This window comes from Porphyromonas circumdentaria (genome assembly GCF_900167105.1).
GTDB classification, from domain to species: domain Bacteria; phylum Bacteroidota; class Bacteroidia; order Bacteroidales; family Porphyromonadaceae; genus Porphyromonas; species Porphyromonas circumdentaria.
The window spans coordinates 113,741-171,411 of sequence record NZ_FUXE01000001.1 but is presented as its reverse complement, the minus strand read 5'-3'; the positions used below and the strand labels follow the sequence as shown (position 1 = coordinate 171,411).

Here is a 57,671-nt window from a genome sequence, read left to right as displayed (position 1 = left end):
GTTTATCCTGAAAAAACGTCTCTCCATCGGGGGTAATTATATAGGCTCTATTGTAGAACTTATCTCCATCGGCTACTAATATCGAAGAAACAATTGCGACATTCGTTTCTTTTGCTATTTCTTGAATACGGCCTATCGAAGGACTGGGCAAAGGTTCTGCAACCCTTTTAACATCCATCGAAAACCCTGTAGTCATCACCTCTGGAAAAACAATCAAATCTGCCTGCTGACGAGCAGCCTCCAGAGATTTTGCATGGATGACCTCCAAGTTTTTAAGGGGTTTTTCCCAAGCAATATCCACCTGTGCCAAAGCTATCTTCAGAGTTTCACTAATCATTGTTATTGGTATACTCTATAAAATTCTGTGGATATTTAGCTTGCTTACTTGAGTATAGGCTACGTATATAACAGACATCCGCTTCTTCATTACCTGTCGGATAAAAAGTAGCAAATATTCCAACTTCTTTTTGAGCAAAATCTATACGAGCTAATTGAATAGGAACGCCTGCTTGTAGGGCAATTCTATAAAATCCACTTTTCCATACTTCTACAGGTTTACGCGTTCCCTCTGGAGTTATTGCTACAGAAAAGACATCTCTCTTTTGAAAGAGGCTTACCATAGTATTAACCACTTCCCCTTTTCGGGAACGATCAATCGGAATCCCCCCCACAGCCTTCAAGAAAAAGCCTAAAGGGAAAAAGAATAACTCCTTCTTCATCATAAAGGATGCTTTGCGTCCAATAGAACTATAGTAAAGTTTTCCTACAAAGAAATCAGCGTTGCTCGTGTGAGGGGCTACGCATATAACACTTTTCTTAGGATTATCGGGGGGAAATATCAACTTCCACCCCATTATCCTAAGCAATCCTTTCGCGATAAAGTTCAATGTTTCTTAGTTTATATTTTTCTCCAATAATTTCTCTATAGACTCCTCAATCTCCTCAACTTCGTCATTGAATTTTTCCTGTAAATTCTTATAGTACTCTTTCACTGAAGTAGAGTTTTTGGTTCCAATAGCATGAGAAACCTTTGTTACTGTTTCTACACTGAGGGCTACAGTACGACATAAAAGAGACTCTATTTCTGAGAAACTATCTTCTCCCAGTATGTTATATAAAAGCAAAATATCGTCTACTAAATAAGTAGTTATCTCTTTTATTCCTTTTTTCAAATTTCTCTTCGAAGCCATAATCATTTTTATTTTATTGTTTTTGTACTCTACAAACTTAGGTATTATTCATTACCTATTCTCTACGTTCTTCTTCAAAATCTACGTATTCGCCTTGATCTTTATCGAAGCGACGAAGGTTAACTTCTTCCATATCGACCTTTTCTCTGGGAGCAGAAGAAGCACTCTTTTTCCTTTCTTTCTGCGATGAGTTTGCTTTGAAAGGAGGGACAAAAAGCCCTAACAGAGCCGAAAAAATCCTCCCCCCTATAAGTAGAAGCAGAAAAAGAATAAAGAGCAATAGAACTAGAATCAACATCATTTATCTATCTTGTTTATCTCTCATTACCATAGAACCAATGAAGTAGCAAAGTATAACGGCACTAACTCCACCCCATCCCCATAAGCGACCGAAAATAATTCCCAGCAAGACTAAAAACAATCCCAAAAAAGCCTTTCGTCTGTCTTCTCTACTTGCGATAGGGAAATGAATTTTAAAGCTCAATAAGGGTATTTCGGCAACCATAGCCCACCCAGTCAGGAGAAGAAGGAAGTAAATGGGTATAACTAAAGTAACTGTAGTTAGATAGTCAGAAAGAGAGGGTAATATAGATACTATACCTATCCAAAAAAGAGCACAAGCAGGAACTGGTAAGCCTATAAAACTCGTAGTTTGTCTGGTATCATTATTAAACTTGGCAAGGCGGTAAGCTGCAAAAAGAGCTATTACAAAAGAGGGAAGAGCCCAGAAAAAACAACTTTCTCCTCCTCTCATCATAATGTATTGGAAAAGTAGAAAAGAGGGAGCGACTCCAAAACTTACAACATCGGAAAGAGAATCCAAATCTGCTCCTATATTGCTCTGTGCTCCTAATAAACGAGCTATTAGCCCATCAAAAAGATCAAAAACACCTGCTATAACAATCATCCATGATGCGGTTTCCAAATCGCCCTTAGCAAGAGAAAAATAGATAGCCAAACACCCCGAGAATAAATTCATCAAGGTTATAAAATTGGGAATAAAAGCCTTTATTCTATTCATGACGAACAACCTACATTGAAGGTAACTTCCCTAATACAGTAGTATTTCCTTTGACCTTCACGCCTGGCTTCAAATAAATTTCTGTGCCCAAGGGAAGATATAAATCTATACGAGAACCAAATTTAATGAACCCGATAAAGTCATTAATGGTCACTTGGTCATTTTCTTCGGGATAGGTTACAATACGACGAGCCACCGCACCTGCAATCTGTCGTTCCAAAATCCTATGCCCCTGTGGGGTCTCTATTATTACAGCAGATCGCTCATTTTCCACACTACTTTTGGGCAAATAAGCTTTCAAGAAATTTCCCTCTGCATGCCCTACAAACTTTACCACCCCATTGCAACAAAACCAGTTAGCATGCACATCGAAAATAGACATAAAAATAGAAACTTTCAGACATCTTTCTCGAAAATATTCTTCTTCAAAAGTTTCCTCTACAACCACCAACTCTCCATCGGCGGGCGCTACTAACACACCCTCTTCATTCACGGCAGGGTTGTAACGGTGTGGGCTTCTAAAAAAATTCAATGCCAACCCCATTAAAACAATTGAAGCAAGCAAAACAACCCAAAATACTAGCCAGTGAGCATAAAAGAAAGCTGTTATACAAGCAACAACAAAAACGAGGAAGAAACTTATAAGGATACCTACCCCTTCATGGTGAACTTTTATCATCTCAAAATATGTCTTTCCACTTCAAACAACACAAAAATAACCTATTCTCGCCATACTATTCTCTTTTAGCTCTTGAAACAGTCGTTTATCTTCTTCCAAAAAGGTATTGCTACGCTCTCTGTACCACAAAATTCTTAACTGACTTTATAGACTCTCATTTTGGCACTACGAGCACGAGAATTTACCCTTATCTCCTCTTCGGAGGGGAGTATAGGCTTTCGCGTCAAGGCCTCTATAGGATTCTTTGAAAGCCCATACACGGAATGGAGTACATCTTCCGTATTGTCCTTTCCTTTACCCCAATCCTTAACAATACGATCCTCCAAAGAGTGATATGTAAGTATGACAATGCGCCCTTCGGGAGCTAATAATCGCTCAGAGGAAGAAAGCAAAGTACGCAAAGCTCCTAACTCATCATTAACTTCTATACGAAGTGCTTGAAAAAGCTGACTCAACTTTTTTCTTCGCTGCTGTGCATTAGCTGGAAGCGTAGGCTCTATACGATTTATAACCTCGCTTAAAGTCTTATAAGAACGTACATCTGTAGACTTACCAACAAGAAGAGAAGCTATTTTTCGGGCATCTCTTAGCTCTCCGTAATAGTAAAAAAGATCGGCTAAAGCCTCTTCGGAATATGTATTAAGTATATCTGCAGCAGTTACCCCAGATCTGTTGTTCATACGCATATCGGGTAAAGCCTCTTCATAACGGAAACTAAAGCCCCGATCTGCAGTGTCAAAATGATGAGAAGAAACACCTAAATCGGCTAAAATCCCATCTACATGAGCTACCCCATAGTAGGCCATCCACTGGCTTATATGTCTAAAATTAGAGGCAATAAAAACACATCTATCATCTTTGGGCACATTTGCAATTGCATCGGGATCTCTATCAAAACTATACAATACCCCCCGAGGGCCTAATGCTTGAAGAATAGTTTGTGTATGGCCTGCTCCCCCCATAGTAGCGTCTACATAAATCCCATTAGGGTCGGAAATCAAAGCCTCCACAGCCTCTATACGCAACACAGGCAAATGATAAGTCGTATTATTTTCTAAATCATACATATCTCTGTAAGACACAAACTATACTCTCTTAAAAATAGAACAAAATATAGCAAATCTATAAGCCGGGTTCTGTACCGTAAAAACGGTGCTTGTCATTAATCTAGACCATGCGTCACCGCATAGCTCAAGCGATCTACCCCCCGATAGAGGACGAGCCACCCTCACAAACATCGGTATACTTGATCTTACAACCCATAAGGTGTACGGCAAAGGGCATCACTACCCCTTCCGGTGAGCTCTTACCTCACCTTTTCACCCTTACTTCACCGAAATGAAGCGGTCATTCTCTGTTACACTACTCCCTTTGTCCCAACTATTTCATCCGAAATAAAAAAGGAGAAAGAGCTTCCCGTTAGGAAGTATGGTGCTCTATGTTGCCCGGACTTTCCTCTCTCCGCCATTCAAAAGAACATCAGACAGCGACAAGCCGATTTGCTATACTTCTTTCTATAATTATCTATCTATTCCCTCTCCAACAATTCTTACTTAAAGAAACGTCAAGTAGTAATCTCTACTTTTTGCGTGGGAGGTTCACTCTCATTGCGTAAAGCTACTTGCTCTATCACTCTATCTGCTAAACCCGCAAAGTAAGAAGCTAAAAGCGACTCCTCTCTGGCAGCGACAGGGACTCCAGTATCGCCCCCTTCACACACTCCTTGTACAAGAGGTATTTGTGCCAAGAGGGGCACATTAAGTTCCTCGGCAAGACGCTTTCCACCTCCATTACCAAAAATGTAATATTTATTTTCTGGCAACTCTGCTGGAGTAAACCAAGACATATTCTCGACAATACCTAATATAGGTACAGAGACTTTGTCCGCTGTAAACATATCAACTCCCTTGCGAGCATCTATCAAGGCTATCTCCTGAGGGGTGGTTACTACAATAGCCCCCGTTATACCCACTGTCTGTACCAGGGTCAAGTGAATGTCGCTAGTACCAGGAGGCATATCAATTAAGAGATAATCCAACTCTCTCCAAAGGGCATCTTTGATGAGCTGTCCTAAAGCATTTGAAGCCATCACTCCACGCCATACTAGAGCTTTATCGGCATCTACAAAGAACCCAATAGAAAGTAGCTTTATACCATGCATCACCTCTACAGGGACAATTTTATCTCCCTCTGGAGTCTGTTCGGCTATGGGGCGAGCCTCTTCACAGCCAAACATTTTGGGCATGGAGGGACCATAGATATCGGCATCCAGCAAGCCCACCTTATAGCCTTTTCTTGCTAAAGAGACAGCCAAATTGGCTGTAAGAGTGCTTTTTCCCACCCCTCCTTTTCCAGAGAAAACTGCTATAATATTACGAACATCTTCCAAAGGATTTTCCTTAACCTCTGGTTTGGGAGCTTCGAAAAGAGCTGTTATGTTCCCTTTTATCTCTGCCTCGGGAGAAGCATAAGTAAGGATAGCCTGTTCGGCAGCCTTAATAAGGGATTTAGAGAAAGGATCGTTCGCTTTCGGGAAACGAATCGAAAATGAAACTTTCATTCCCTCTATTCGTATATCATCCTGCACCATACCCGAGGAGACAATGTCTTCTCCCGTACCAGGGTAACGCACATGCTTGAGGGCATCCAATAGCAAAGAAGGATATAAATGTGTCATAACTTTTCAAACAACAATTCGGTTTTAATAAACAAACGGCAAAAGAGGTATTTTTATCCCCCTCTCAAGAGTTTGGTATCACTCCCCCTTTCGTGGGCTGATACCCCCTTGGAGCACTGTGATAGTCATCATGATCGGGCTCTTCCGCTGGTTCTATAAAAGGAGAAAGTCTATCTGTAGGCAGGTACCAAGATAAATATTTGATACTCTTACCCCGGCTGAGCCATTGACGCTCAAACTGCGTCTGTATGTCAGGTATCTGCTTTAGAACCTCCCCTCCGTCTCCATAGAGATCGGCAGTGTCAAGTATTACAGGGATCTCATTGACCTGCAACAAACTCTTTGCATAAGCATACAAAAAGGGGCTATCTGTTTTGAGGTGAATACGACCATTAGAGCGTAATATCTTCTTGTAAAGGGAAAAAGCCATAGAAGATACCAAACGAGCTCTCGTTTTGTTCATTTGCGGGTCGGGGAACGTAATCCAAAGTTCGTCGACTTCTCCTGGAGCAAAAAAGCGTTCCAGTAAGTTTATATCGGTTCTCAGAAAAGCCACATTCGTATACCCTTCTCTCTCTGCAATCGTAGCTCCACCCCAAATTCGCGCCCCCTTACGGTCAATACCAATATAGAGTCTTTCCTTATCCTCTCGAGCCAACTCTACTGTATACTCCCCTCTTCCACAACCAAGCTCCACGACAATAGGCTTTAGGGAATGAAAGAAGTTCTCCCTCCAAGAGCCTCGATAGGGAAACCCCTCCGCCTCTAAACGGGCGTAGGGATACTGCAATACGCATTTATAGGTGTCGATATCGGCAAATTTCTTGAGTTTATTCTGTCCCATAGAGGTCTATTATGAAGCAAACTGATATCTTTTTACTCCTCCTCTACCTCGTTGAAACCGCAAAACTCCATTTCGGCCTCTACCACCTCCAAGACTTCTTGTTCGGTATATTCTCCTATTTGGTCTCGAGCAGCATTTTTGATTATAAAATCTGCTATATCGTTTAAATCGATAGAAACAAAACTTTCATCAGACTCTTCCTCAAACTCTTCAAACACACCTCTGCTTTCGTAGTACTCTGTTATAAGATCCAAGAAATAGTAAATCTCATCATCTGAGAGTTTTTTAGCAAGAGGTTCGCTGATTTTCGTACGGATAAAAGAGACAGCCTCGGTATCATCGTACTCAAAAGGTTCATTATTTGGATTGTTATTCATAAACAAATATGCAACAAAGATTACTACTTATTCTTTTTTGTATTCAAGGTTCTTATTTGCACCCTTACCTTTCGTAGAGGAGCAGACGGATCGTTTACCAATAAAGATACATTAGTAGCAAACTCTCTCCCCCCACCCATCTTTTGGGTATCTATAGTATAGTTTATGCGGCCCTTTTTAGAGGCTTTTATTTTAGAGTCAAATGAGTTGATTTTAAGGGCATCGTCTCCCGAGATAACTCCATAGACCAATAAGTCTCCCTCTCCCACGTTATCCAGCTCCACAAAACCTTTAAAAGAAGCACCTGGCTCTATTACGCCCAAATCGTGATAGGTGTTCAACTCTAACTTTGGAGACTTTTCTGTAGGCAATGAAGAGCGTTGTAAAAAAGGCATTGTAACGCGTACGCTTCCCTTACTCTCCACATTATTCTGATCCAATACTTCTATAACGATATCACCCCGATAGATATTAGGGCGCTTCGTCTCGGGCATCTTGGGGGTTATCTCCAATTCTTCGGGCTCTTTTGAGGAGAGTACGAATTCTTTTTTATCAAAACTCAAAAAAGAAGGAGCCTTTACCACTTTTACTCTTAAATTTTCAGGAGCAGTATTCAACAGTTGCAAGCGGATAGGAGTTTGATTCCTCTCCGTTGTAACGGAGAAAAAGATCTCTTCACTGCTCAGCTTAAGCTCACCTATCGAGTGGGAATACTTCTTAGAGCTTCCTCGCCCCAGTTGGGTAACAATACCTTTTACAACCGCTTTTGCAACTCTATTGGCATTTGAATAAATACGTACGGTGCGCACAAAAGGTCCAGGCCTTCCAACAGGATTGTAAACGACTTGTACACTCCCCTGTTTCCCTGGGGCAACTGCCTCTTGTGTATAGGAAGAGGTGGTACAACCGCAATCGGTAGTTACTTGTGTAATAACCAAAGGGAGAGTGCCCTGATTGGTAAACGAGAACGTAGCAGTAACCATCCCCCTCTCTTCTGCAATATTACCAAAATTATACACAGAGTCTGTTAGCACCAATAGAGGGGCTTCCTTCTGTGCATACAAAGAGGTCACTTGCCCCCAAAGAAGAAACAAGCCAACAATGTATAGAACTCTACTTTTTACCATTACCAAGCTAAACTTTAGCTACCGTACAACTATAAAAAGAAATCCAACTCAATAAAAACAGAGAAGAACCTCCAATACCATTCCCCTAAAGAGACCTGTATTAAGAAGTTCTTCCCGTATGTATTAGATACACTTATTACTCTACTACACCTTTAATACGAAGAGTAAAAGCACCATCTTTTCCGTTACTATACACAGCAATTGTTTTAACAAACTGTCCTGGACGACCTGCGGGATTGTACGTAACCTTTACGGGTGTTTCCTTACCTGGAGCGACAGGTTCTGTAGAAAATTCAGGGGTTGTACAACCGCAAGATGCATTGATACGAGTGATTACAAGAGGAGCTTTGCCCACATTCTTTATCTTGAAGGTATAGGAAACAGGCCCGTTAGCCTCCTTTATAGATCCAAAATCATACTCAACAATCTCTGCACTGATTACGGCACCAGTTTCTTTCTTCTCATTCTGTGCCCACACTCCCAATGTAAAAAGGAAAGTAAAAAGGGCTAATAATGTTGCTTTTTTCATAACTGTACTTATTGTTACACGTAATAAAAACTTCTTTTCCAATAAGGCTATTTTCTTAATCAAACAGTAGTAACACTGACTAAGAGCCATCGCAAATATACAAACAAATCTGTTAGTAGTATTCTATCTTCCCATAAAAATAGCAATCAAAACATGCCTAAAAAGCGAAAAACCCCGCACGACTCGATGTAGAGCGCACGAGGTTTTTTTAGTTTCGGAGCTCTCAAGCCAAGCCGACGAGAGAGCTATTTTGAAATTCCTACTACTTCTTAGTCCAAATAAGCTGTAAGCATCCAGATTTCTTTCTCTTGCTCCGCCAAGAAATCCCCCATGAGCCCTACTGTTACTTCATCACCCGCTTCAGCTGCTGCGTTTAAGGTTTCTCTTTCGAGAGCCATTAAAACTTTGTAGTTTTCCAATATCTCGGGCAAAATTTGAGAAGCATCTGTCATTTGTGTCGTTTCCTTGATTTTGCTTTGACCGATGAGTACACTCATTCTATTCTCTGGAGTTGCCTCCAATTGTAACAGACGCTCTGCAATTTCATCAATTTTCTCTGCAGTTGCATCGTACCACTTTTCAAATTGCTCGTGCAACTGATAGAAAAGAGGACCACGCACATGCCAGTGATAGCCACGAAGGTTATTGTAATAAACCTGATAAGAAGCCAAAAGAGCTTCTAAACCTGCAACAACTTCCTTCAAATCTTTTGAGTTCAAACCTGTGATGGAAAAAATACTATTCTTCATAATCTTTTCTTTGTTTAATTGTTTTACGCTAGCAAAGGTAGGGCTAAAAAAAGAAGAAAAGAAACTATTATCACAATACATCAATAGATAAAAACTATACAGACAAACCCTCACATTCCGTTCGTTCCCACATTGCACCCCAACAATCCATTTTAGAGGCTTCTAATAAGCTTCACCGACAGAACTAAATTACAATAAACAAGAGAGAGGGATATATCTTTGTAGTAGTAAATACTTCCTACTGATGTACGACTTTAGTAAAATAGAGATTCCCGAAGGTGCTCAGCAAGTAGTACTACACACCTGCTGTGCCCCCTGCTCTTCGGCTATAATCAAAGCCCTACAAAGCAGAGGGGTAAGGGTTATCGTCTTCTTCTACAATCCCAACATACATCCCATAGAAGAGTACAATCGCAGAAAGGCAGAGATTGTACGTTACGCTCAAAGCAATGATATCCCCTTTTTCGACGGAGATTACGACGCAGAACAGTGGTTTGAGCATATTAAGGGATACGAAGAAGCTCCTGAGCGAGGAGAGCGTTGTGCCCGATGCTTTGAGCTCAGACTCATGAAGACAGCAGCCTTTGCACAGGCCATGGGCGTACGTTATTTTGCAACCACATTGGCCTCCTCACGTTGGAAATCTCTTACTCAGATAGAAGCAGCTGGTCGTAAAGCCGAGTCTACATTCGAGGGAACTTGCTTCTGGCACCGCAATTGGCGTAAAGATGGACTACAAGAATTACGTCAACAAATCATTTTACAGGAGGGTTTCTATAACCAGACCTATTGTGGTTGTGTTTTTAGCCAAGAGAGTGGAGAGCGAAAAAAGAGGCAGCAATAATACATCAAAGAACGTATATAGTCTCAATGCTTCTAAGAGAAAAATCAAAAGCACCCCGACAAAAACAGTTTTCGACCTGAGAAATTCTCTATTTGCAGATTGCATATATATATTTTCAGGTTGCATATACATATATTTAAGTTGAATATATATATTCGCAATCTGCAAATAAAGAATTCCTCATTAGCTAACAACTTTATAGATAGGAGTAAATCACTTTTAGCCAAAGTCTTATTGATTTTTCAGAAAACCCTAAAAAGTTCTTCTTATAATACTCCTACTATCTCTGATTTGTATTCTCTTCCTTTTCCTCTCTTTCTCTGCACTATTGGGTAAAGAGTTTTTTCGCCACCTCTACGAGTTTTGTCAGTCTGTACTGGAAGAACTTGCATCAAGGATCAAAGAAAAAAGAACTTTAGCCTGAGTAAAAAACTCTTCCTATTTTTGCCATAGATAAGTCCTCTGCACTATTTTCTTTTCTGCATCAGTTGAGAGGCTACAACAAGTTGGCACTTTCCTTTTTAATTTAAAGAATAGGGGAGAAGAGACTATAAATATCAATGAAGACAAAAAGAAATTACATTTAGCAATCTCTATCGAAAGAAATATGCAGAGAGATCGAGAGAAAAGTTTTCCTGTACACGGGACAAATCTTCGGGACTCTTAACACCCTCATCTATTTTAGGTTTAACAACATAAAAACAACTATAGTAATGAAAAGAATTGTAGTACTTACAGGGGCTGGTATTAGTGCAGAAAGTGGCATCTCCACCTTTAGAGATAGTGATGGATTGTGGGAAAAATATCCCGTTCAACAGGTAGCCTCTATCGAAGGGTTTAGAGAAAACCCTCAACTGGTATTAGATTTCTACACCATGCGCCGTAGAGAATTGCTAAAATGCTCTCCCAACGAAGCCCATAAAACCTTAGCTCGTTTAGAAAAGGATTGGCACGTTGACATCATCACTCAGAATGTAGACAATCTTCACGAGCAGGCTGGCAGTAGTCGGGTACTACACCTGCACGGAGAACTCATGAAGAATTGCTCCGTAGCTAATACCCAGAAGACTTATCCCGTTGACCCTGAAAAGTTGGCAATTAGCGTGGGCGACCTTGCCCCCGATGGGCATCAGTTGCGTCCTTTTATTGTTTGGTTCGGAGAGGCTGTCCCTATGATGGAACCCGCCATAGAACTGGCTGAAAAAGCAGATATCTTTATCGTCATAGGTACCTCTCTCAATGTATATCCTGCTGCCAGCCTGCTACGGTACACTCCCCGACAAATCCCCATATTCATTATTGATCCTAAACCTGTTCAGTGCCCACATGGGCTGAATATAGAGTTCATTCCTACAGTAGCAACAGAAGGAATTAAAATTTTAGAAGAAAAACTTCGCCTACTCCAATAAGAGTAAAGCGTAGCAGCGCAATGTTTCCTCGGCAAACATATTATAAGGGGAGCTTACTTTGCCGAAGAACACGCTATAATCCAACGGTAATCCAAAATAATAATTGAGGCTTTTAGCTCCATTTTGAGAACTAAAAGCCTTTTTCTACCCCAATAAAGTCATAATACTCCATACATTATTTGGATTTTTACAAATATCCCTATCTTTGTGTAGAGAGTTTTTGCAACACCAGGATTAATTCAAAAATTATTTTAGTTATGAGACCAGCAAAGTTATTATCCTTAAGCCTGCTAACAGTATTTACCCTCTGTTTACAAGCACAATCGTCTAAAGTAGAAGTCCTCCGTGTAGGCATACCCTGGTCGCCTCAAGGGATATCCCCCAATGGGAGATTCATTTCTGGAACAAGACAGTATGAAGAGGCCTATTTCTATGATACCGAGACTAAAAAACTACACACCCAAGCGTGTCAATCTGGAACGTCACAGCTCGTTTTCTTCGATGTAAGCGATGATGGCACTGTAGTAGGCAAAACAGATGATGGGCACCCTGCTACCTATAAAAATGGAAATTGGACCTTACTTCCCACCCCCTCGGCTCCTTTTGGCGATGCCTCTGCGGTTTACATAATAAACTCTGATGGTAGCAGAATATTAGGGCAAGTAGCCATTAAACCCGATGGAGGCAAACCCTATGAAGTAGTTCCCTCTCTTTGGGAACGTGTAGGGGAGAACGAATGGAAACACACCGCCCTTCCCGTACCCCCAAAAGATTTTTTGAATGAAGGAGCTCCTCAATTCGTCTCCCCTCGTCAAATGTCTGAAGATGGTAAAACCATAGTAGGTTTAATAATCAACCAAACGGGGAAATATATGATGCAGATCTTGTACGAACGTCAAGAGGATGGAAGCTGGGAATATAGTCTGCCATTTCTCTCTGTCTTCTGTGACATGAGCAAATACCAAGAGCTAAAAGCGTTGGAGCCCGATTTCAAAAAAATGGTTACAGCTAAGCCTGGTTCTCAAGAGTACTTCCAGCAAATCGAATCCTACAATAAGGCATTTGCTAAATGGGATTACATGATGAAAACGAACTGGCTAACAGGAAACGAAGTGCTAACTCTTCCTATACTCATGAGTGAAAACGGGAAATATATAGCCTCGGCTTGGATGAAGAATACATATAGTTACGAAGAAGGAAGTATGGAGGTTCAAAAAAAACAGGAATATCACCCAACTCTGTACAATATTAAAGATAAAACTTTCACCCACTTTCCCGCACTAAAGGGCTACGCTCCCTTAGGAGTTACCAATAAAGGCAATATGATATGTACAGACAATATTCACATCTATATTATAGATGTCTCTCAACCCGATAAAGTGTACAAAATGCCAGATTGGATCAAAGAGAAATACAATGTCGATATAATGGCATTTCTGCCTGAAAACACTAAATACATGAAGTCTCCTATCATCAATGGAGAAGGTAACTTGATTGCTTGTAAATATATCACGGCTCACCCCGATAATTCGCTCGATTTACAAGATATATTTTGTGTTCGCATTACGAACGATGTTGCCGTAGAAAAAGTGGAACAGAACAGTCTAAAAGTACACCCCAATCCCACCAAAGGAATTGTAAAAATAGAGGGAGCTACTCCATCAAAGGAACTTAGAGTTATGAGTATGCAAGGGGAGTTACTACTCTCTTCTCAAACAGACTTGTTGGGCAATGGTACTATCGACCTTACTCCTCTGGCATCTGGAGCATATTTAATTGGTGTAAAAGGAGAGAAAAGCACTGTTTTGATTAAAGAGTAATACTACTATTCTTGCTCAACATCGGGCATAACAAAAGTGAGTATCTCAAAAAACACGTATCGGGGCTACAGATAGTGTTTAGTTCTCTCGTAGCTCCGATACACATAGCATTTGAGTTTTCCAAGTTACCCTCTTTAAGAGGCTCCACCCCCAAATAAAGTAGGAGCTTTGAACGTTGGCAGATTAGGACGATTTACATAATTTCGTACAGGGAGCAAATGTAGTATATATTTTTTCAAGGTGAGGAATAGAATTAGGACCTTTCATATTACTGCTTTCATGGCAGGTGTACTTTGTCTATTACTGATTATTTCTTGTAGAAGACAAAACACATTCAAGATTTTTGGAGAAGTTTCGAGCCTATACGCAAAGGAAAGAAGTCGTGTATATCTTTCTTTCGACAACGATGCCCCAATAGACAGTACTACAATACAAAGAGGGCATTTTTTCTTTCAAGGAAAATACAAGGATTCTCTAAGCCTCCGCACAGCCTACATAGATTTTGAAGCAGGTGGCTCCGAACCCATAATTATAGAGGCAGGCGACATAACTCTTCGAGTGCCGAAGTATACCTCTGGGACACCTCTTAACAGAGCATTCACGGCTTTTAGAGAAAGTATCGACAGCGTACGAGGGGCGCACCATGGGAGACTATACGCTCTACGAAAAAAGAACGCGATACGTGCCTCTGGAGAGAAATTCTTAGACTCTCTCTATACAGAAATGCAACAAGAGATAGCAAAAGTGGGGCTCGAATTCATCGCACAGCATCCCGAAGATTTGGCAGGGGGACTTGCACTTGCAGAATTACTTCGCAATACCGCTGGTACCCTTTCGGTAAAAGATATTGAGCCCATAGTTCTGAAACTTGAGCCCATCATCGAACGCAACGAGGTTATAAGAACGCAGTTAGAACGTTTTAAGAACCGCTCCAAGACGGGACACGGCAGTCGATTCATCGATTTCGAGGGGGTTAATTTGTACAATCAGAGAACCTCTCTTTCCGATTACACAGGCAAAGGAAAGTATATTCTACTCGACTTTTGGGCATCTTGGTGCGTTCCTTGTCGTAAAGTATTTCCAGAGCTTCTGGAGTTGGAAGCCGCTTGTAACCCCAATAAGTTTCAAATCGTTGGAGTCTTTGTTTGGGACTCTCGCGAACATCTGAAGGAGGAGTACAACACATCTCCCGAAGCCTTTCCTCTCATTATAGACGAGAACGACATTTCCACATTTACCTATGGAATCGATTACCTCCCCGAGTTTATCCTTTTTGATCCAGAAGGGTATATTATTAGAAGAGGCTTATTGGATGAAAAAATGAAGCAGTTGATTCTCGAGTTGGCATCCAAATAATAACTATGGAAAGACTTTTCACCTACGACGACAATCATTGGATGCGTTTAGCCCTACAAGAAGCCCGCTTAGCCTTTGAACAGGGAGAGGTACCCATAGGCGCAGTAGTCGTAGCCAATAATAAACCAATAGCCCAGACGCACAACCAAGTAGAACTTCTAAAAGATCCTACGGCTCACGCCGAGCTACTTGCCATAACGGCAGCAACGGAAGCATTAGGGGGTAAGTATCTTACCGACTGCACTCTCTATGTAACCTTAGAACCATGTATTATGTGTATAGGAGCTCTACGTTGGGCACAAATAGGGCATATTGTCTACGGAGCTTCTGATCCAAAGGGAGGCTATAATCGGTGGGCTCCCTTAGCTCCTCACCCCAAAACAAAGATCACCGCAGGCATTTTGGAACGAGAGGCTCAGAAACTGCTCACAACATTTTTCCAACAACGAAGGTAAAAAGGGCGGGTAGAGGTGTTTACTAAAAATCATCTCACAATATTAGGTTTATGATTTTTGTCTTTGCTATTTGTGTATCTTTGTAAACAGTTTTTGAATTCTATACTTAGCCAATAAGGGCTACGGAGCTATACAATATGAACAATTGGTACGAATGCAAGGTCCGTTATGAACGCTTAGCCGATACAGGACTATCCAAAAAATCTTCCGAGAGCTACCTCGTAGATGCTTACTCTGTTACCGAGGCAGAAGCCCGCATCATAGAGGAAGTAACCCCTTTTGCTTCTACGGGAGAGGTTATGATTAGCAGCATTAAGCGAGAAAAGTTTGCAGAGCTTTTCCTTAGCACAGAAGACGAAGATGACAAATTCTATCGTTGCAAAGTATTATTTATCAGTTTGGATGAAAAAAACGGAGTAGAGAAAAAGACCCCTGTGACAATGATTGTCAAAGCCTCTTCTCTACTTAAAGCGGTCAATAGACTTGACAAAGAGATGAGTACTTCTATGACCGATTACTCTATAGCTTCTGTGGTAGAAACAAACATCATGGATGTTTTTTCTTTAGACCTCTCTAAGTAGCAATGATTCAAGAGCGTATCAACGAAGTAAAAGCACTGCTTCCCAACGATGTTACTCTCGTTGTGGTTACCAAAAACCATACTGTGGAAGAAATTTGGGAAGCATACAATGCAGGAGTTCGAGACTTTGGTGAAAATAGGGTGCAAGAACTCATGAGCAAAGTAGACAAGTTGCCCAAAGATATTCGCTGGCATCTAATAGGCTCTTTACAACGTAATAAAGTCAAATATATCGCCCCTTTTATCCATTGTGTACAGAGCGTAGACTCTTTAGCACTGTACGAAGAAATCCTCCGAAGAGCTAAACTGTCCAACAGGTCTATAGATTTCCTCCTCGAAATACACATTGCCCAAGAAAATACTAAGGCGGGGCTACCGATTGAGGAATTAGAGGCACTTATTAAAACGCTATTGGGGCGAGAGGAAGATGCTCCCTATATGAAACTCAGAGGGCTCATGACAATGGCAACGAACACCGACAATAGGGAGGAGATTGTAAGTGAATTTCGCAAAGCAAAAGAGATTTTCGACTCCCTGAGAGGAGGAATTATGGCCCATCACCCCGAGTTTGATACCCTATCTATGGGTATGAGTGACGATTGGCACTTGGCTGTCAATGAAGGGAGTAATATGATCCGCATCGGATCTTACATTATGGGAGCACGCTCCTACTAAGGATAATCATAAGAAAGAACTAAAGAGAGAAGAATATATGATAGATTTAACTTCCAACTATGCAGGTATAACCCTGCGTAACCCGATTGTAGTAGCGAGCTCGGGCTTAACAAACTCTGCCAAAAAGATCGAAGAACTTGCGGCGTCTGGTGCAGGTGCTATTGTACTTAAGTCTCTTTTTGAAGAGCAAATCGATTCTTTGTCTGCATCATTGTCTCAGGCAGGAGATTATCCAGAGGCTGTTGACTACATTTCAGAGTATGTTAAGGCTAACGAAATTGGGAAGTATCTTGACCTTATACGCGAAGCGAAAAATCGGGTACAGATACCTATCATCGCAAGTATTAACTGCTATAAATCTGGTGAATGGACCTCTTATGCTCGCCAAATAGCAGAGGCAGGAGCTGATGCTATCGAGGTAAATATTATGCGTTTGGAGGGAGACATAAAAGCAGACGCTTCTACCCTTATTGAGAGTTATGCCTCTATCGTAAGCGGTATAGCCCAAGCTGTTTCAATACCCATACAAGTGAAGTTGGCAAAATACTTCTCATGTTTGCCCGCTTTGATTGATCGCCTACGTCAAGTGGAAGCTTCGGGTGTTACTATTTTCAATAGAACCTACCAAATGGATATCAATATTGAGACAGAGTCCATCACGGGAGGAGAAGTGTTTACTACTCCAGAGTCTCTACACGACACCCTACGTTACACAGGTATTATTGCGGCTAAAGTGCCCCAACTCCCCATATCTGCCTCAACGGGAATACATGACTACGAGGCTGTTATTAAATGTATAATGGCAGGAGCTTCTTCTACACAAGTTTGCTCGGCTCTATACCAAAAAGGTGCTGGCTATATACAAGTGCTGTTGGACGGTCTAACCCAATGGATGGAAAGAAAGAAGTATACTTCACTCGGAGAGTTTAGGGGGAAACTCAAAGCTCAAGATGAAGGCGACGGCACGCACTACATGCGTATGCAGTTTATGAAATACTTCTCCAACAAAGAATGAACTCATTATCAAAAAAGCCTTGGAAGAGCGAGCAACTCCCCCGAGGCTTTTTGTTTTTCATTCTGTTCTCAACATGGTAACATTATGGCCGAAAGTTTCTTATTAGCATCATGAAAAAGAGAATATATAAAGCCCTACTGCGGCGAGCTTTTATCTGTACAGGCTTAATCCCTTTACTACTCATTGTAGGCTGTAAAAACTCCGATGCCCAATCAGAGAATAAAGAGGCTGTTTCTACAACTCTCTCCACACAAGACAGTACGACCCATAAAGAGATTGAAATAGCTTTTCCTGCTCCTGAGATCCCCCTAACACTTCAAAAGGCAGAGGAGAAGGCTCTATACTACGTTGAACACTTTTGGGACAACTGTGACTTCAATCAAAAAACTCTTTTAGCTCACCCCGAACGTTTAGAGCAGTCACTGGTAAACCTATTGGGAGTGGCCCTCTATTTCCCCGTAGAAAAGGTAAAAAAATCGCTTATCTATCCATTGGAGCAGTCTCAAGACTCACTTTTTATCTTCTTCCAAAAACAGTATGAGCGATATTTACACGAGCCACAATCGCCCTTTTTCAACGAAGAATACTATCTGCCTATCATGGAGTGGCTAGCAGAGACACCTAAGATAGACCTTGCCACACAAGAAAAAACTAAATATACTACTCGCTTGATGAGGCGTAACCGTATAGGGCACGTAGCAGAAGACTTCAACTTCATAACGCTTGACAGTACTTCTTATCACCTGAGTAAATTTAGAGACAAAGTAACCCTACTAATGTTTTACTCTCCTGGATGTCACAGTTGCCAAGAGGTGGTGGAGCAAATGAAAACGAGCCGTGATCTGGCACGACTGGTACAAACTAAAAAAATCAACCTTCTTTTCATAAACGCCGAGGATGATTGGGCCGAGTGGAAGCGTAGCCTCGAAGAATTACCTCCCTTTGGAATTGTCGGATTCAACCATGACGGCAAAGTGAGCAACGTACCTCTTTATGATCTTAAATATAGCCCTACTATGTATTTACTCGATATAGGGGGGAAAGTACGCCTTAAAGACGCCTCTTTTGAAAGCATTATGGAGCAAATAAAGAGTTTGTAAAATCTCTTCCTATCCTCTTTGAGCAATTCTTTTTGGTGTCTTCACAACTCTAAGGAGGGAGAGAAAACTGCTTGATTCTTATAAAAAAAGTCCTACCCTTTCTAACAAGAGTAGGACTTTATCGTATCTAAACGACATTTTTGAGCCCGTATAAAGATCTCTACATACTAAACATTCACCAAACTAACAGGCCTATCTTTCAAGAAAAAGCCTAATATATTATCCGACATTTCCCGAGCCATTGCCACTCGTGCATCGTAAGTCTGAGTACCCACATGGGGGGTCATAACAACGTTTTCTAAAGACAACAATTGCTCATCGGGTCTATCGGCATCCTCAAACACATCCAAACCAGCCCCTGCTATCCACCCCTTTTCCAAAGCTTGTATCAAAGCTTTTTCATCAACAACAGCCCCACGAGCCGTATTTATTAGAAGGGATGTCTTCTTCATCATATGCAAACGCTTCTCATTGACCAGATGATGAGAATCTTTGTTATAGGGCATATTAAGGGATAAGACATCAGACTCTCGAAACAAATCATCAAGAGAAGCATAGGTTACATTCAGGTCTCTCTCTAAATCTGCAGCAAGTCTGTGGCGACTGTAATAAACCACACGCATACCGAAGGCTTGACAACGAGATGCAACAGCCCGTCCAATATTGCCTAACCCCACAATTCCTACTGTTTTTCCCAATAAATCAATACCCAAACCATCCAATCGGGAGGGCTTGAATGTACGCCCCTTATGACGCATCGTCCTATCCCACTCTGCCACACGACGAGAGGCAGAAAGCATCAAGGCCAGAGCCAACTCTGCAGTAGGAGCTACCACACTTTTGGGCGTATTAGATACTGCAATTCCCTTAGATTGGGCATACTCTACATCTATATTATTATATCCAACAGCGTAGTTAGCAATCAACTTCAGGGAGTGCCCCGCATCAATAATTTCTTTTCGTACAGGGATATCAAAAACCGAACCGAGGGCCAAACAATCTGGCAGTAACTCCACAATCTCTTCTTGAGAGAAATCTCTACCCTTTGGAGGGCGTAGCAGCTGAAAATGTTTTTCCAACTCTTCGAACCCCTCTATTACGGTATCGAAAGCTATTAGTATCTTCTCTTTTTGCATAACCAATAAATCGTGATTGAGACAAAGGTACAAAATCGCGCTCCAAAAGAAAAATCAAGAAAAAAGAGCGAAAGTATTGTAGTTTTCAAATAATAGTGTACCTTTGCAGTGCTTTTGAGAGGGACGAATACTATAAATCGTTTATCGATAAAGTATCGGGGTGTAGCGCAGTCCGGTTAGCGCACCTGCTTTGGGAGCAGGGGGTCCTGTGTTCGAATCACAGTACCCCGACAAAGTTAAGAAGAAAGCACTTCCTTTTTACAAAGGAGGTGCTTTTTTTATTGGGAGTATATCAAATCAATACGACAAAAACTACCGTACAATGGGGCAAACCAACATTATACAGTAGTCTTAAGTTTAGTAGCTATAAAACACCTTCGCTCTGCATCTGCAACGAATAGATTTATACAGCCTCCAAAGAAGTAAAAGAAGAGGGTATTCCCCTTCTTCAGAGATTAAGAACGAATACGATCGTCAAAAGCAGAAAGTGCTGCCTTTGCCCCTTCGCCCATAGCGATAACAATTTGCTTATAAGGTACTGTTGTACAGTCTCCTGCAGCATATATGCCAGGAGTTGCCGTGCGACAAGAAGCATCTATTATAATCTCGCCTCTCTCATTCGTAGCAACAAGATCCTTTACCAATTGGGTATTGGCAGTAAGTCCTATTTGTACGAAAACTCCGTCTAAGGCTATTTCTCTTTCTTCGCCCGTATTTCTATCTGTAATAGATATCGCAACGACCTTTTTACCATCGCCCTTTACCTCTTTTGTTGCGGTGCTAAGCAGTACCTCTACGTTGGGAAGCTCGCGCACCTTTTCTTGAAGCACGTTGTCTGCTTTGAGCACATCTAAGAACTCAACGACTGTTACATGCTCACAGATACCAGCCAAATCTATTGCAGCTTCGAGCCCAGAGTTTCCACCTCCTACCACAGCGACGCGTTTACCTTTGAAAAATGGTCCATCGCAGTGTGCACAATAAGCTACTCCACTACCCGTATACTCCACTTCGCCTGGCACACCGAGTTTACGCCAAGAGGCTCCTGTGGCTACAATGAGGGCAGGTGCCAAGAAAGACTCTCCCGAGGAGGTACGCACATAAGAGATACCCTCTTTTTGCTCTACAGAAGACACGGTTCTCGCCTCGTAAAGAGAGATATTGTTACCCTCGGCATGGGTCAAGAGGTTTTGTGCTAATTCTGCTCCCGTTATGTAGGGTACAGATATTAGATTTTCAATACCCACAGTTTCATTCACCTGTCCACCGATACGCTCTGCAACGACAGCCACTTTCAACCCTTTACGAGCAGAATAGATGGCAGATGAAACTCCAGAGGGACCACCTCCTAAAACTAAGAGGTCGAATTCTTTCACCTCATCACTGGCAGCCTCTGTAGCATCGGAGCCATAGTTTTCTTCCAACTTATTGAGCAAAGTAGCCAAATCTCCTCTACCCACGTGAAGCACTTTATCCCCCGCCATAACACAAGGAACAGAGGCAATTCCCAAACGCTCCACTTCATCGGGGAAGAAAGCTCCATCCACCATAGTATGTGTGATATTAGGATTGAGAATGGATATTAAGTTCAAAGTCTGCACCACATCGGGGCAGTTGGTACAACTCAAGGAGACATAAGTACGCAAATCTATCGTTCCTTTGATGGCTTTAATACGACGTTGAATACCCTCATCGGGAATATTCTTACCAATACCGTCAATATTTAGGATGGCAAGAAGTAGAGAGGTAAATTCGTGCCCTCCAGGTATACCTCGAAAATGTACTCCAGAAGGCTCTCCTTCTACAAGGAGGTCAATAGAAAAACCCTCTCCCTCTTCGTAGGAAACGGATAGTTGTGTCGCAGTAGATGCTATTTGTTCCAGCATATCCTTCGCATCCTGATAGGAAGGATGTGTGGGTAGGGTTCGCAGTCGCAGTGTATATTTTTTCTTTAGTGGAGCAAAGTAATTGCCCACCTGCACTAAGGTATCTTTATCAAACATATGAAGTCTTTATTTGCTTGTTTCTATACAGAAAAAGAGCCCCTCGACAAAGAATATTCATCATCAAAAGGGCCCTTATAAAACTCTTTTCAAAACATTTCCTCGAGAGCCTCTCTTCGTTTCATTAAGCAACCCTCAAGAGTCTCGTAGTTTAAGGAATATGATTAAATCTTTCCTACGAGATCGATACTTGGTTTGAGGGTTTGCTGACCTTCGCGCCACTTTGCAGGACAAACCTGTCCATCATGAGAAGCTACATATTGAGCCGCCTTGATCTTACGGAGGATTTCCTCTGCATCACGCCCTACGCTATTGTCGTTTAGTTCAACAATCTTGATAACGCCCTCTGGGTTAACCACGAAAGAACCACGGTACGCCATTTGATCCTCTTCGATAAGGATACCCAATGCACGTGTCAAAGCTCCTGTTGGGTCTGCCAACATAGGATATTGTACTTTCTTAATAGCTGCAGAAGCATCTGCCCAAGCTTTGTGTACGAAATGTGTATCGCAGCTGCAAGAGTATACCTCTACACCCAGTTTTTTGAACTCTTCGTACTTTTCTGCTAAGTCTTCCAATTCAGTAGGACAAACAAAAGTAAAGTCGCCAGGATAGAATACAACCAAAGACCAGTGACCTTTCAGATCTTCATTAGTAACAACTTTGAAAGAACCGTTTTGATAAGCGTTGAGTTTGAACTCTGGGAAAAGAGTGTTTAAAATTGGTGTCATAATCGTGTGATATATATTTTTTATTCTAAAATTCCGATGCAAAGGTCTACATAATTATTACACCTCTCAACAGATATTTTATATACCTCTATAAAATATATCTATACCCCACAAAAAATGCACTACACTCTGAACAAAGAAAAGCTAAACTTCAGAACACGCATGGAAATTCTTGGCGTACATTGGCAACAATGCTGCACTTGATACTGAAATCTGCGTAAGATTTTTATCCAAGTTAGTCTTATTCTGCTGTAGCATTTATACGATCCTCAAAACTGCTATCGGAGAGCACAAATTCTTTGCCATCAAAGCGGTAAGCGTCAAAAAGCCCTTGAGATCCGACAGGAGCTACCACCTCCTCCGTCTCTCTATTAACGTAGAGAAAAGTCTGTCCTCTAACCTCGGCAAGGTACTCCCATGGAGCCTCAGGCTCTCTATCGGTAAACTTAAGTACATACCCTACAATAAATAAAGAGCCATAGTCGACAAAGGAAAGGACTACCTCTCGCTTACCATCTTTGTCGAAGTCGTAGTAGGTGAGTTCGATAAACATCTCGTCCAGACCATCATCTCCCAGAGTTTCGATAAGCCGATCCTTTACGAGGATCATAAGATCCTGCTCTATTTTCCCTGATTTATAAATCGCTCGAGTCTGCATGGGCAAACTCGACGGAGAGGAAATGAAAGAGAGACGCCCCTCTCTACTATGCAGAGTCGGCTTAAAATTCATTGAAGAAGATTTGGGAGCCTCTGGAGACCACGAGAGGTATTTATTCCACGTTCTAAACAGACAAGTACTTCCTTTTCCATAAAGACCTCCCTCCTCATCATCGGAAGCTGTTGTAAATTTTATCTCCTCCGTCTCAGCTACAATGCCCGTAAGTCTATTTTGCGCTATGGCCATTCTACTGCTGCAACAAGTGATTACGCCGAGCATCACAGTGCATAAAGCAATTATCTTTTTCATTTCTTTTTTTATCGTTTTATTCGTTACAGTTAATCTCTCCTAAAAGGTATCGTCGAAGTTTCATTAAGGGAAAATTTTGACAACTCCTCGGACTTCCCTACCGTATGGACTAATCCGAAAGAGGTTTCGGGTACATTTTCATTTTTAGACTCCCCCCTTGGGCAATACTCTTATGAGGAAAGTGCAGTTGCCGTAGCGGTTGTTCATTGAGAATTACAGGGCCTACATATTTCTCCTTTTCCGAAGCTCGCTCCGCCTCTAAGACGAAGTATCTCCCTCCCCCTTGATCTAAAACCGCCTTGGTAAACATAGGAGAACCTATGATATATTCACCCAAACCAGGTGTTACAGGGTAAAAACCCAACATACTAAAGACAACCGAAGCTCCCCAAGAAGCCCCATCAACTGTCGTCGGAAAGCCCGCAGGATCAAGACGGCAATTCTTCTTAAGCACATGACGGATTATCTTCTGTGTCTTATGGGGATGGTCGGTAAACGAATAAAGATAGTAACCATACATATTATGTACGGTTAGCGGCTCAAGTAGTACAGAGGTCATGCGCTCATCGAGTAAAGCCTCAAAAGTGTCGACCGATTTTGAGCTTTCTATTATCTCTCGTATGTTGTAGGGCTCTAATTGATATATCAAAGAGATAGAGGGATGAGCCATTACAGGAATATGTTTATTTCCCTCTTCCTTTATGGCTCGCCCGCTAAAGGTGGCTATCTTTTGATAACACCAACGGTCATAAGCATCGGCTTTCCCGCTGTTCATATAGTTATTCGCCACTTGATATATCGTTTGTATATCTATATCCGTGAGACCTTTACTGTAAGCATCGGTAAAGATTTCCAACATTCTGTTTCGGTCGATAGCAGATGCGATATCGCCCCCGAAAGAGGGGTAAGTGGGCAACTCTTTATTGTTACTCCTCTGTGCCATCCGAATGTATGAATTCAGTATCTGCTGCTCAATTTCGGGGAAAAGTAACGTTTTAAGAGGATGCAGAGAACGGAAAGACTCTGATGTACGGTCATTGGTGTAAAAGGGGGTACCCTCATCATCATAGACAGAGTCGTCCATCGAACAGTAGTAACGTCCATACTCCGAGATACATACGGGAGCCGTGAGCGAGCGATATAGAGCCGTATAAAAGATCGACTGTTCTTCGAGAGTTCCCCCCTCCAATTTAATGCGCCCCAAGGCTGTACTCCACGCATTGCGGGCAGCTTTAGACACGACATTGTACTCGTAAGAGGGTATCTCCCTTTGCAGATTCTTCTGCGCCTGTTCGTGGTCTATCAAAGAAATCCCATAACGAATAACCAGTTCTTCACAACCCGAGGGAGCTTTTACGAGTAGGATCTTTTCTCCCACTGAAGAGGCAGCTTCAAAGGGCAAATTACTCTCCAAATAGAGGTAAAGACTTCCCTTACCTTTAAGCGGATACGTAGCATAAACTCTATTGAGTGAATCTAATTGATAGAAGGCTATCTCGGAAGAGGAGCGAAACTGAAAAAGCCGTTCTTGAGAGACGGATTCTTTGAAGTTCAGATGATAAATACCACTTCTTTCCTGCAGAGAAAAACTACAGTATACCTGCTCTTTATCGAGGTAAACCTTGTAACTATAAGGGGTTACCTCCTCGTTATCGTAGGTGTAGAAAGGGGTGAAATCAGCCCCCGCCATCGAAAGGAGCGGGCAAAAGTAAAGTTGCGTATCGCCCAACGCAGCAAAGGAAACCAAAGGTAAGCCCTCTATATAGTTGCTCCTGAAATCGGCCTTCATAGGGCTTATAGAGAGCAGAGCGTGGGGTAACTGCACCACGGCAGGAAGGGGCTTTTGTCCCAACGAAAGGCTCCCGACCAAAGGATCTACACAATCTACGGGAACAAGCGAAACCCTTTTGAAAGAAGTACCCTCCTGCGAGCAAGAAAAGGCAAAAGAGATGGCTACAAAAAATAGCAGGGAGCGAAACAAATTACTCAAGGTAGACATAAAAATGGCCAAAAGAAGACTGGGTAGAAAACTCTACCCAAGTCAAAAAACATTTATAGGATCATCTAAAAGAAGCAATGCGCTAAAAGAAAAGTCTCAACTTCTCCTCGTCATTTTGCTTAAAGGCTTTGTAGGGCTCACTCTGTGCAAGGAAGTTCTTCTTCTGCAGGTCTCCAAAGACTTTAGTCGTGAGACGACTCACGAGCGTTTTGGACTTTTGCAACTCTTCAAAGAAGTGTTCCAGCGTATGAGCTCTGAAGTGCATAATCTCTTCCAAAGCATCTCCATCTGAGAAATAGCCTCCATAGCGATTGTAAGTGGCAAACGAACGTTCGGGGAATGTAATATCACCCCACCCTGCTACCGTCATCAGTTTTTGTATGAAATTCTGATAGATTTCCCGACAAAGCTCTCCGCCACCGACATTAAAGGTTCTGTTCCAAAGCGAAGCCCTACGTTCATAACTATTGACTACGGCAAAAGCCATATCTCTCACGTGTACAAACTCCAGATGAGAAGCAAGGGGCATCTTGAAAAAAGAGCTATCCAAAAAGGACTCTTCTACATCGAGTATAATACCTGGGCGGAATATAGTCCACTCCAAACGGCTATCTTGAACGAACTTCTCAGCTTGGAGGAGCGTGAGCGCATAGTTATCCCCAACTGATGGAGCGGTAAAGTCACCTACCGTAATCATCGGAGAGCGAAGGCGATCGCCATATACTCCTACCGTCGACACCATCGTAAGAAAGCAAGAGGGAGAGTTGCACTCCAAGTTTTCCACCAAGTAACGAGTGCCCATTACATTGACCTTCTGCGCCAATCTTGGGTTACGATTTGAGGTCGCCTCAGATAAATAACCGCAATGAATTACAAAGTCCTTATCGGTCGTAGCCTCGACACTCTCCTCGGGGATGGACAGATCTCCATAGACAATCTTTACATCCGATTTGAAGTGTTCCAAGAAGTTCATTGTCTTGCCCTTCTTTATGTCAAATGCAGTAATATCAAACTGCTCTCGGTGAACGAGTAGTGTTTTTAGAATAGTTCTCCCGATGCTACTTGCAGCACCCGTAAGCAAAACTTTTATTTTTTGTGACATATCCACCTCCTTTTTATATCGTGCATCTTACCCTCAAAGTTAAACAAATATAATGAGACAGTTGTATCCTCCTCGTCCTTAAGAATAAAGGAGGTGTGAAAAAAGGGTTTCTCGTGGAAAGAATCCCCTTTCCCAAAGAAGACTTTGCATAATACCTTAGATACAAGCCAATAAGAGCAAGTACTATGGAATGAGGTCTATCTTTTTTTGTGTTTCATAACGGCAACTTTCTTGTTTCACAGTATCATATTCTTTATATTAAGATTGAATATACATATATGCAAGTTGAATATATGTATTTGCAATCTAAATATATATATACGCAGATTGCAAATAGAGAATTATTCATAACAAAAGTAACTTCTACACCTATAGACCTCACTTTCTAAACAGGTGCAAAGAAACAATCTACTCTATCGAAAAGACGAAAGGACAAAAGTAAAGAGGGCACTCGAACGAACCACAGTGGAGGATAAGCCCATTGAAATAAAGAAAAAATCGCTAGCGTGTAACCCCCTCCCTCTTGCAAACTCCTATATACCCGTAAGCTATCTCTCGGCTATGAATGAATCCCCTTTAGAAATAAACGCTAAATAAACAAGGAAGCAACACTCCACACAAGAGGCTTGAACTCTAAGAATGAGAACTTGGACTACTTTTTTTGGGACACTACTTGAATTTGGATAACTTTGCAGAAAGGAAATATAGAACTAAAGGTGGGACTAAAGGGTCATTGTTCAGAATCTTATATCCAAGAGATAAAGGGTTTGACGGGGTCAAATCTCCTTCGATCCTGCCTATTATTCCTTGCTTTAACTCTTTTGGCCCTTTCCATCTCTAATCTTTGGGCAATCTATGTTCCCTCCCGAACCCTCTTTGACCGCCTCTTACACTCGGCAGTTTCTTCGGCTCTCACGTTCGGTATCGTACCATTTGTCTTTACTTATCTCCAAATAGACAAAGGGTGTCGAAAAGATTTTTTAGGGCTAAAACCCATCAATATACCCTCGTTATCTTTTTTAATCAAACTCATAGTTGCCTCTCTCGTAGGGTTTGGCTTAATCGCACTAACTTCTTATGCGAGTAACATCCTAATAGAGCATTGGAGCGGTACATGGGGGGACTATCTGAGAGCTCTACAAAAACAGGCAGAGAGCATTGCCTTTTTTATTAAACAGCCTACAACGCTCTCCCTTTCCATATTTAGGATACTGGTTATCTCTCTACTTACGGGCTTTGTAGAAGAGCTTTACATGAGGGGGACATTGCAGCCTCTTCTTATCCGATTAACGAAAAGTAGCCACTGGGGCATCGTACTCACAGCTATCATCTTCGCTCTATTGCACCTATCGCCCGCCCACCTCTTGCCCATTTTTATCTATGGACTTATTTTTGGCTACTGGAGGCATTATACTGGCTCTCTATACCCAGGCATCATACTACATGTATCCAATAATTTATTGACCCTCTTACTCCCTTGACGATGCAATACTCTTCGAACTTTCTTCACGCCTTAGCGCAACGAGTATTATCGGGACCGACAGATCAGCTCTATGAGCATTGTTTCGTTTTTCCCTCACACCGAGCAGGAGTGTTCTTTAAGTATTACATCAGTCAAGGACTGCAAAAACCTGCTTTTTCTCCAAAGATTATCACCATCGAAGAACTGGTATTACAGTTTTCTGGATTAAAACAGGTAGGGAAAACTTATTTACTCTGCACCCTATTGGAAGAACTCTATCGCCTGCGACAGCAAGAAAATCCAGAGTATAGCTTAGAAAAGGGCACCGTAGTCATGGATCACTTTGAACGCATACTCCGAGATTTCAACGATATAGATTTGTTCTTAGCTCCAGCGGACAAAATATTCCGCAACATGAGCCACCTCGACGAACTCACTTCGATTGATTATCTAAGCGACGAACAGCGTGCTACCATTGTACAATTTTGGGGAACTATCCCCACAACTATATGCCACAAGGCTTCTCATTTAGAAGGGGAATTTTGCTCTATCCTAACAGAGATGGAGCTACTCTATAATCGCTTTCGAGACAGGCTCCTTGCCGAAGGAACAGGTTATCAAGGCATGATGGCTCGTAAAATCGTAGAAATGGAGGAAAAGCTCTTTGAAGAGCAACTGACTGCCTTTCTGCAAAAAAAGATAAAGCATATAACCATTGCAGGGCTTTATCAAATTACCCCTGCCGAACGCCTCTTCCTACAACGTCTGAAGAGGTACCCTGCTCATCTTAATATGAAGTTCATTTGGGAAGAACTCCCTTATAGTGCCCATGCAAGATTGACCGAAAACGAATGGACAAAAATAATCGGCAATGCACTCGACGAGAATAAAAACTCCTTAGGGGGTGAAGTCTTAAAACTTGACACACCGCTTTCAAGTCCCGAGATAGAGATTGTAAAAACCTCTTCCGACATAGGGCGTAGTCGAGTGGTTCCCGAGCTTTTGAAAGAGATCGAGAAGCTTGATGCAAAGGCTATAAGTGATTTACGATGCGCCGTAGTTTTACCACAGGAAAAAGCTTTAGTACCGCTTTTGGAGTCCATAAAGTCCGTAGAGGAAAATATCAATATTACCATGGGATACCCGCTGAGTAATACCTCTACTGCTATATGGGTGCGTCGTTTTATCGACCTGCATCTCAATATACGATCGCAGGGTGCAAAGGTTTTATTACCTGCCAAATCTTTGAAGGTACTACTTCGTCATCCGATGACACGTTTGCTGCTAACAAGCGAGCAGGTAGATGCCTTAGAAAGTCTTTTGAAAAATAGTTTTTACTATATCGATTTTGAGTTGATTAGAGAGCAAGAAAAGGGAGAAAAAGATACTTCCGTACTCTCTATGCTCTCCCCCAAGGATAGAGGTATTGACCTCCTGTACACTCTTCGCGAACTTTTAGAGACATTGGGGCAAAAGCTCTATCGCAATCTCCCCGAAGAAGAAGAGGCTTTACTGCACTTCACGCAATTAGAGATTGAGTTCACTCAATCCTATGCCTCCATTGTAGTACAACTCATCAACATATTAGAGCCTCTGCAAGAGTACATAACCCTTGGCGTTGCAACTCGTTTATTGCGTCAACTTGTCGAGGGAGAAAAGACTTCGTTCGAGGGGGAACCCCTATTAGGCTTGCAGGTAATGGGCTTTTTGGAATCACGCCTTATAAACTTTGACTATCTTATCATCCCCGATGCCAATGAGGGGCTGCTCCCAAGGGGAAAAAGTAGTGCTGCATTCGGCTACATTCCCAACGCTCTCAGAGTAGGCTATGGACTCCCAACCTATCGCTTTAATGACTATATCGAGAGTTACCATTTTTATCGTCTTATCAGTCGTGCTCGTCGTGTTTACTTTGTAATAGGAAGTAGTCAAGACTACGAACCCTCTCGATATTTAAGACAGATACGTTATTTATTAGGCTATCCCCTACGAGAGCGCACTGTACAGATATCCCTAACCGATAGTCATACCCCTCCTATCTCCATTCCCAAAAGTGCAGACCTAATACGTCGTTTAGCATCTTATACGGGAGAAGCAACCCCCAAGCTACCCGCCCTATCGGCCAGTAGTATTTACGACTTTGCTCAATGCCCTCTTCGTTTTTACTTCAAATATCTCTGTGCTATAGGAGATCTGGAAAAAGATGAAGACTTTCTTAACGCAGGGAAGTTTGGCAGTATCGTACACAACACGATGCAACGACTTTACAGACCTTTTGAAGGCAAAAAACTAAATAGACAGGAGATAGAGCACTATTTAGATCCTAAAGGGGGCTTACACACGGTAGAGTCTATTATCCGAAAAGAATATGCTGCCATCGTACTCAATAAAGAGCAACCCTCTGCTCATGATATAGAGGGTATCCATGAGGTATATTGCCGTATGATACGAAAGTATGTCTCTGCTATACTGATACATGATAAGGAGTATGAAGAGTTAACCTACTTAGCTTCTGAACACCCTTTTCTCTTTTCTCTACCCTTGAATAATGGGCTCAATGTACGCATCAAAGGGTTTATAGACAGAGTAGACAGGGTCGATGGAGTTACTCGCATTATTGATTATAAGACGGGTAGCGACAAGGGTAGCTTCCCTACGTTGAGCTCTTTGTTTTTCCCGACAGCCAAAGAAAAAGCAAGTAAGGCTATCCCCCAACTTCTCCTTTATGCCTATTACTGGTATGCTTATCAAGATGCTTCTCGCCCTATTCTACCCACGCTTTATTCGCTTAAGGAATTAAGCAAGAACCCTATCTTACCCATACCCCCTTTAGAACTAAAAGAACGACCCAAAGGTGAAACAGAAATAAACGATTTCAGGATAGAAGAACTTGCGTTACCTTTTGTAGAGGAGTTGAAGAGGTGTTTAGAAAATCTATTCGATCCGTCGCAAGATTTCTGCCAAACTTCCGTATCGGATTTCTGTATATACTGCCCTTACAAAGATATTTGCGGCAGGTAACAAACAAATATAAATAGACAAAATAATGAATACAATACAAGAAAAAATCAATACTCTTTTTCTTACTCCCCCCACTCCTTATGGAGCTTATCCTTTTGATTTAATCGAGCAAGAGGTTTATGAGGAGGCTTTTGAAGAAGCGATACGAACCTATCGAGCCGAGTTTGAGGCTTTGATTACCAATCCAGAGGCTCCTACTTTTGAGAATACAATCGTTGCCTTGGAGCACTTAGGGGGAGCATTAGAGGCTGTCGAAGGGGCTTTTTATAACCTACTCCACTGTAACGGCAATGATTTTATGATGGAGTTGGCGGAGAAACTATCGCCCGAATTGACTCGATTATCCAATGATGTATCCCTATCTGAAGAACTTTTTGCTCGCGTGCAAACGGTCTATGAGACACGAGATAAATACAGTTTAGACGAGCCTGATAAACGTCTGTTGGAGAACTGTTATAAAGGTTTTGTCCGTAGCGGTGCTTTACTCGGTGAGGAGGAAAAGAAAAGTTTGAGGGCTTTACGCGAGGAGCTAAGTCGTGATACCTTGACCTTTGGGAACAATGTTATTAAGGAAGAGAACGAATTCAGACTATATATTCCTACCGATGAGTCTCTGAAAATGCTTCCTACAGCTCTACTTAACAAGGCTCAACAAAGAGCGCAAGAAGAGCGTAATACAGGGGGTTACCTCTTTGATCTCTCTTTTCCTTCGCTCCACGGCATCATGAAATTTTGCACCTCTCCCGAGTTTCGTCGACAGATGTTTTTAGCAAAAGCTCAACTGTGCTGCAAAAATAACGAAACCAACAACATAGAAATAACACGCCGAATTGTAAATAATCGATTGAAAGTTGCCCAGCTATTAGGCTACTCTTCCTATGCCGATTTTGCTTTGGAAGAGCGGATGTTGGATAAACCCTCAAAAGTCTCTGACTTCTTGGAGCATCTTCGAGTAGCCTATATAGACCAAGCCCGAGAAGAAGTAAAACAGATTGCCGAGCTAAAAAAAGAAGGGGCCCTTGAACCCTGGGATATTGATTTTTACTTTGAACGTTATAAAGAGAAACATTATGCCATAGCACAGGAAGAGCTGCGCCCCTACTTCCCTCTAAACAATGTAATCAAGGGTGTTTTGGGTTTGGCAGAAAAACTTTATGACATAGAGTTTAAGCAAACAGAGCTTCCTGTTTATGAGCAGGAAGTTCGCGTCTACGAGGTTTGGGATAAGGCTCCTCAACGTTTTATCGGGCTACTCTACTTAGACTTCTTCCCTCGCAAAGGCAAGAGAAGCGGTGCTTGGATGAATAATCTTAAAGAACAAAACGGAGCGAAACGCCCGCACATCCTCTTGGTAATGAACTTTACTCCTCCAGCGGGAGACTTACCCTCTTTACTTACTCCTAATGAAGTAAACACCTTCCTGCATGAGTTTGGGCACGGATTACATGGATTACTTAGCCAGTGCAAATACACCTCATTGAGCGGGACTAATGTAGTGCGAGATTTCGTAGAGCTACCCAGCCAAATTATGGAAAACTGGTTAAGACAGCCCGAGTTCATACAAACATTTGCCCGACACTACCAAACCGAGGAACCCATGCCTGTAGAGTTACTAAAAAAGATGTTGGCTGCCGAAGAGTATCCAGTAGGTTACAGCACTTTACGCCAGCTCTCATTCGGGTTATTAGATATGGCCTATCACACTCGTACCGAACCCTTGGATACCTCCTGCGATTTAGAGACTTTCGAGCGCGAGGTCACCGCTTCTGTTCGCGTTACCCCGCCACGCCCCAAGGGTTGTATCATGAGCAACTCGTTTGGACACCTCTTCTCGGGCGGATATGCTGCTGGTTACTACGGCTACAAATGGAGCGAGGTGCTTGATGCAGATGCATTTTCTCTTTTCTTAGAGAAGGGGCTGTTTGACAAAGAGACAGCCCACTCGTTCCGTAAAAATATTTTGGAGCGAGGAGATACGGCAAAGGCTATGGAGCTCTTCATTGCTTTTAGAGGCCGAGAGCCACAAATAGAGGCACTTCTTCGAAGAGATGGGATTGTAAAAAAATAAAATTTCGTACAGTGGCACTGAACTATCTATTCTTACTCTTTATTCTGGGAGGCGTACTTTTCAGCGTGATAACCGCTTTATTATCAGACCGCCCCGAGGTTTTTCAGCAAATTGTTTCGGCCATATTTGACCAATCAACCAATGCTATACAGATAGTCATTACCCTAACGGGGGTGCTCTGCTTCTTTATGGGAGTAATGAAAGTGGCAGAAAGGAGCGGTGCTATGGAACGCTTGGCTTTGAAGATAAGTCCTCTGCTTGGGATGCTTTTCCCCTCTATCCCCAAGGGACACCCCGTTTTAAGCAGTATATTTATGAATCTCTCTGCCAATCTTCTGGGATTGGACAATGCGGCTACACCTCTGGGATTGCAGAGTATGCAACATTTACAAGATATCAATCTGGATAAAAATAAGGCCTCTGATGCGATGATTATGTTTATCGCGCTCAATGCCAGCGGCCTTACATTAATTCCCATCAGTGTTATTGCTTTTCGTTTAGAGGCTGGTGCCGCCAATCCTACAGATGTCTTTCTTCCCATTCTGTTAGCAACTCTCGCCTCTACAATGACCGCCGTAACCCTTGTTGCCCTTAAACAGAAGATAAACCTCCTCCAGAAACCTTTTTTGTTGCTACTATTCTCCCTCGCTCTTTTGATTACAGGCATAGCAATACTACGTAACAGTTTATCGCCAGAAGCCTTTAGTCTTTACACAACGATGTGTGCGTCGTTACTACTCTTGGGTATTATTTCGTTGATCTTAATCCGAGGCATTGTCGCCAAAATAAACGTGTACGATGCCTTTGTAGAGGGAGCTAAAGAAGGTATTAGTACGGCTGTTAAGATCGTTCCCTACCTTCTCGCCATGCTGGTGGCTATAGGTGTCTTTAGAGCTTCGGGAGGTATGGATGTGATTATAGAGGCTGTTAAATGGTTTTTCTCTTTTATCGGGGTGAAGACAGATTGGGTGGAAGCACTTCCAACCATACTCATGAAACCTCTTAGCGGAAATGGAGCAAGAGCTCTGATGGTCGATACAATGCATACTTTCGGGGCAGATAGTTTGGTAGGACGTTTAGCCTCTGTGGTGCAAGGAAGTACTGATACTACTTTTTATATTATAGCTCTCTATTTTGGGAGTGTTGGGATAAAAAAGATACGCTATACGGCAGGTTTTTCTCTCTTGGCAGATTTGGCAGGAGCTATTGCTGCCATTATTATAACGTATCTATTCTTTGTCGGGTAAAGAACTAATTAGCAAAACAATGAGTGTCTATTATTTTAGCGAAAGGGGTAAAAGTGTTCCTCCCATCCATCGACTAATAGTACGCCAGTGGATACGAGAGGTTATCCATAGTTGGGGAAAAGAGTTGGGCAATATCTCTTACTTATTTACCGATGATGAGGGTATTCTCATTACCAACCGCCAGTATCTTAATCATGATTATTATACTGACATCATTACTTTCGACACGAGGGAAAATGAGGGGGACAATCGTATATTCGGCGATATTGTCATCAGTCTCGATACGGTAAAGAGTAACGCAGAACTTTTTTCTTCGGAATATGCAGAGGAATTACATCGGGTGCTAATACATGGAGTTTTGCATCTTATCGGCTTAGACGATCACTCTTCAGAAGAAAAAGAGGCAATGCGAAAGGCAGAAAATGAAGCCCTTACACTCCTAAAACAACTGCTCAAAGGAACCTCTCTACTGAGAAAATAAACTCAAAATTTCTCTTCTATCTTCTTAGTATACCTCTCCTCTTTCCGGAGAGGTTTGCTTTCTCATAAAAGACTTTTAAGGGAACTTTGAGATGTATAAATCGACTTTGTATTCGTAACGCAAAAAGATGTTTTTAAGCAATATTTGCATACAAATAGTTTTATAATTACATTTACGCACATAATTCTAAGCAAAAGAATCCATGTATACCAACCCTCCACTCGAAGTAAAAGAGAATCTCCGCCTTCTCACTGAAGATCTTGATAATAAGATACCAGCTAAACAACTTGACCGTAATCTTCTCATAGCAAGCTGGAATATCCGAGCTTTCGGAGATCTTACCCGTAAATGGGCAAGTGACGAAAAAGACACCCCAAAACGAGATATGCATGCAATACTCTGTATTGCTGAAATTTTAAGACGGTTTGACGTTATCGCTGTACAAGAAGTCAAATCCAATCTCAGATCTCTCAGAGATACACTAAAAATACTCGGTCCCGAGTGGTCAATGATTTTGACAGACGTCACTAAGGGAAAAGCGGGCAATGCCGAACGTATGGCGTATATTTTTGATACCCGACGCCTCAATCTCTCTGGTCTGGCAGGCGAGCTTGTAATTCCAGATGAGTGGCTCAAACAAACGGGAAAAGATGCACTAAAAAAGCAGTTTGTCAGAACTCCCTATGCGGTTAGCTTTCGCTCAAAAAATCAAACCTTTATCCTTGTAACCTTACATGTTCTCTACGGTAGTAAAGCCGAAGAACGCATCCCTGAACTAAAGGAAATAGCTCGTTGGCTTTCTGAGTGGTCTAAGGATGTCAACGCCTATCACCACAACCTCATCGTTATGGGGGACTTCAACATTGAAGCTCGGGGAGACTTGCTCGATCAAACATTTCTCTCAGAGGGATTATTTGTGCCTGAAGCCCTACAAAACAAATCTATAACTCGCTCTATATTTGACGAAACAAAATACTATGATCAGATAGCCTGGTTCAATGGAGAAAAAGGAGAACCTCGTCTTTCGCTTGAATTCAAAACAGGAGGGAATTACGATTTTACGACCATAGCTATGAAAAATAGAGGTCTCTCTCGACAACGTCTCTCTTTTATGCTATCCGACCACTACCCTCTTTGGACAGAATTTAAACTATAAAAAGGGGAGCATTTTCTTTGAAGAATTTATCTACTTGTATTTTCCAGCAGTAAGTGCAAAGATTGTCTGTGAACTTGTGGGAGATAGGAAGTAGGCTCGGGTTTACACATTGTGTGTAGGCGAAGGCTACTTTGAGGAAGTCTGCAATGAACTTTCGGATGATGCCGAAAGGCTAGACACTACTCCCCAACCGCAGTGCTTGATATCATTCGTCGTGATGACGCGATCAAGGGATAGGGCAATGCTAGGGGCGATGGATTCATCACGAATAAGAAAAGCCTCGACAGTTACGCACAAAGCCTCAGGCGCATGGGTCTTGAGGTGTGGGGAGAAAGGTGTCTCACGGGTATAGAGCAACACCCCTCAGTTTCTTGAGTTGGATTTGTTTATCAGAAATTACTTTCCGATGCAATATATTTATCTCTCTATCAATTAGGCGATTAGCCTTTTAATCGGTACAAATACCCCTCAAATAAATGGGAAAACAGTTTTATCTCACTGTTTTATAAGGAGTTACATACTTGTACTGCATAGCTTAGTTCTCAGTCTTTCAATTTTCTTTTGGGCGTTCCACTCTATAAATCAATAGATTACAATATCTCCCATTTGTACTTAGCACGCTTGCTCATTGCAAAAGTACCCATTTCGGAGCATATTAAGGCAATGTGGTGCAGGAAAAATATTATAATCCTCCCTATTGGGTATAATTCCGTATTTTGTTCAAAATAATATCCCCGAAAAGGGGTATAATTGATTCCTATTTCTTACATTTGCCACTGATAAGGTATATAATGGCTTGAGCGGAGTGTGCAGTGCACCATGTATGCCTTGAGTGTGGAACTTCAAGCAATCGATGTAAGATGCAAGCGAGGACAATCATAGCGCAGTATGTGAAGGAGATGCGCAAGAAATATAAACTGACACAAGTAGACCTCTCCGAGAAAGCAGGAGTGGGGCTACGCTTTGTGCGTGAACTAGAGCAAGGCAAGACCACGCTTCGCCTTGATAAGGTCAATAAAGTCTTCGAACTCTTCGGTTCGGAGTGTGGTCCCGTGCCGATGAAACGAGAAGGAGATGACGTATGAAACAGGCATTTGTTTATTGGAAGACACTCAAAGCAGGCATTCTCACAGAAAGTGATGAGGGCTATTCCTTTGCTTACGACAAGGACTATCTGACTATGCCCGAAGCTCAAGGCATAAGCCTAACAATGCCTTTGCGAGAAGAACCTTTCCAAAGCAATATGCTTCATCCATTTTTTGACGGACTTATCCCTGAGGGATGGCTGTTAGATATTGCTCAGAAGAATTGGAAGATAGACTCAAGGGATCGAATGGCTTTACTACTGGCTTGTTGCCGAGACTGCATTGGAGCGGTAAGTATCGAACCTCTAAATACGACTGAAGATGAAGAATAGATGCCTATACTGCTACGAACCTTTGGTTGATGGAAAGGTGGATTACCATGCTAAGTGTTGTCGCAAATTATTTGGGACGCCTCAAGCTCCGATATTGCCTTATACGAGTAGCGAAGTACGAGCGTTGGCTGACGAGGTCATTCGTTCGCAGACCACAGTGACAGGAGTACAACCCAAACTGTCCCTCGACTTTGATCAGATGAGCAATTCGCCCAAGCGATTTACTATTGTTGGCTTATGGGGACGGTTTATTCTTAAACCTCAAACAGAGCGTTATTCGCATCTCCCCGAGTTGGAGGATGTGTCGATGCACCTTGCAGAGATTGCCAAGATTGAAACAGTTCCTCATGGACTGATGCGATTCAGCGATGGCGAACTATGCTATATCACTCGTCGCATAGACAGAACAGAGCAAGGGGAGAAGCTCCCAATGGAAGATATGTGTCAGCTCTCAGAGCGTCTGACCGAATATAAGTACAAAGGCTCGCATGAGCAAATAGCCAAACTCATCTCCAAGTATAGCTCTGTGCCTAAACTTGATCTTGTCAAGTACTGGGAGCAAGTGCTCTTTTCGTGGCTGATAGGTAATACCGATATGCACCTCAAGAATTACTCGCTCTATGCTCCAGAGGGGAACGAATATCAACTCACTCCAGCTTATGACCTGCTGTCTACGGCACTTGTTATTCCTGAGGATACAGAAGAGCTTGCACTGACGCTCTGTGGCAAGAAACGCAAATTCACCCGCCAACATTTCATCGAAGCAATGATAGCCTCAGGTTTGGATGAGAAAGTGTGCGACAACATCTTCGCTCGCTTCGGACATATCCTCCCCGAATGGGAAGCCTGCATCCGCCAGAGTTTCCTACCAAAGGGGATGCAGGAACAGTATGTTGCATTAATAAAATATAGATTTGAAACACTCAATCTAAGCGTATAATAGAATGGCTAAAAAGAAAAAGGAAGAGACGTTAAATCTCGAAACTATACTATTCAACTGTCGAGACTACCTCCGTAGTAATGCAACCCTCAATGACAAGAGAGACCTACTCTTGACATTGGTATTCCTCCGCTTCATCGGTGAGAAGTTTGAGGATGCTCAAGAGACATTGCGTCAGAGTTTCATCGAGAGTGGAATCACTGACGAAGCCATCATCTCAATGCGGCTCAATAACCCTCGAGCATACGGAGGAACTGCATTTGTCCCCGAGAAGGCTCGATGGAGTCTCTTCTTGGAGACTCCGAGTGAAAAGCTAAATAGTACACTGGACGATGCACTCCAATGTCTGGAGGAGAGTGGAGATACTCTCAAAGGGTGTGTGCGCTTAGGATTATTCACCGCTATAAATCTGGAGAAGAGTATCATCAAAAAGGTGGTGGATGAGGTCAATAAGATTTCGCACAAGGTCTTTGGCGAGCAGAAGGATCTCATCGGACGAGTCTATGAATACTTCCTCAAGTCGTTTGCTGTCAATGCCTCCAAAGAGGAGGGCGAGTTCTATACCCCTCACGATATTGTAGAGCTGATAGCTGCCTTTATAGAGCCTTATGATGGTACACTCTACGACCCCTGCTGTGGTTCGGGTGGTATGTTTGTGCAGTGTGCCAAGTATGTAGAGGAAAAGGATGGTGACATCGCTCAAATCAATGTATATGGTCAAGAGAACGACCCTGCGACCTATCGTTTGGCTAAGATGAACTTAGCGGTGCGAGGTATTTCGCACCACTTAGGCGAGCGAAATGCCTCCTCCTTCACCAACGACCTACACAAAGGACTCACCTTTGATTACATTATGGCTAATCCTCCTTTTAATCTCAAGCGGTGGTACGATACGGCACTCAGCTCCGACTCTCGCTGGGCAGACTATGGTGTGCCACCAGAGAGCAATGCCAACTATGCGTGGATACTGCATATACTCTCGAAGCTCAAAGCGGGGCGTGGTGTCGCAGGCTTCCTCCTTGCCAATGGTGCACTGGGAGACAGTGATGCCAGTGAGATACGTCGCAAACTTATCGAAGGGGACAAAGTGGAAGCCATCATCGTACTTCCCCGAGAGTTATTTTATGCCACGGATATATCTGTTACCCTTTGGATTCTCAACCAAAACAAGAGAGGTGGCACCCATCATGGTCGAAGACTACGCAATCGCTCGGGCGAAATCCTATTTATGGATCTCCGTCAATGGACAACCAACGCAGTCAAAGGCGAACAGAAGAAAAAGGTCGAACTGCTACCAGGCCAAGTACGCAAAGCATCTGACATCTATTTTCGTTGGCAGAGGGAGGGTACGGATGGAACACTGTATGCCGAACCCGAACTCTATCGGTCAGTAGGCATCGACGAACTGCGAGCCAATGACTTCACGTTGGTTCCCAGTCGCTATATCGAGTTTGTAGACAGGGATAGCCAAATTGACTATCACCAAGTACTTACTGCAACAGCCAACACTGTATCTGACCTGCTCAAACGTCAAACAAAGAATGACAAGAGGTTGCGTCAAGCACTTAAACAATTAGGCTATGACTGCGAAGAATAAGACAGCTCCGAGGGTAAGGCTCGGTGATTATATCGAGGAATGCGACGAACGTAATACAGAAGGCAAATATACTCTTGATGATGTTAGAGGGATAAGTATTGAGAAAAAACTAATCTTTACAAAGGCGAATATGGATGGAATCACCTTAGAGCCTTACAAGTTGTTGAAGCCTCTCGAATTTGGCTATGTAACCGTAACTTCTCGTAATGGAGATAAGATTACATTGGCTATCAATCGAGAAAAAAAGACATTTCTTGTATCTTCTTCGTACAAAGTCTTTAAGGCCAAATCAAAACTTCTCCCAGAATATCTTTATTTGCTTCTAAGTCGTGGAGAATTTGATCGCTACGCACGTTTTAATTCTTGGGGAAGTGCTCGAGAAACATTCGATTGGGAAGAGATGTGTCGGATCAATATCCCTTTGCCATCAATTGAAGTACAGCAAGAGGTAGTCGATACTTACACTGGACTAAAGCGTTTAGCCGAGGAGAATGAAGCCTTAATAGCTCCTCTTACGGAGGCTAGCCAAGCCTTTATCGTAGACTGCCAAAAGAAATATCCAACAGTTGAACTCGGTAAGTACATCGAGGAATGCGACGAACGTAATACAGAAGGGAAATATACTCTTGATGATGTTAGAGGAATAAGTACAGATAAAAAGTTTATCTCTACCAAAGCTAATATGGATGGAGTATCTCTAACATCCTATAAAGAAGTTAATCCTTCTGGTTTTGTTTACGTGGCAGATACATCAAGACGTGGAGATAAGATCGCTTTAGCACACAACAGTACAGAGCAGTCACTTTTAGTCTCATCTGTCTATACCGTTTTCAAGACCAAAGATGGATTACTCCCAGAGTATCTGTATTTATTGCTCAGTCGTGGAGAATTTGATCGCTATGCGCGGTTTAATTCTTGGGGAAGTGCTCGAGAAACTTTTGATTGGACGGAACTGTGTCGTGTGTCTATTGCCTTACCTCCTCCCGAGGTTCAGCAGTCAATTGTTAATCTCTACCACTATATTGAGGAGGCAAAAAAGATTGCCTGCGAAGCTCGAGCGCAATTACAAACCCTATGTCCAGCACTGATACAGTACGCCGAACATCACTAAAGAAAGGGACGAAGATGAAGTTTTACGAAAGTGAATATGAGGAAGCCCTCATAGACTTGCTACAGCAGGAAGGATGGGAATACACGCACGGAGGAGATATAAGACGTAACAATAGAGATATTCTTATCTCCAGAGACCTACGCCAGTACCTCCAAGAACGCTATCCCGCATTGGAGGCTAATGACTTGGATGAAATTGTCAGCCATCTACAACATACAGGAGGGCAGACTCACTTTGATATACTCCGCAATACGTATCGTCTACTGCGAGACGGCTATCGCTATACTCGTCACTCCGATGGCGAGATTTTCGATATAGAGTATGTCGATTTCGAGACCCCCTCGGACAATCGCTTCCGTTGTGTCAATCAATACGAAGTGGGCTATGGGATGCAAGGAGATAGGCGTATCCCTGATGTACTTCTCTTCGTCAATGGTATCCCCCTCTGTATCTTTGAGCTAAAGAACCCTACGGATGCCACGGCAACCATAGCAGATGCCTATCAGCAAATCCACACTCGCTACATGAGGGATATACCGCATCTGCTGCGCTACTGTCCGCTCTCCTGTATCAGCGATGCGACCGCCAACAATACCAAACTGGGTACGACCTATACGCCCTATGAGCATTATTATGCTTGGAAGAAAGTCAATAACGAAGACAAGGCAGCAGAGAAAGGGTTGGACCAAGTGCGTACAATTGTATCGGGTGTGTATGCCCCTGTGCGCTTTCTGGAGATCGTGCGTGATTATATCTACTTTCCAGATGAGGTGTATCCTAAGCAAGAAGAAGTTGTCTGTCGCTACCCTCAATTTTTTGCGACTCGTATGCTCCGAGAGAGTGTAGTCCAAGCATTTGAGAGACAAGATAACAAGGGAGGTACTTACTTTGGGGCTACGGGGTGTGGCAAGACCTATACGATGATGTTTTTGGCACGCCAACTCTCCTTGCGTTGTCCCGAACTTGGTTCTCCTACCATTGTGATGATAGTAGACCGTGAGGATTTGCAGTCTCAAGCGGGCAAACTATTTTTACGCTCTGAAGATTTTCTCTCGATAGGTGCAGCCAAGATCATCGCTGACCGAGAGAACCTAAAAACTGAGATGTCTCTTCGGCAGTCGGGAGGCTTCTTTATCTGTACGATCCAGAAGTTTTGTGAGGAGATAGGGTTGCTCAATACACGACACAACATTATTTGCTTTTCCGACGAAGCTCATCGTAGCCAAGTACGGCTCAACACTCAACTCAAGGTTCGGCATACAGCCAAGGAGGGGGCATCACCCAAAGAGGCTGAGCAAATAGGAGCTTTCGTTACGAAGCCTTATGCCGAGCACTTGCGTACCGCCTTCCCCAACGCTACTTTCGTCGGCTTTACTGGTACGCCCATAGATGAAACGATACAGGTTTTTGGTGGTATTGTCGATAGTTATACGATGAAGCAGGCTGTTGATGATGGCATCACCGTAGACTTGAAGTATATCCCACGCATCGCCAAGGTTACACTCGACACGGCTAAGGTCGAAGAAATAGACCGCTACTACAATCAGTGTGCAGAGGAGGGAGCGACAGAGGCTGATATTGCGACCAGCAAGAAGGCAATGAGTGCTATGGAGGTTATCTTGGGGGGTGATGAGCGACAGGAGCGACTCGCCAAGGATATAGCAGAGCACTATACTCAGGCTTGTAACAACAAAGCGGATGTGCCCCAAAAGGCTATGATTGTGTGTAGCAAAAGGGCTATTGCGTACAACCTATTGAAGAAGTTTGAGTCCTTATATCCAGACTGGTTCGTTGAGCGAAAGTCTCCTGATGATACGTTACTTAGTGATGATGAGTTGCGAAGTCTACCCTCAATGCCTACCATTGCTATGGTGGCAACACGTGGAAAGGATGACCCGAAAGAGATGTATGACTATCTGGGGGATAGAAGTCGGACAAAGTTGCTCGACGATGCATTCAAGATGGAGCATTCCAACTTCCGTATCGTCATAGTCGTCGATATGTGGATTACAGGATTCGATGTCCCCTGCCTAACTTATCTATACAACGATAAGCCATTGCAGAAACAAACGCTCATACAGACCATTAGTCGTGTGAACCGTAAATTTGCAGGCAAGGAGTTTGGGTATGTCATAGACTATATCGGTATCCGAAAGAATATGATGGAGGCAATGAGTCGATTTGGAGGGGAAGACTTTGGACCAAGTGAAGATGATGTACAGCAGGCATTGGAAGCTCTCATCGTAGAGATTGACCTCATCAAAAAGCTCTTTGTGGGCTTTGATCTCACCCCTTTCACCGACAAGAATACAAAGCCATTGGAGCGATTGGAATGTCTTTCCGAAGCTGCCAATTATATTCAGTCGCAAACGTCTGGATGGAACAAAGACCAAGGCAAGCGTCCTCCAAAAGCCGTCAGCGCTCAAAGTTATTTCTTAGCTCATATCAAACGCCTTCGAGTGGCGTATGACATCTGTCAGCCATCAGCTGTCCTTAACCACGAATTGCTTTCGCTCTCGCAATGCTTTATGGCGGTAGCTTCTTATATTCGTAAGACTTCTGGTGACAAGCACGATGCTGAGAGTATGAATAGAGCCGTGGAGAAGATGGTGAGGGAAGCATTAGTGTGTAACTCTGTGGTCAGTATTCTTGATACCGATGTGGAGGAACAGATTTTTAGTGCTGAGTTTGTAGCACAACTCGAGGGTATCAAACTACCCGCAACTAAGTTGGAAGTATTGGTAAAGATGCTCCGCAAAGCCATTAGAGAGTATAAGAATACCAATAAAATCGCAGCAGAGAAGTATGAGGAGTTGCTAAAGGAAACATTGGACAAGTATCACGAACGTCGATCTGCTCTTTCGGCAGAAGAAGCCTCGCATACACAAGCGACAGCAGTTTCTGAGATTATGGAAGAGGCAACGAAACAGGCTCTGGATTTGCTGAAACAACTCGGCAAGGATCGAGAGAGTTTTCGACATCTGGGTCTGACCTTTGAGGAAAAGGCATTCTATGATATTTTAATGCACTTACGAGATAAGTACAACTTCGAGTATGGAGAGGATAAAGAGGAGAATGGTTTTATCTTCAATGACAAGTGTAAGATATTGGCGAAGAAGATTAAGGAGCTGATAGACATCCAGTCTTCTTTCACTGACTGGCTCAATAATAGTAATATCCGTGCAGACCTCAACAACAAGATATTCATTTGTCTCCACCAAAATGGCTATCCCCCTCAGTACAATGATGAGGTTATCGACCAAGTGATGGAGCAGGTGGAACACTTCAAGGAATATGGAGGTGAGTAGTAATAGATATTGGAAATGCTTATAGTGTTTCTTTTGTAATCAAAAAATAGCTTTTTCGCAGAGCATTAGCTTTGCTTATAATGAATATGAAACAGGAAATAAATATACAAGAGGTCATAGAGAATGGTGGCAATGTGATTAAGACAAGAGATGATCGTGAATTGATTGTCGTTGGCCAAGATGGCAAAGTGCTTAATATGGAGGATTGTAGCTGGTTGCCCGACAACGAGAATCCTGTTGTGAACAACGTTTTCCGCTCACGTATAGAACCTTGGCTAACGTCACTTTTTCAGTCTGAACACTTATCACTTTTGTGCGGATCTGGAATAACAAATGCCATTAGCTTCTTAGCAGGAGCAGGTTCTGGCACCACAATGGGTGAGACTACATTTTCCAACTACAAAGATCAGATTGAATCTGCGGCTCGGGAATCAGCACAATCTAGTGGAAGAGAGAATGGTAATATTGAGGATCAAATAAGGGCAGCCAACGATTTGCTCCGAGGATTAAAAATCCTTCAAGATAATGACAATGCCACAAAATTAGAGCAGGAATTAAATTCGATCATTTCAAATTTTGCAAAGTCCATATTAGAGTCTGAGAATAAAATAGCAACTTCCAAGGAAGATCCCATAAAAGATCAGGCTGTAAACACGCAAAAAGATGAGTCAGAAGTTCCCCAAGATAATAAACCTAAAAATGAGGGAGTAACAACTAAGCAGGATAAGCGAGAGAAAGCCTATTTAACACTGGTTAACTTCCTTCTAAGCTTTGCAAGTCGTACAGGAAATAAAGAAAGACTAAACATTTTCACAACCAACTATGACCGCCTAATAGAAATGGGAGCAGAGTTGGCTGGAATCCACCTAATGGATAGGTTCGTAGGGACTATGATGCCTATATTCCGCTCTTCGAGACTCAATCTTGACATTCACTACAATCCCCCTGGTATTAGAGGAGAACCCCGTTATTTGGAAGGTGTAGCACGTCTAACAAAACTTCATGGATCTGTTGATTGGGTGCAGAATGGAGGAGAGATACGCCGTATAGGACTTCCGTTTGGTGCAGATAGTATTGAACCCTATTTGCGGGCCCCAGGTTTGTATGGAGCGGACGCTTTGAAATTGATGATTTATCCAAATTCCGCTAAGGATCGTGAAACAGCAGAATACCCATATGTGGAATTGTTCCGAGACTTTGCCGCCTCCATTTGCAGACCTAATAGTACTCTGGTTAGCTATGGCTACGGATTTGCGGATGAGCATATAAATAGAGTCATCCATGATATGCTCACCATCCCTTCAACTCACCTGGTCATTATTTCGTATAACGATCCAATAGGTCGCATCTTAAAGTTTTATTCTGAGTCAGCACATAAAGCTCAGATGTCTATATTAATAGGGAATAATTTGGGAGACATTACGCATCTTGCCAATGACTACCTACCTAAATCTGCCATTGACAGAGCTACGATTAGAATGGCTGAGTTGTTACAGCATCGTATGGGGGCTTCGAGTTTAGACAAGCAGACTACAGCCATACAATCGGTGCCTATAGCAGAGGTAGAAACACAAACTAATTTAGAGTCTTAATTGCATAGTTTATGGCTACAACACCCATCGAATATCTTGCTTCTCTACGCATAGGTACGGTAGAATATATCTCTCCAGATAGGATAGAAGTACAGCTTGACATAGAATCTCCAGAAAGTGTTGCATTAAATACAGGAACACCTCGAAACTTTCCTCGCATCAATGGCTATGTTATGATACCTGTTGACCTCGGTTTTATTGTTGGACAGGTGTCATGGATCACTATCCAACGCTCTCCTCACCCTAAGCGGAGAGGTTTTCAAGATTTTGGTTTGATTGATTTGCCTTTTCCTCTAAGGAAAATGGAGCTTCAACCTGTGGGAACTCTTCGTTCTATTGAGGCTGGTTATAAGTTTAAGCGAGGTCTTGAGGCTTTTCCATCTGTAGGAGACATAGTGATATTACCCACAGATGAACAACTCCGCTCCATCATAGAGTCTGGAGATAATAGAAGAGTTTATATAGGCAATAGTCCATTAGTAGGGAATGCCAAGGTGATGATTGATCCTGATCGTTTATTTGGAAGGCATCTTGCAGTACTCGGAAATACAGGTAGTGGAAAATCTTGCTCTGTGGCAGGATTGATACGATGGTCTATTGAAAGTGCTCGAGAGAAACTTGTTGATAAGGAAGGGAAAGTAAATAGTCGCTTTATTGTATTAGACCCGAACGGGGAGTATAGTAAAGCCTTTGCGGATAAATCGAACGCAAATATCTACACGGTTAATGTCGAAGGGGGGGCTGAAAAGCAACTTGAAGTTCCGCTGTGGTTTTGGAATACAGACGAGTGGTGTGGATTCACCAAAGCCTCTCCCAAAACCCATAGGACGACCATTGTTCATGCCCTAAAATCGGTAAGAAGTGGTAATATCTTCGAAGGGCAAACAAAAGAGAGAGAGCTGGCAAACTATGTTCGTACTGTTATTGACACTATTGAGGTCAACAAAGCATCTGGTAATCCTTGGGGAAAATTCCCGTTCCCAAAGAATTTTCACCAATCCGTAGAAAAGTGGGCAAGCGGAATTATATGTGAACAAGGATACTCAGAAGAATTAAAAGGAACGATTCAAGCATTTCAAGACCAAATTGCAGAATTAATAAATGCTAGGTCAGGACAATATCCTCATTATGACTATTCAAGAGAAGATATTGATAATATAATAGATAGATTAAAGGAGGTCTACATTAAAGCTGGGGGAAGAGAAGAGGAATTTTTGCCTACAGATGAGGATAGTCCTATCCCATTCACTGGTGACAATTTAGTTCGTTCCATAGAGGCTAATGCAGAGATACTGAAAACAACAGACTATATTGTGACGCTAATGCCTCGTATCAAAACATTACTGACAGATGTACGTGTCAAGAAAGTTATTGATAACAATACTCTAGAATTAAGTGACTGGTTAGATGATTATATTGGAGCTAACGGTGAGGAGTCTCTAACAATTATTGATTTATCTCTACTTCCATCAGATGTGACAAGTATCATTACAGCGGTTATAGCTCGTATGATATTTGAAACACAGCAACGTTATCTCAAGCTGAATAAGCAATGTTTGCCAACAGTGCTGGTTATGGAAGAGGCTCACTATTTTGTCAAGCGATACAATGATGATGCAGAAAATACAGGACCAACCATTCAATGCTGCAAAATATTTGAGAAAATAGCAAGAGAGGGACGAAAGTTCGGATTGGGACTAGTTTTGTCATCGCAAAGACCATCTGAGCTATCGCCGACAGTTTTGTCTCAATGCAATTCGTTCCTACTACACCGTATATCAAATGATAGGGATCAAGAATTAATTCACCGTTTATTGCCTGATAATATGAGAGGAATTCTCCGTGAAATGCCATCACTCCCCTCGCAATATGCTGTCCTATTAGGTTGGGCTTCAGAGTTGCCCGTCATGGTGAAAATGCGAACATTGCGTGAAGGACAGCGTCCTCAGTCTGATGATCCTGATTATTGGGATGTTTGGACAAGATTGAAAAAACGAGAAATCGACTGGAGCAATGTTGCCAATGAGTGGCAAAATAAAAAAGGTGAATCTACAGAGACTTAAGCTGTTCATAGTTGTATAGAGTTATAGCCAACTCACAGAAACTGATACGCTATTGCTTATATTATCAAATTATAATGTTGCTAATCATCCTCCAATTTAGGGATGCTTACTAAGTTATATAGGAGAAGGATGGTTCCTATGGAATAGATATGTTCACCCACGGTCATTGCCGTGGGTGAACGTTTTTGCTTTTTTAAGTGGAAGATTTAGTGCTGGAGCTGACGAGAGAGCGAGGTTTGCTCCTCTGTGAGTCGTTGTTTCTGGAGGGCGAGTTCGGCTTGGCGTTGGATTGCGAGTTCGTAGTTGCTGACTTGGTGGCGTAGTTCGCGAATGGTGTCGGAGGAGCTTTCAGAGGAGAAGAGGCTGTCTAGATGGGCGATTGTTGGATTACTGTAGCCTTGCTCCATACGTAAGATGCGGTAGCGAAGGGCGTAGCTTTCGTGGGTCTGATTGGCATTACGGAGATATACTGCCCAGCCAATTGTACAGGCGAGGAGTACAAGAGATATACCCCAGATGAGCCACTCCACCCATCGCTTGACATCAAAGAGGTAGTACTTCTTGACTGTTGGAGGAGATTGAGTTTCTTGGATTTTCTCGGATAGAGAGGCTATGCTTTCGGCTTGTCGCTCTTGGGTCTTTGTGATGCCATCTTTGATTTCTCGGATTCGTTTGCCTAGGACGATAGCGACATCTGTCAGTTCACTCTTGAATTTGCCATCTATCTCAATCTTTTGTCCAATAAGGCGTGCTACATCCGTAAGAGAGATGCCATCCTCTTCTGATGATGTAGTTGTTGAGATTGGTTGAGATGCGAGGTTGGAGACACTCGTTTTGAGTTCTCTGTTCTGTTGCTTGATTTCCTCGAGTACTTCGAGAAGGATGTTCATTTGTTCGTTCATAATTTTCTACGTTTTAGTTTCTTATTAGCTTGATTTCTTAGTTTACGTTGGAATACGAGTTCTGCGACATCTACGGCAGGCGCATTGCTATCGAATAGCCCCTCGCCAAGATCTTCTATGGCTTCACCAAGCTCCCCGATAAAACTTTCTGTTTCAGAGGAGGGGTGAGGTGCTTGCTTTGCATTCTGTTCTAAAGCAAAGGAGAGTTTGGAGTAGCTACACGAGCGGTCTATGTGCGAACCACTGAAACTTACGCCATCTTTGCAGAAGAGTACGCCCTCTACCTGATCGGTCTGTCCTTTTGTCTTGAATTGTATGTCTATCCCTTGGCGTCTCAGAGCAGAAGAGAGTTCGTCCCAATTCTGACATCGAGGTAATACGGTTTTGATGGTATCGAAGATTTCATACCGAAGTCGGTCATTTCCTCGAAGCCGATTACGTTTTACTGCCTCTTTCCCTTCGCCCCATTTTAGTTGGTTAGCCTCGGTGATTTCTTTGCAGACCTTTGTTGAGCGGTACTTTTCGTTGCTGTCGGAAATAGTTTTTCCGTTGTTGTCTATACGATTGATGCAGATGTGTACGTGGGGATGCTCTCTGTCGAGGTGGCGCACAATGAGATATTGCGTATGTCCGTAGCCCATCTTCTGCAAGTATTGTATCGCCAAGTTATTCATCGTCTTGTCGTCCAGTCGCTCAGCATCCTCAGCCGAAAAGCTCAAGATGGTATGACAGACTATTTTCTTAACATTAGGACGCATTGAGGCTTGTAGCGCAAAGTCGTTGGCTATCTCGTGAGACGAAGCATCCCTCCTAACTCCTTCTGCATAGAGAACTCTCGCTTTCCCCTCTTGCTTCCCGAGGACATAGGCAAGCACTCCAGAAAAGGATGTTCCTTTGATTATCTTGGCTATCATGATTTCAGAGCTTTGAGCTGTTCATCAACTAAAAGTTTGAGCATTCGTAGTTCGGTCGGTATGGTAGAGATACCAAAAGTGTGAAGGCGATGAGCAATTTGATTGATGTTGTTTGCTATGCCCGAGAGCTGGCGTATCTCTCGCATCTGCTCAGGCGTAACTCTTGGCTTGATGAAACTCTCAGAGATGAGCATTCTCAGAAATTCATTTTTATTGATACCAGCCTCTGAGGCTTTACTTTTGAGAGTGAAGTACTCCATCGTATTCAGTTTTAGTAGGACGGAGTAGCTTCTCTTCTCGGATAGTTTTTTAGTAGGGCGTCCCCCTTTCTTTTTATCTTCTGTTGTCATTGTTCCTTTCGTTTTATTGATGAGACCATCGGGATTATTTCTCCCAGTTTGATGGGCGTTGAGGAGGTTTTGGGTAACCCAAAACACAAACTTGCTTCTCTACCTATGCAGTCTTCTCTTCTGTGGAAGAGGTTGTGCCAATCTTTGCTCTTTCACGACCCGAAGTCCGAGTTTATCAATCAAAAGTTGGAGGTTGGGATTTTGCCGAATGAGGTCTTTCAGTACACTACTTTGCGTCTTGATTTGGAGGAGGTAATCGGCAATATCGTAACCTGCTTGCTGGTCTTGGAGAGGAGCATGTTTCTCCAAATAATCGAAGAGCTGCACCTCCATTCCGAGGCTCTGCATCATCTTTAGTTTCTCCTGCCAATAGTCTGTTGCTCCGAGGTCGGGAAAGAGAACTACCTGACGCCCGAAGAAGGGAACGAGATTACTGCTTTTGAAACACCCGTGCTTTCCACCAGTTGCCAGCCACAGATATTGAGGTAGATAATGAGACGCAATGAGTGCCGTCTTTTCGCTCTCAACCAGAGCGATTGGTTTCTGCTTGTCGGCATCAAGAAGATGCTCCCCGAAAAAGCATTGACTAAGATTGTAGTTTGGACGTTTGAGCAAACTATGTACCCATGTGATATGATTGAATGGTTGCTTTACTCGCTTGCCAGTCTCAGGATCGTAGAGCATAATCTTGCCTGTTCTGACTCTACCGATAGTGTCTATCTGCCAGAATACGGTTGCCCCTTCCCAATGTTTAGATGTGCCAACGTGATAACGGTGTATCAGTTGGAGTGCTTCGTCCTCTCCAAGTTGTTCGGAAAGAAAGCAATAGAGGTTGTTATGCTTATATCCTCTCAAGGTCTGCTCCATCGTTGCTTTCTCTATGAAAGATGGCGGTAGAATGATAGGTGTCGGTTTGTAATCAACACTATCAAACGAATACAACTCTTCTTTCGCTAATGGATGCTCGGCAAAGTAATCTTTGGGAGTAAAGTGGTAACCACAACGCTGTTCGTGGTCGCAACGTCCCACGTTATCAGGGAACTCTATTTTCCCCTCCGTGTCTATGTAGCGAGCGAAACATCTGGGGCGTTCGCACGCTGGGCAGGTATGGCGTGTGCGCACACCTTTATATGGTTCTAATTTGAATCTATAATTGCTCATTGATAAATTTGATTTGAATAGCACACTATCTGCACTTTGTTCACTTTCGGGTTAATAAGGAATAGGGAAATGCTGATAATGCAGAAAGTGCGCTGGGTTAAACATTGAGTTTATGGTAAAGTCCGTGTCGCTCCTTAGCAAAGAGGTGTCCAATATTGCGACTGAGAAAATCCTTAAAAGCCCTCTCTTTCATCCCCAATCGCTCGGCAATACTCAGGGCTTCGGCAGTCTGAAAGGATGCTGGCAGTTCGGCAAGGAGTTGTTGCTGTTGCTGAGTGAGCTGAATATCTGCAATCTCTGAGTGCACTTGCTGTGCCGAATGGAGAAAATACTCGGTAAGAGTAATGGCTCGTTCCACAGAGACAAGGTCAATCTCGCTCTTATCTCCCTCGGAACACGCCCAACGAGCCATTTGGATGATAAGGCAAAAGCGAATGACATACACTTCCAACTTACAGTAGACTCCGACGAGAGTTTCGTTGGGTTCGGTATCGCAGAGTTTGGCATGCTCCTCTTGCCACATATAAAGTCGAGCCTTAGCATCTTCGGCAAAGGAGATAATCTCAGGAAGTAGTTCTCCCTCTTCGTCTTTGGAGCAAGGCATCTCAATAAGTTGCTGAATGATACTCGACCATCGTCCTTCGGTGCTTTCGGGAAGTTCTGTTCTGCTCCATCGGGCTTTTTGCTGTAGATTGGGCATCACAAAAAGGATACGGTCTATAAAACCATTACTGGAGCGTTCCCCCTTGGATAGCTCTCCGAGTATCTTCTTTTGGATAGTGCCTACAACAGAGATATAGGGACGCTTGATAAAAATGGAACTCCGATTTCCTTTGCGATCACTGATGGTTGCCTTAGCACTGAACACAGAGAGCCAAAACTGTTCCTCGGAACCGCTGTTGTAGCGATTGAAGTTCTTGAACCAAGCCGAAAGTTCATCCGTCCACAAACAAAGACCTCGCTTATTCTGAGCATGGATAAAACTCAAACCTTCGGGCGTGATGTCAGAGACGATAAATCTTCTTCGTATAGGCTCTGTCGGTTGCTCTGAGTGACCAGCCTCTATACGCTCCTTACGGCTCATCCGTGCAACATTGTCATACTCAGTGTAGGCTTGTTCGTAGAGCTTATTCTCCTGATAGTCAAAGTCAAGAAAAGGTTTCATCGCAAAACTAAGCGGATGACTTTTGTTCGTGCCAGGGCGTCCGACTAATGCCACGTAAAGCATTGCACTTTCTTGCCACCCTCGTTTGAGTTGGACAAGATGCGTATTCCCTATGCCAACAGCGATAGCCACCAGCATTGCCGATGCGATATAGTCGATAGGAAAACCTTGACACTCGTGGACTTCAGCAATGATATTTCGTATCTCAGAGGGAAAGATACCAATGGGAAAAGCAGAGTCTGAGAATGACAATCCCAATTCGATGGCTTTATCTAGCAGGACTTCTGGCACGATTCTTTGTTCTCCCATAGCCCATTATCCTTTGAATGATTTAGGCTTGTGTCGGATGCCTGCTCTTATGGAGGATAATTGTTCCTCTGAGGAGGGCGCATAAAGGATACCTTTACGTCCGCTTTCTACCCATTGCAGTAGCTCTTCTTTATAGAAATATAGCTTCTTGCCACGTTTGTAAGCTGGGATAATCCCCTTACGGACGAGAGCATAGATGGTAGGTTTTGCTTTTTGAATGACTTCGCACGCTTCATCTATACCAATGAGAGATTTCTCTTCAGGTATAGGCGGACGCAATGCCGAGACCATCTCTTTGATGGCAGAGACCTGTTCGGTCAGATACGTTACCGCTTCAGGTAACTTGTCGAATGTAATTTCTTTGTCCATGTTCGCAAATAAATTTGTGCAGGTTGCCCTGCGGGTTTCTGATTATTTGCGAGCAAAGGAAATCGGTGTTCTCTCGGTGCGCTACAACACCTTCAAGTAACTTTTGGATAACTTTCTAATGGGGTTGAATGCTCATCAATGACAAGGTCTTTACAGAGAGGAATAAGGTATTTCCCCTCTGTATTGGTGAGCTTTCGTTGGATAGAACTTACCTCTACATCTCTCAAGGTATGGGCAAAAGTGTGTTTGAGAAAAAAGGCTATATCTTCTCTTTTCTTCCCGAAAGGGCGAGATATGTTCCATCCAAAGTGCATTAGATCAATGCTCTTGAGTTGGGAGGAGATTTTGATATCTTGGCTATTCTCAATACTCCATTCAGAGGACAGATAGCGGGTAATCTGTTCGCAAAGTTTTGTCAGCTCTTCCTCTCTCATATAGGCTGCAAGTGTCCTTTGGGTGTAGGAGGTGACGACTTCCATTTTCTTTTGCTCTTCTCTTGCCTTTACTTGAAAAGCCTCTTGACGAAACTGCTCATAGTTTGATGGCGATGGTGTTGGAAAAATTGTCTTCGGAGGTTCGATGACCTCTCTCTCCTGAGATCTAAAGATATGCCCGAAGAATTCTTCGAGTAATGATTGCACCGCTAGAAAGAGCAAAAAGAAGACGACGGAACAAATAAGAAAAACGCAGAACGCAGTAAAGCCGTCCGCTCCACAACTCAAAGTAGTAGAACGAACGGCAAGGGAAAATAGGACAATACACCCGAGGGTGATTGTTTGAGGAATATAGTTATCGTTAGTGCTTGATGGCTTCATACTTGTCTATGTTTTGATGCAAACATAAACAAGTATTCATCACCATTTATCACTCAGGGAAATAGCGGGAAGTATAGGGAAAAGAAAGGAAATAGGGCTTTCTACTTTAGGGAAATCTTATCAGCTGTTTCACGTTTCTTCGAGTTTACGAGGTCGGCATAGATTTGGGTTGTGGACACATTCTTATGGGTGAGCATCTTCGATACCGTATAAATATCTGTACCGAGAGAAATCTGTATCACGGCGTAGGAGTGACGAAAACAGTGAAAAGTGATATGCTTCGTAATCCCAGCCTGCTTAATCCATTTTTTCAAAGGATAATTGATCATACTGCGCTGCAAGCCTTTGAAGACTTTACCCGATGATGGCTCTCCACATAGTTCATAAGCTTCATAACTGATTGGGAGAGTAGCTTCGGTAGAGGTCTTCTGTGTCCTGATGCGGATGCAATAGCCTTGGTCAGGAGCAAGAGTGAAATCTTCCCATCGGAGATTGAGAATATCGCTGATACGTAGCCCCGTAAGGCAAGAGAAGAGAGAAGCTCTTTTCAGAACATCATGCTCACAGGGTGTCTGAGCAAGTATCTTCACTTCATCAAGTGTCAAATACTCTTTCTTGACCTCCTTAGCCTCTATCTTATCTAAAAAGTCATTGATATTCTCTCTTAGCCACTTATCTCGATACGCAATCTTCAGTAGTCCCCTAAAAGTGGAATAGTAGCCAGATGCAGAGTTTGTGGAGACTTTCCCTTTTCGTTTGAGTTGCTTGGCGTTGAGAAGGTACTCTCGAAAGCCTTGGCATAGCTCTATCGTTATGTCTCCAAAGGTGCAATGTCCTTGCACATAGTTGTAAAAGTGTTGATAGACGATGCGCCACTTTTGGTCTTTCTTTCGACACATTTTCAAGAAGTATGCAAGGAAGTCGGTTTTCATTTTAGTTCGATCTAGGAAGCCAAACTCTTCATTGATAAGCGACTGTACACGAATACATCGAATAGCTTCCGCCTTGTTCAACATATCCATGTTAAACTCTCGCTCCATCTCATTCTTAGGATGGGCGTAGATATAGATGCCGAGATACTCCCGACGGCTCATTTGCATGGTTTCGGGATTGCGCACGGCTGGATAATAATCGAGATAGAGCGATATACGCCCGTTTCTGATAGCTCTCTGTCGGAGCGTTACTTTGGGACAAGTATGTCTCATACAATTGCTGATTAGAGGGTTATATTTATTGATTCAGTTGCAAAAGAATAAGGTGATAAGTGAGAGTCCCATACCACTGACAAATAACTTATCGAGTGATGCAGGGAGGTTTGAGGACCTCGTCCAATTCTTGCTGAGAAATGAGGACCTTCCGACCTTGCTTTAGTTTAGGGACATTATAACGTTTGGTATATTGATAGAGCTGGTCACGAGTAAGACCAAACTTTTCCATAGCCTCCCGAACGGTATAGTAGCTTGGAGCTGCCTTATCAAGTACTCCTTTAGCTGCTTCGACATGTTTGGTGGAATAGTAGCTTTTACCCTTAACTTTCTTTCTGGGGATGTTGTGGTCAGAGACGAAGTTGTAAACGGCTGTAAGCGTCATATCGAATCTTTCTTGTATCTCCACGGCTGTACACCATTCTTCGATATGAGAAGCAGGAGCCTGTTTAGCAAAATAGGCATCTATATGCCGTTTGCTCCAATAGGTCTTGCCTCTGTTATAAGTTCGAGGGATATTCTCTCGCTTGGCTATTGCAAAAAGAGAAGATCGAGATATGTTGTGGATATCGCACACCTCGTCTGTCGTATATAATTCCGTAATTACGATTGCATCTCTGGGCTGTCGTTTCTCATAAGGTCGCTCTGCTAACATCCGTTCAATGTCTTCACGCTTGACGATTGAGCGTTGAGAACTCAAATTATAAGCCTTTAAGTTCCCTGAGTAGATATATCTATATATTGTATGCCTACTAATACCAAGTAATCGCCCAGCTTCTGAGATGGAGAGATAAGGTTTGTCTATAATATCACTGACCTTTTTCTCTTGTTCAGAAAGTTCTGTTCTGCGTACCCTCTCTTCTCTTTTTTGAGCTTTGTAGGCTCTGCTATTACATCTATGTGAGCAATACTTGGTAGTCGTCTTCAAAGCTATAAACTCCTGTTTGCAATGCTCACACACTTTTTTTATTGGAATTTTGCTCGCTGTCATTTCGCCATATTTTTGTTTTGTACTGTCTATTGGTGTTGCACCGTGTCTCATTTGTCCAGCATCTCGGTATATACGCGAGGGGCTGGAGGGTTGGCGAGCTGCGTGCGGTACAAATAAGGTACAAGAATGAGCGAAAGAATGGCTCCGAATGATGCCTAACGAACAGATAGGGCAAAAAGAAAGGCACTCATAATGAACGCCTTTTCGATATTTGGTGATATATGATTATCGGTTGTAATCAGAAATTACTTGCCAATGCAGAAGTGGGCGAAGATGTAGTGGAGGGTGTCATCGCTCGATATTTCCCGTCCCGTGATAGCTCCAATTGAATGAATGGCGTGTCGCAAATCAAGCGTTAGCAGGTCGGCAGAAAGTCCCGCATCAAAGCCCGAACGCATCCGTCCAAGTGCATCATACGCCTCTTGGAGCAGTTGATGATGACGGGCATTGCTCACTATTAGATCAGCCTCTCCCGCCTTAGCTTCGTCCATAATAGTTACCAACTCCTGTTGCACGCTTTCTATCCCCAAGCCCGAACGAGCCGAAATAAATAGGCAAAGCACCTCCTCGGCAATAGCTTCGTGTATTCTTCGAGCCATGCTTTGTTGAGCCACTTCGTCCAAATCTTCACTCTTATTGATGAGAATAAGCATAGTGCGGTGCGCTCTATCGTCCCAAATTTCTTTGAGGTGCTCCAACTGATGAGCTTCATCCAAACGTGTTGCATCGAGTACCGAAAGGATAATATCTGCCTCTTGTATCTTGGCACGACTCCTCTCAATCCCTAAACTCTCAATGGCATCTTCGGTTTGTCGCAAACCAGCCGTATCAACAAAGCGGAACAAATATCCACCTATATGGATAGTATCTTCGATGGTATCTCGCGTGGTGCCATGAATATCGCTCACGATAGCGCGCTCTTCGCCCAATAAGTTATTGAGTAGGGTACTTTTACCGACATTGGTAGTTCCCACAATAGCAACGGGGATGCCTCGCTTAACGGCATTTCCCAGACGATAACTATCGATAAGTCTACGGAGTTTACACTCTATCTTATCGCAAAGAACCAGCAGTTCGGTGCGGTCAGCGAACTCGACATCTTCTTCGGGGAAATCCAATTCGAGCTCCATCAACCCCGTCAATCGCAGCAATTCCTCTCGAAGGGCATTCAGTTCTTCGCTATACCCCCCTTTGAGTTGCTTCATAGCCATTTGATGCTGTGCTTTACTCTCAGAGGCAATAATATCTGCCACGGCCTCGGCACGACTTAAATCCATTCTTCCATTGAGATAGGCTCGACGGGTAAATTCGCCTGCGGTAGCCATCTCACAGCCCTCTTTCAAAAGGCTTTCGAGTAGTCGCCGTCTGATATAGACAGAGCCGTGGCAAGAAATTTCTACCGTATCTTCCCCCGTAAAGGAGTGTGGGGCGCGAAAAGAGGTTAGCACTACCTCGTCGATGAGTTCTTCATCTGCGATAATTTCCCCATAGTAAGCGTATCGAGGTTTGATATTCTCTGGGGAAAGAGACTGACCTCTATAATGGAAAAGACGGAGGGCAATCGAAAAAGCCTCGGGTCCCGAAATGCGAACAATGCCTATTCCTCCAACGCCAGGGGCAGTAGCTACGGCACAAATCGTGG

53 protein-coding genes, 1 tRNA gene and 1 other RNA gene (2 of these 55 running past the window's edge) are annotated in these 57,671 nt (G+C 42.9%); 24 read left to right on the top strand and 31 right to left on the bottom strand.

The features are described from left to right. From B5D06_RS00790 to B5D06_RS00725, 14 genes are all read right to left on the bottom strand, one after another. On the bottom strand, positions 1 to 337 hold the 5' end (the start) of the coding sequence (locus tag B5D06_RS00790; protein ID WP_078736125.1) for a nitrilase family protein. 476 nt of this gene lie to the left of the window's left edge; only the first 337 of its 813 coding nucleotides appear in the window; the start codon lies at positions 335 to 337; its stop codon lies off the left edge, out of view. Then, positions 330 to 854, bottom strand: a complete 525-nt coding sequence (locus tag B5D06_RS00785; RefSeq protein WP_078736124.1) for a 1-acyl-sn-glycerol-3-phosphate acyltransferase — start codon at positions 852 to 854, stop codon at positions 330 to 332. The genes B5D06_RS00790 and B5D06_RS00785 overlap by 8 nt, the downstream gene beginning before the upstream one ends. Before the next feature lie 39 nt (positions 855 to 893). Next, positions 894 to 1,190, bottom strand: coding sequence for a hypothetical protein (locus tag B5D06_RS00780; RefSeq protein ID WP_143742539.1), 297 nt, complete (start codon positions 1,188 to 1,190; stop codon positions 894 to 896). Positions 1,191 to 1,245: 55 nt separating this feature from the next. Next, on the bottom strand, positions 1,246 to 1,491 hold the full coding sequence (locus tag B5D06_RS00775) for a hypothetical protein (RefSeq protein WP_078736122.1): 246 nt from the start codon (positions 1,489 to 1,491) through the stop codon (positions 1,246 to 1,248). After that, positions 1,492 to 2,211, bottom strand: a complete 720-nt coding sequence (gene pssA, locus B5D06_RS00770) for a CDP-diacylglycerol--serine O-phosphatidyltransferase (protein ID WP_078736121.1) — start codon at positions 2,209 to 2,211, stop codon at positions 1,492 to 1,494. 10 nt (positions 2,212 to 2,221) lie between these two features. Then, positions 2,222 to 2,887: a phosphatidylserine decarboxylase family protein gene (locus B5D06_RS00765; RefSeq protein WP_184227851.1), complete on the bottom strand. Its 666-nt coding sequence runs from the start codon at positions 2,885 to 2,887 to the stop codon at positions 2,222 to 2,224. Positions 2,888 to 3,024: 137 nt separating this feature from the next. Beyond that, complete coding sequence (rsmH, locus tag B5D06_RS00760; RefSeq protein ID WP_078736119.1) at positions 3,025 to 3,957, bottom strand: 16S rRNA (cytosine(1402)-N(4))-methyltransferase RsmH; 933 nt, start codon at positions 3,955 to 3,957, stop codon at positions 3,025 to 3,027. Positions 3,958 to 3,999: 42 nt separating this feature from the next. Further along, positions 4,000 to 4,396: RNase P RNA component class A (rnpB, locus tag B5D06_RS00755), an RNA gene on the bottom strand. A gap of 58 nt (positions 4,397 to 4,454) precedes the next feature. Continuing rightward, complete coding sequence (locus B5D06_RS00750) at positions 4,455 to 5,567, bottom strand: Mrp/NBP35 family ATP-binding protein (RefSeq protein WP_078736118.1); 1,113 nt, start codon at positions 5,565 to 5,567, stop codon at positions 4,455 to 4,457. A gap of 64 nt (positions 5,568 to 5,631) precedes the next feature. Further along, on the bottom strand, positions 5,632 to 6,411 hold the full coding sequence (trmB, locus tag B5D06_RS00745) for a tRNA (guanosine(46)-N7)-methyltransferase TrmB (RefSeq protein ID WP_078736117.1): 780 nt from the start codon (positions 6,409 to 6,411) through the stop codon (positions 5,632 to 5,634). A 32-nt stretch (positions 6,412 to 6,443) separates the two neighbouring features. Next, positions 6,444 to 6,788, bottom strand: coding sequence for a hypothetical protein (locus B5D06_RS00740; protein WP_078736116.1), 345 nt, complete (start codon positions 6,786 to 6,788; stop codon positions 6,444 to 6,446). A gap of 23 nt (positions 6,789 to 6,811) precedes the next feature. Beyond that, positions 6,812 to 7,915 (bottom strand): DUF1573 domain-containing protein, encoded by a 1,104-nt coding sequence (locus B5D06_RS00735; RefSeq protein WP_078736115.1) that lies wholly within the window; start codon positions 7,913 to 7,915, stop codon positions 6,812 to 6,814. 136 nt (positions 7,916 to 8,051) lie between these two features. Continuing rightward, positions 8,052 to 8,444, bottom strand: coding sequence for a DUF1573 domain-containing protein (locus tag B5D06_RS00730; RefSeq protein WP_078736139.1), 393 nt, complete (start codon positions 8,442 to 8,444; stop codon positions 8,052 to 8,054). Between the two features lie 269 nt (positions 8,445 to 8,713). Then, complete coding sequence (locus B5D06_RS00725; RefSeq protein WP_078736138.1) at positions 8,714 to 9,193, bottom strand: Dps family protein; 480 nt, start codon at positions 9,191 to 9,193, stop codon at positions 8,714 to 8,716. 244 nt (positions 9,194 to 9,437) lie between these two features. Between B5D06_RS00725 and B5D06_RS00720 the strand changes: the two genes are divergently transcribed. From B5D06_RS00720 to B5D06_RS00680, 9 genes are all read left to right on the top strand, one after another. After that, positions 9,438 to 10,037, top strand: coding sequence for an epoxyqueuosine reductase QueH (locus B5D06_RS00720; RefSeq protein ID WP_078736114.1), 600 nt, complete (start codon positions 9,438 to 9,440; stop codon positions 10,035 to 10,037). A 713-nt stretch (positions 10,038 to 10,750) separates the two neighbouring features. Then, on the top strand, positions 10,751 to 11,446 hold the full coding sequence (locus B5D06_RS00715; RefSeq protein WP_078736113.1) for an SIR2 family NAD-dependent protein deacylase: 696 nt from the start codon (positions 10,751 to 10,753) through the stop codon (positions 11,444 to 11,446). A 257-nt stretch (positions 11,447 to 11,703) separates the two neighbouring features. Beyond that, complete coding sequence (locus B5D06_RS00710) at positions 11,704 to 13,266, top strand: T9SS type A sorting domain-containing protein (protein ID WP_078736112.1); 1,563 nt, start codon at positions 11,704 to 11,706, stop codon at positions 13,264 to 13,266. Positions 13,267 to 13,545: 279 nt separating this feature from the next. Continuing rightward, positions 13,546 to 14,622 carry a TlpA disulfide reductase family protein gene (locus B5D06_RS00705; RefSeq protein ID WP_078736111.1) on the top strand — a complete coding sequence of 359 codons (1,077 nt, stop codon included), beginning with the start codon at positions 13,546 to 13,548 and terminating at the stop codon, positions 14,620 to 14,622. A 5-nt stretch (positions 14,623 to 14,627) separates the two neighbouring features. Continuing rightward, positions 14,628 to 15,077, top strand: coding sequence for a nucleoside deaminase (locus B5D06_RS00700; protein ID WP_078736110.1), 450 nt, complete (start codon positions 14,628 to 14,630; stop codon positions 15,075 to 15,077). A gap of 137 nt (positions 15,078 to 15,214) precedes the next feature. Next, entirely contained in the window at positions 15,215 to 15,658 is a 444-nt protein-coding gene (locus B5D06_RS00695; RefSeq protein ID WP_078736109.1) for a DUF4494 domain-containing protein, read from the top strand. A 2-nt stretch (positions 15,659 to 15,660) separates the two neighbouring features. Beyond that, positions 15,661 to 16,332, top strand: coding sequence for a YggS family pyridoxal phosphate-dependent enzyme (locus B5D06_RS00690; RefSeq protein WP_078736108.1), 672 nt, complete (start codon positions 15,661 to 15,663; stop codon positions 16,330 to 16,332). A gap of 37 nt (positions 16,333 to 16,369) precedes the next feature. Continuing rightward, positions 16,370 to 17,347 (top strand): dihydroorotate dehydrogenase-like protein, encoded by a 978-nt coding sequence (locus B5D06_RS00685; protein WP_078736107.1) that lies wholly within the window; start codon positions 16,370 to 16,372, stop codon positions 17,345 to 17,347. A 110-nt stretch (positions 17,348 to 17,457) separates the two neighbouring features. Next, positions 17,458 to 18,447: a DUF5106 domain-containing protein gene (locus B5D06_RS00680; RefSeq protein ID WP_078736106.1), complete on the top strand. Its 990-nt coding sequence runs from the start codon at positions 17,458 to 17,460 to the stop codon at positions 18,445 to 18,447. Positions 18,448 to 18,614: 167 nt separating this feature from the next. Here B5D06_RS00680 and B5D06_RS00675 read toward each other — a convergent pair whose 3' ends face one another. Continuing rightward, complete coding sequence (locus B5D06_RS00675) at positions 18,615 to 19,583, bottom strand: NAD(P)-dependent oxidoreductase (RefSeq protein ID WP_078736137.1); 969 nt, start codon at positions 19,581 to 19,583, stop codon at positions 18,615 to 18,617. Between the two features lie 156 nt (positions 19,584 to 19,739). Here B5D06_RS00675 and B5D06_RS00670 point away from each other — a divergent pair. Beyond that, positions 19,740 to 19,814 (top strand) — tRNA-Pro (locus B5D06_RS00670). A gap of 224 nt (positions 19,815 to 20,038) precedes the next feature. Here B5D06_RS00670 and ahpF read toward each other — a convergent pair. The 5 genes from ahpF to B5D06_RS00645 all read right to left on the bottom strand — a co-directional run bounded on the left by ahpF (position 20,039) and on the right by B5D06_RS00645 (position 26,385). Further along, a complete protein-coding gene (gene ahpF / locus B5D06_RS00665; protein WP_078736105.1) occupies positions 20,039 to 21,586 on the bottom strand; it encodes an alkyl hydroperoxide reductase subunit F in 1,548 nt (515 codons plus the stop codon). A 164-nt stretch (positions 21,587 to 21,750) separates the two neighbouring features. Then, a complete protein-coding gene (ahpC, locus tag B5D06_RS00660; protein WP_078736104.1) occupies positions 21,751 to 22,317 on the bottom strand; it encodes an alkyl hydroperoxide reductase subunit C in 567 nt (188 codons plus the stop codon). A gap of 241 nt (positions 22,318 to 22,558) precedes the next feature. Next, on the bottom strand, positions 22,559 to 23,284 hold the full coding sequence (locus B5D06_RS00655; protein ID WP_143742537.1) for a hypothetical protein: 726 nt from the start codon (positions 23,282 to 23,284) through the stop codon (positions 22,559 to 22,561). A gap of 109 nt (positions 23,285 to 23,393) precedes the next feature. Beyond that, the gene (locus B5D06_RS00650) at positions 23,394 to 25,283 is read right to left on the bottom strand and encodes a glycoside hydrolase domain-containing protein (RefSeq protein WP_078736102.1); all 1,890 of its coding nucleotides are present in this window, start codon (positions 25,281 to 25,283) and stop codon (positions 23,394 to 23,396) included. A gap of 82 nt (positions 25,284 to 25,365) precedes the next feature. Then, the gene (locus B5D06_RS00645) at positions 25,366 to 26,385 is read right to left on the bottom strand and encodes an NAD-dependent epimerase/dehydratase family protein (protein ID WP_078736101.1); all 1,020 of its coding nucleotides are present in this window, start codon (positions 26,383 to 26,385) and stop codon (positions 25,366 to 25,368) included. A gap of 689 nt (positions 26,386 to 27,074) precedes the next feature. Between B5D06_RS00645 and B5D06_RS00635 the strand changes: the two genes are divergently transcribed. From B5D06_RS00635 to B5D06_RS00610, 6 genes are all read left to right on the top strand, one after another. After that, entirely contained in the window at positions 27,075 to 27,866 is a 792-nt protein-coding gene (locus B5D06_RS00635) for a CPBP family intramembrane glutamic endopeptidase (RefSeq protein ID WP_184227835.1), read from the top strand. A 2-nt stretch (positions 27,867 to 27,868) separates the two neighbouring features. Beyond that, entirely contained in the window at positions 27,869 to 30,868 is a 3,000-nt protein-coding gene (locus tag B5D06_RS00630; RefSeq protein ID WP_078736098.1) for a PD-(D/E)XK nuclease family protein, read from the top strand. Between the two features lie 25 nt (positions 30,869 to 30,893). Next, positions 30,894 to 32,936 (top strand): M3 family metallopeptidase, encoded by a 2,043-nt coding sequence (locus tag B5D06_RS00625; RefSeq protein ID WP_078736097.1) that lies wholly within the window; start codon positions 30,894 to 30,896, stop codon positions 32,934 to 32,936. An 11-nt stretch (positions 32,937 to 32,947) separates the two neighbouring features. After that, entirely contained in the window at positions 32,948 to 34,183 is a 1,236-nt protein-coding gene (locus B5D06_RS00620) for a nucleoside recognition domain-containing protein (protein ID WP_078736096.1), read from the top strand. Positions 34,184 to 34,202: 19 nt separating this feature from the next. Then, positions 34,203 to 34,664 (top strand): rRNA maturation RNase YbeY, encoded by a 462-nt coding sequence (gene ybeY / locus B5D06_RS00615; protein ID WP_078736095.1) that lies wholly within the window; start codon positions 34,203 to 34,205, stop codon positions 34,662 to 34,664. Positions 34,665 to 34,866: 202 nt separating this feature from the next. Continuing rightward, positions 34,867 to 35,820 (top strand): endonuclease/exonuclease/phosphatase family protein, encoded by a 954-nt coding sequence (locus B5D06_RS00610; protein ID WP_078736094.1) that lies wholly within the window; start codon positions 34,867 to 34,869, stop codon positions 35,818 to 35,820. 126 nt (positions 35,821 to 35,946) lie between these two features. Here the strand turns inward: B5D06_RS00610 and B5D06_RS08830 are convergent, their stop codons facing one another. Next, positions 35,947 to 36,177 (bottom strand): hypothetical protein, encoded by a 231-nt coding sequence (locus B5D06_RS08830; RefSeq protein ID WP_159442656.1) that lies wholly within the window; start codon positions 36,175 to 36,177, stop codon positions 35,947 to 35,949. A gap of 503 nt (positions 36,178 to 36,680) precedes the next feature. On the opposite strand from B5D06_RS08830, the gene B5D06_RS00605 reads away from it, so the two are divergent. From B5D06_RS00605 to B5D06_RS00570, 8 genes are all read left to right on the top strand, one after another. Then, positions 36,681 to 36,905 carry a helix-turn-helix transcriptional regulator gene (locus B5D06_RS00605; protein ID WP_005874043.1) on the top strand — a complete coding sequence of 75 codons (225 nt, stop codon included), beginning with the start codon at positions 36,681 to 36,683 and terminating at the stop codon, positions 36,903 to 36,905. Then, a complete protein-coding gene (locus B5D06_RS00600) occupies positions 36,902 to 37,237 on the top strand; it encodes a HipA N-terminal domain-containing protein (protein ID WP_078736093.1) in 336 nt (111 codons plus the stop codon). Before B5D06_RS00605 ends, B5D06_RS00600 begins: the two co-directional genes overlap by 4 nt. Continuing rightward, positions 37,227 to 38,177 carry a HipA domain-containing protein gene (locus B5D06_RS00595; RefSeq protein ID WP_078736092.1) on the top strand — a complete coding sequence of 317 codons (951 nt, stop codon included), beginning with the start codon at positions 37,227 to 37,229 and terminating at the stop codon, positions 38,175 to 38,177. The genes B5D06_RS00600 and B5D06_RS00595 overlap by 11 nt, the downstream gene beginning before the upstream one ends. A 4-nt stretch (positions 38,178 to 38,181) precedes the next feature. After that, complete coding sequence (locus B5D06_RS00590) at positions 38,182 to 39,774, top strand: N-6 DNA methylase (RefSeq protein WP_078736091.1); 1,593 nt, start codon at positions 38,182 to 38,184, stop codon at positions 39,772 to 39,774. Continuing rightward, positions 39,758 to 40,885, top strand: a complete 1,128-nt coding sequence (locus B5D06_RS00585) for a restriction endonuclease subunit S (protein ID WP_078736090.1) — start codon at positions 39,758 to 39,760, stop codon at positions 40,883 to 40,885. Before B5D06_RS00590 ends, B5D06_RS00585 begins: the two co-directional genes overlap by 17 nt. Before the next feature lie 14 nt (positions 40,886 to 40,899). After that, positions 40,900 to 44,193, top strand: coding sequence for a type I restriction endonuclease subunit R (locus B5D06_RS00580; RefSeq protein WP_078736089.1), 3,294 nt, complete (start codon positions 40,900 to 40,902; stop codon positions 44,191 to 44,193). 86 nt (positions 44,194 to 44,279) lie between these two features. After that, positions 44,280 to 45,785 carry an SIR2 family protein gene (locus B5D06_RS00575; RefSeq protein WP_184227837.1) on the top strand — a complete coding sequence of 502 codons (1,506 nt, stop codon included), beginning with the start codon at positions 44,280 to 44,282 and terminating at the stop codon, positions 45,783 to 45,785. Positions 45,786 to 45,796: 11 nt separating this feature from the next. Further along, the gene (locus tag B5D06_RS00570) at positions 45,797 to 47,848 is read left to right on the top strand and encodes an ATP-binding protein (protein WP_078736087.1); all 2,052 of its coding nucleotides are present in this window, start codon (positions 45,797 to 45,799) and stop codon (positions 47,846 to 47,848) included. 206 nt (positions 47,849 to 48,054) lie between these two features. Here B5D06_RS00570 and B5D06_RS00565 read toward each other — a convergent pair whose 3' ends face one another. From B5D06_RS00565 to mnmE, 10 genes are all read right to left on the bottom strand, one after another. Next, complete coding sequence (locus B5D06_RS00565; protein ID WP_078736086.1) at positions 48,055 to 48,750, bottom strand: hypothetical protein; 696 nt, start codon at positions 48,748 to 48,750, stop codon at positions 48,055 to 48,057. Continuing rightward, on the bottom strand, positions 48,747 to 49,664 hold the full coding sequence (locus B5D06_RS00560; protein WP_078736085.1) for a relaxase/mobilization nuclease domain-containing protein: 918 nt from the start codon (positions 49,662 to 49,664) through the stop codon (positions 48,747 to 48,749). Before B5D06_RS00560 ends, B5D06_RS00565 begins: the two co-directional genes overlap by 4 nt. Next, positions 49,661 to 50,014: a MobC family plasmid mobilization relaxosome protein gene (locus B5D06_RS00555; protein WP_036867031.1), complete on the bottom strand. Its 354-nt coding sequence runs from the start codon at positions 50,012 to 50,014 to the stop codon at positions 49,661 to 49,663. Before B5D06_RS00555 ends, B5D06_RS00560 begins: the two co-directional genes overlap by 4 nt. 99 nt (positions 50,015 to 50,113) lie before the next feature. After that, positions 50,114 to 51,175: a DUF6371 domain-containing protein gene (locus tag B5D06_RS00550; protein WP_078736084.1), complete on the bottom strand. Its 1,062-nt coding sequence runs from the start codon at positions 51,173 to 51,175 to the stop codon at positions 50,114 to 50,116. Positions 51,176 to 51,272: 97 nt separating this feature from the next. Further along, positions 51,273 to 52,649, bottom strand: coding sequence for a DUF3987 domain-containing protein (locus B5D06_RS00545; protein ID WP_078736083.1), 1,377 nt, complete (start codon positions 52,647 to 52,649; stop codon positions 51,273 to 51,275). Between the two features lie 6 nt (positions 52,650 to 52,655). Beyond that, complete coding sequence (locus B5D06_RS00540; protein ID WP_025843055.1) at positions 52,656 to 53,018, bottom strand: helix-turn-helix domain-containing protein; 363 nt, start codon at positions 53,016 to 53,018, stop codon at positions 52,656 to 52,658. Positions 53,019 to 53,110: 92 nt separating this feature from the next. Then, entirely contained in the window at positions 53,111 to 53,833 is a 723-nt protein-coding gene (locus tag B5D06_RS00535) for a mobilization protein (RefSeq protein WP_078736082.1), read from the bottom strand. A 101-nt stretch (positions 53,834 to 53,934) separates the two neighbouring features. After that, positions 53,935 to 55,038: a site-specific integrase gene (locus tag B5D06_RS00530; protein ID WP_078736081.1), complete on the bottom strand. Its 1,104-nt coding sequence runs from the start codon at positions 55,036 to 55,038 to the stop codon at positions 53,935 to 53,937. An 88-nt stretch (positions 55,039 to 55,126) separates the two neighbouring features. Further along, positions 55,127 to 56,029 (bottom strand): helix-turn-helix domain-containing protein, encoded by a 903-nt coding sequence (locus tag B5D06_RS00525; protein ID WP_036866804.1) that lies wholly within the window; start codon positions 56,027 to 56,029, stop codon positions 55,127 to 55,129. A gap of 245 nt (positions 56,030 to 56,274) precedes the next feature. Then, positions 56,275 to 57,671, bottom strand: the 3' portion of a protein-coding gene (gene mnmE / locus B5D06_RS00520) for a tRNA uridine-5-carboxymethylaminomethyl(34) synthesis GTPase MnmE (RefSeq protein WP_078736080.1). It continues 25 nt past the right edge of the window; 1,397 of the gene's 1,422 nt are visible here — the last part of the coding sequence; its start codon lies off the right edge, out of view; it ends in the stop codon at positions 56,275 to 56,277.

Excerpts from the sequence above, each read along its gene's own strand:
- B5D06_RS00785 (WP_078736124.1), bottom strand. The coding sequence starts at position 854 with ATGGGGTGGAAGTTGATATTTCCCCCCGATAATCCTAAGAAAAGTGTT.
- B5D06_RS00780 (WP_143742539.1), bottom strand. The coding sequence starts at position 1,190 with ATGGCTTCGAAGAGAAATTTGAAAAAAGGAATAAAAGAGATAACTACT.
- B5D06_RS00775 (WP_078736122.1), bottom strand. The coding sequence starts at position 1,491 with ATGATGTTGATTCTAGTTCTATTGCTCTTTATTCTTTTTCTGCTTCTA.
- pssA (WP_078736121.1), bottom strand. The coding sequence starts at position 2,211 with ATGAATAGAATAAAGGCTTTTATTCCCAATTTTATAACCTTGATGAAT.
- rsmH (WP_078736119.1), bottom strand. The coding sequence starts at position 3,957 with ATGTATGATTTAGAAAATAATACGACTTATCATTTGCCTGTGTTGCGT.
- B5D06_RS00750 (WP_078736118.1), bottom strand. The coding sequence starts at position 5,567 with ATGACACATTTATATCCTTCTTTGCTATTGGATGCCCTCAAGCATGTG.
- trmB (WP_078736117.1), bottom strand. The coding sequence starts at position 6,411 with ATGGGACAGAATAAACTCAAGAAATTTGCCGATATCGACACCTATAAA.
- B5D06_RS00740 (WP_078736116.1), bottom strand. The coding sequence starts at position 6,788 with ATGAATAACAATCCAAATAATGAACCTTTTGAGTACGATGATACCGAG.
- B5D06_RS00735 (WP_078736115.1), bottom strand. The coding sequence starts at position 7,915 with ATGGTAAAAAGTAGAGTTCTATACATTGTTGGCTTGTTTCTTCTTTGG.
- B5D06_RS00730 (WP_078736139.1), bottom strand. The coding sequence starts at position 8,444 with ATGAAAAAAGCAACATTATTAGCCCTTTTTACTTTCCTTTTTACATTG.
- B5D06_RS00725 (WP_078736138.1), bottom strand. The coding sequence starts at position 9,193 with ATGAAGAATAGTATTTTTTCCATCACAGGTTTGAACTCAAAAGATTTG.
- B5D06_RS00720 (WP_078736114.1), top strand. The coding sequence starts at position 9,438 with ATGTACGACTTTAGTAAAATAGAGATTCCCGAAGGTGCTCAGCAAGTA.
- B5D06_RS00715 (WP_078736113.1), top strand. The coding sequence starts at position 10,751 with ATGAAAAGAATTGTAGTACTTACAGGGGCTGGTATTAGTGCAGAAAGT.
- B5D06_RS00710 (WP_078736112.1), top strand. The coding sequence starts at position 11,704 with ATGAGACCAGCAAAGTTATTATCCTTAAGCCTGCTAACAGTATTTACC.
- B5D06_RS00705 (WP_078736111.1), top strand. The coding sequence starts at position 13,546 with ATGGCAGGTGTACTTTGTCTATTACTGATTATTTCTTGTAGAAGACAA.
- B5D06_RS00700 (WP_078736110.1), top strand. The coding sequence starts at position 14,628 with ATGGAAAGACTTTTCACCTACGACGACAATCATTGGATGCGTTTAGCC.
- B5D06_RS00695 (WP_078736109.1), top strand. The coding sequence starts at position 15,215 with ATGAACAATTGGTACGAATGCAAGGTCCGTTATGAACGCTTAGCCGAT.
- B5D06_RS00690 (WP_078736108.1), top strand. The coding sequence starts at position 15,661 with ATGATTCAAGAGCGTATCAACGAAGTAAAAGCACTGCTTCCCAACGAT.
- B5D06_RS00685 (WP_078736107.1), top strand. The coding sequence starts at position 16,370 with ATGATAGATTTAACTTCCAACTATGCAGGTATAACCCTGCGTAACCCG.
- B5D06_RS00680 (WP_078736106.1), top strand. The coding sequence starts at position 17,458 with ATGAAAAAGAGAATATATAAAGCCCTACTGCGGCGAGCTTTTATCTGT.
- B5D06_RS00675 (WP_078736137.1), bottom strand. The coding sequence starts at position 19,583 with ATGCAAAAAGAGAAGATACTAATAGCTTTCGATACCGTAATAGAGGGG.
- ahpF (WP_078736105.1), bottom strand. The coding sequence starts at position 21,586 with ATGTTTGATAAAGATACCTTAGTGCAGGTGGGCAATTACTTTGCTCCA.
- ahpC (WP_078736104.1), bottom strand. The coding sequence starts at position 22,317 with ATGACACCAATTTTAAACACTCTTTTCCCAGAGTTCAAACTCAACGCT.
- B5D06_RS00655 (WP_143742537.1), bottom strand. The coding sequence starts at position 23,284 with ATGAAAAAGATAATTGCTTTATGCACTGTGATGCTCGGCGTAATCACT.
- B5D06_RS00650 (WP_078736102.1), bottom strand. The coding sequence starts at position 25,283 with ATGTCTACCTTGAGTAATTTGTTTCGCTCCCTGCTATTTTTTGTAGCC.
- B5D06_RS00645 (WP_078736101.1), bottom strand. The coding sequence starts at position 26,385 with ATGTCACAAAAAATAAAAGTTTTGCTTACGGGTGCTGCAAGTAGCATC.
- B5D06_RS00630 (WP_078736098.1), top strand. The coding sequence starts at position 27,869 with ATGCAATACTCTTCGAACTTTCTTCACGCCTTAGCGCAACGAGTATTA.
- B5D06_RS00625 (WP_078736097.1), top strand. The coding sequence starts at position 30,894 with ATGAATACAATACAAGAAAAAATCAATACTCTTTTTCTTACTCCCCCC.
- ybeY (WP_078736095.1), top strand. The coding sequence starts at position 34,203 with ATGAGTGTCTATTATTTTAGCGAAAGGGGTAAAAGTGTTCCTCCCATC.
- B5D06_RS00610 (WP_078736094.1), top strand. The coding sequence starts at position 34,867 with ATGTATACCAACCCTCCACTCGAAGTAAAAGAGAATCTCCGCCTTCTC.
- B5D06_RS00605 (WP_005874043.1), top strand. The coding sequence starts at position 36,681 with ATGCAAGCGAGGACAATCATAGCGCAGTATGTGAAGGAGATGCGCAAG.
- B5D06_RS00600 (WP_078736093.1), top strand. The coding sequence starts at position 36,902 with ATGAAACAGGCATTTGTTTATTGGAAGACACTCAAAGCAGGCATTCTC.
- B5D06_RS00595 (WP_078736092.1), top strand. The coding sequence starts at position 37,227 with ATGAAGAATAGATGCCTATACTGCTACGAACCTTTGGTTGATGGAAAG.
- B5D06_RS00590 (WP_078736091.1), top strand. The coding sequence starts at position 38,182 with ATGGCTAAAAAGAAAAAGGAAGAGACGTTAAATCTCGAAACTATACTA.
- B5D06_RS00585 (WP_078736090.1), top strand. The coding sequence starts at position 39,758 with ATGACTGCGAAGAATAAGACAGCTCCGAGGGTAAGGCTCGGTGATTAT.
- B5D06_RS00580 (WP_078736089.1), top strand. The coding sequence starts at position 40,900 with ATGAAGTTTTACGAAAGTGAATATGAGGAAGCCCTCATAGACTTGCTA.
- B5D06_RS00575 (WP_184227837.1), top strand. The coding sequence starts at position 44,280 with ATGAAACAGGAAATAAATATACAAGAGGTCATAGAGAATGGTGGCAAT.
- B5D06_RS00570 (WP_078736087.1), top strand. The coding sequence starts at position 45,797 with ATGGCTACAACACCCATCGAATATCTTGCTTCTCTACGCATAGGTACG.
- B5D06_RS00565 (WP_078736086.1), bottom strand. The coding sequence starts at position 48,750 with ATGAACGAACAAATGAACATCCTTCTCGAAGTACTCGAGGAAATCAAG.
- B5D06_RS00560 (WP_078736085.1), bottom strand. The coding sequence starts at position 49,664 with ATGATAGCCAAGATAATCAAAGGAACATCCTTTTCTGGAGTGCTTGCC.
- B5D06_RS00555 (WP_036867031.1), bottom strand. The coding sequence starts at position 50,014 with ATGACAACAGAAGATAAAAAGAAAGGGGGACGCCCTACTAAAAAACTA.
- B5D06_RS00550 (WP_078736084.1), bottom strand. The coding sequence starts at position 51,175 with ATGAGCAATTATAGATTCAAATTAGAACCATATAAAGGTGTGCGCACA.
- B5D06_RS00545 (WP_078736083.1), bottom strand. The coding sequence starts at position 52,649 with ATGGGAGAACAAAGAATCGTGCCAGAAGTCCTGCTAGATAAAGCCATC.
- B5D06_RS00540 (WP_025843055.1), bottom strand. The coding sequence starts at position 53,018 with ATGGACAAAGAAATTACATTCGACAAGTTACCTGAAGCGGTAACGTAT.
- B5D06_RS00535 (WP_078736082.1), bottom strand. The coding sequence starts at position 53,833 with ATGAAGCCATCAAGCACTAACGATAACTATATTCCTCAAACAATCACC.
- B5D06_RS00530 (WP_078736081.1), bottom strand. The coding sequence starts at position 55,038 with ATGAGACATACTTGTCCCAAAGTAACGCTCCGACAGAGAGCTATCAGA.
- B5D06_RS00525 (WP_036866804.1), bottom strand. The coding sequence starts at position 56,029 with ATGACAGCGAGCAAAATTCCAATAAAAAAAGTGTGTGAGCATTGCAAA.